Annotated in this window: 64 protein-coding genes and 1 pseudogene (1 of these 65 running past the window's edge); 31 read left to right on the top strand and 34 right to left on the bottom strand. The window is 33.0% G+C overall.

Translation table 11 applies throughout. From position 1 onward, the window contains the following. The 5 genes from nosD to ACQUQZ_RS24120 form a co-directional block, all read right to left on the bottom strand. Window positions 1–731, bottom strand: partial view of a nitrous oxide reductase family maturation protein NosD gene (nosD, locus tag ACQUQZ_RS24140; RefSeq protein WP_435357746.1) — the 5' portion only. It extends 508 nt beyond the left edge of the window; 731 of the gene's 1,239 nt are visible here — the first part of the coding sequence; the start codon lies at window positions 729–731; its stop codon lies beyond the left edge, outside the window. Next, window positions 731–1,183, bottom strand: coding sequence for a nitrous oxide reductase accessory protein NosL (locus ACQUQZ_RS24135; protein ID WP_435357745.1), 453 nt, complete (start codon window positions 1,181–1,183; stop codon window positions 731–733). Before ACQUQZ_RS24135 ends, nosD begins: the two co-directional genes overlap by 1 nt. Beyond that, window positions 1,184–1,756 carry a hypothetical protein gene (locus tag ACQUQZ_RS24130; protein ID WP_435357744.1) on the bottom strand — a complete coding sequence of 191 codons (573 nt, stop codon included), beginning with the start codon at window positions 1,754–1,756 and terminating at the stop codon, window positions 1,184–1,186. A gap of 150 nt (window positions 1,757–1,906) precedes the next feature. Continuing rightward, entirely contained in the window at window positions 1,907–3,922 is a 2,016-nt protein-coding gene (gene nosZ, locus ACQUQZ_RS24125; RefSeq protein WP_435357743.1) for a Sec-dependent nitrous-oxide reductase, read from the bottom strand. Between the two features lie 60 nt (window positions 3,923–3,982). Then, window positions 3,983–4,438 carry a c-type cytochrome gene (locus ACQUQZ_RS24120; RefSeq protein WP_435357742.1) on the bottom strand — a complete coding sequence of 152 codons (456 nt, stop codon included), beginning with the start codon at window positions 4,436–4,438 and terminating at the stop codon, window positions 3,983–3,985. Window positions 4,439–4,624: 186 nt separating this feature from the next. On the opposite strand from ACQUQZ_RS24120, the gene ric reads away from it, so the two are divergent. From ric to ACQUQZ_RS24090, 6 genes and pseudogenes are all read left to right on the top strand, one after another. Next, window positions 4,625–5,374, top strand: a complete 750-nt coding sequence (gene ric / locus ACQUQZ_RS24115; RefSeq protein ID WP_435357741.1) for an iron-sulfur cluster repair di-iron protein — start codon at window positions 4,625–4,627, stop codon at window positions 5,372–5,374. Window positions 5,375–5,378: 4 nt separating this feature from the next. Continuing rightward, window positions 5,379–5,810, top strand: coding sequence for an RrF2 family transcriptional regulator (locus ACQUQZ_RS24110; RefSeq protein ID WP_435357740.1), 432 nt, complete (start codon window positions 5,379–5,381; stop codon window positions 5,808–5,810). Window positions 5,811–5,944: 134 nt separating this feature from the next. Then, a pseudogene (locus tag ACQUQZ_RS24105) lies at window positions 5,945–6,004 on the top strand (3-coathanger stack domain-containing protein); the annotation flags it as partial. Between the two features lie 289 nt (window positions 6,005–6,293). Further along, window positions 6,294–6,851: a hypothetical protein gene (locus tag ACQUQZ_RS24100; protein WP_435357739.1), complete on the top strand. Its 558-nt coding sequence runs from the start codon at window positions 6,294–6,296 to the stop codon at window positions 6,849–6,851. Then, window positions 6,802–7,416, top strand: coding sequence for an outer membrane beta-barrel protein (locus tag ACQUQZ_RS24095; RefSeq protein ID WP_435357738.1), 615 nt, complete (start codon window positions 6,802–6,804; stop codon window positions 7,414–7,416). The genes ACQUQZ_RS24100 and ACQUQZ_RS24095 overlap by 50 nt, the downstream gene beginning before the upstream one ends. Continuing rightward, window positions 7,325–7,636: an outer membrane beta-barrel protein gene (locus ACQUQZ_RS24090; RefSeq protein WP_435357737.1), complete on the top strand. Its 312-nt coding sequence runs from the start codon at window positions 7,325–7,327 to the stop codon at window positions 7,634–7,636. The genes ACQUQZ_RS24095 and ACQUQZ_RS24090 overlap by 92 nt, the downstream gene beginning before the upstream one ends. 129 nt (window positions 7,637–7,765) lie before the next feature. Here the strand turns inward: ACQUQZ_RS24090 and ACQUQZ_RS24085 are convergent, their stop codons facing one another. Then, window positions 7,766–7,975 carry a hypothetical protein gene (locus tag ACQUQZ_RS24085; protein WP_435357736.1) on the bottom strand — a complete coding sequence of 70 codons (210 nt, stop codon included), beginning with the start codon at window positions 7,973–7,975 and terminating at the stop codon, window positions 7,766–7,768. Window positions 7,976–8,111: 136 nt separating this feature from the next. Here ACQUQZ_RS24085 and ACQUQZ_RS24080 point away from each other — a divergent pair, with 136 nt between their 5' ends. Further along, the gene (locus ACQUQZ_RS24080) at window positions 8,112–8,435 is read left to right on the top strand and encodes a 3-coathanger stack domain-containing protein (RefSeq protein WP_435357735.1); all 324 of its coding nucleotides are present in this window, start codon (window positions 8,112–8,114) and stop codon (window positions 8,433–8,435) included. A 207-nt stretch (window positions 8,436–8,642) separates the two neighbouring features. Here the strand turns inward: ACQUQZ_RS24080 and ACQUQZ_RS24075 are convergent, their stop codons facing one another. Further along, entirely contained in the window at window positions 8,643–8,813 is a 171-nt protein-coding gene (locus ACQUQZ_RS24075) for a rubredoxin (protein WP_435357734.1), read from the bottom strand. Window positions 8,814–9,010: 197 nt separating this feature from the next. Between ACQUQZ_RS24075 and ACQUQZ_RS24070 the strand changes: the two genes are divergently transcribed. Both ACQUQZ_RS24070 and ACQUQZ_RS24065 read left to right on the top strand, forming a co-directional pair. Further along, complete coding sequence (locus ACQUQZ_RS24070; RefSeq protein ID WP_435357733.1) at window positions 9,011–9,304, top strand: hypothetical protein; 294 nt, start codon at window positions 9,011–9,013, stop codon at window positions 9,302–9,304. A gap of 65 nt (window positions 9,305–9,369) precedes the next feature. Further along, window positions 9,370–9,531: a recombinase family protein gene (locus ACQUQZ_RS24065; protein WP_435357732.1), complete on the top strand. Its 162-nt coding sequence runs from the start codon at window positions 9,370–9,372 to the stop codon at window positions 9,529–9,531. Here the strand turns inward: ACQUQZ_RS24065 and ACQUQZ_RS24060 are convergent. The 10 genes from ACQUQZ_RS24060 to ACQUQZ_RS24015 form a co-directional block, all read right to left on the bottom strand. Further along, complete coding sequence (locus ACQUQZ_RS24060; RefSeq protein WP_435357731.1) at window positions 9,528–10,136, bottom strand: recombinase family protein; 609 nt, start codon at window positions 10,134–10,136, stop codon at window positions 9,528–9,530. The genes ACQUQZ_RS24065 and ACQUQZ_RS24060 overlap by 4 nt on opposite strands. A 525-nt stretch (window positions 10,137–10,661) precedes the next feature. Continuing rightward, on the bottom strand, window positions 10,662–11,987 hold the full coding sequence (locus ACQUQZ_RS24055) for a vanadium-dependent haloperoxidase (protein ID WP_435357730.1): 1,326 nt from the start codon (window positions 11,985–11,987) through the stop codon (window positions 10,662–10,664). An 86-nt stretch (window positions 11,988–12,073) separates the two neighbouring features. Next, window positions 12,074–12,454, bottom strand: coding sequence for a sugar 3,4-ketoisomerase (locus ACQUQZ_RS24050; RefSeq protein WP_435357729.1), 381 nt, complete (start codon window positions 12,452–12,454; stop codon window positions 12,074–12,076). A gap of 104 nt (window positions 12,455–12,558) precedes the next feature. After that, a complete protein-coding gene (locus tag ACQUQZ_RS24045; protein WP_435357728.1) occupies window positions 12,559–13,980 on the bottom strand; it encodes a chloride channel protein in 1,422 nt (473 codons plus the stop codon). 104 nt (window positions 13,981–14,084) lie between these two features. Beyond that, window positions 14,085–15,329, bottom strand: coding sequence for a cation:proton antiporter (locus ACQUQZ_RS24040; RefSeq protein ID WP_435357727.1), 1,245 nt, complete (start codon window positions 15,327–15,329; stop codon window positions 14,085–14,087). Window positions 15,330–15,362: 33 nt separating this feature from the next. Next, window positions 15,363–16,169 carry a mechanosensitive ion channel family protein gene (locus ACQUQZ_RS24035; protein WP_435357726.1) on the bottom strand — a complete coding sequence of 269 codons (807 nt, stop codon included), beginning with the start codon at window positions 16,167–16,169 and terminating at the stop codon, window positions 15,363–15,365. Between the two features lie 75 nt (window positions 16,170–16,244). Further along, complete coding sequence (locus ACQUQZ_RS24030) at window positions 16,245–17,615, bottom strand: HAD-IB family phosphatase (protein ID WP_435357725.1); 1,371 nt, start codon at window positions 17,613–17,615, stop codon at window positions 16,245–16,247. Between the two features lie 193 nt (window positions 17,616–17,808). Further along, window positions 17,809–18,660: a universal stress protein gene (locus ACQUQZ_RS24025; protein WP_435357724.1), complete on the bottom strand. Its 852-nt coding sequence runs from the start codon at window positions 18,658–18,660 to the stop codon at window positions 17,809–17,811. Between the two features lie 105 nt (window positions 18,661–18,765). Continuing rightward, on the bottom strand, window positions 18,766–20,070 hold the full coding sequence (locus ACQUQZ_RS24020; RefSeq protein ID WP_435357723.1) for a DUF389 domain-containing protein: 1,305 nt from the start codon (window positions 20,068–20,070) through the stop codon (window positions 18,766–18,768). Window positions 20,071–20,147: 77 nt separating this feature from the next. Continuing rightward, entirely contained in the window at window positions 20,148–21,101 is a 954-nt protein-coding gene (locus tag ACQUQZ_RS24015; protein ID WP_435357722.1) for a coiled-coil domain-containing protein, read from the bottom strand. A 153-nt stretch (window positions 21,102–21,254) separates the two neighbouring features. On the opposite strand from ACQUQZ_RS24015, the gene ACQUQZ_RS24010 reads away from it, so the two are divergent. The 3 genes from ACQUQZ_RS24010 (at window position 21,255) to ACQUQZ_RS24000 (ending at window position 25,001) form a co-directional block, all read left to right on the top strand. Continuing rightward, window positions 21,255–21,932 (top strand): response regulator, encoded by a 678-nt coding sequence (locus ACQUQZ_RS24010; RefSeq protein ID WP_435357721.1) that lies wholly within the window; start codon window positions 21,255–21,257, stop codon window positions 21,930–21,932. Then, window positions 21,929–23,293 carry an ATP-binding protein gene (locus tag ACQUQZ_RS24005; protein WP_435357720.1) on the top strand — a complete coding sequence of 455 codons (1,365 nt, stop codon included), beginning with the start codon at window positions 21,929–21,931 and terminating at the stop codon, window positions 23,291–23,293. The genes ACQUQZ_RS24010 and ACQUQZ_RS24005 overlap by 4 nt, the downstream gene beginning before the upstream one ends. A gap of 178 nt (window positions 23,294–23,471) precedes the next feature. After that, window positions 23,472–25,001 (top strand): tetratricopeptide repeat protein, encoded by a 1,530-nt coding sequence (locus tag ACQUQZ_RS24000; RefSeq protein ID WP_435357719.1) that lies wholly within the window; start codon window positions 23,472–23,474, stop codon window positions 24,999–25,001. A 58-nt stretch (window positions 25,002–25,059) separates the two neighbouring features. Here ACQUQZ_RS24000 and msrB read toward each other — a convergent pair whose 3' ends face one another. From msrB to ACQUQZ_RS23960, 8 genes are all read right to left on the bottom strand, one after another. Continuing rightward, complete coding sequence (msrB, locus tag ACQUQZ_RS23995; protein ID WP_435357718.1) at window positions 25,060–25,569, bottom strand: peptide-methionine (R)-S-oxide reductase MsrB; 510 nt, start codon at window positions 25,567–25,569, stop codon at window positions 25,060–25,062. Next, the gene (gene msrA / locus ACQUQZ_RS23990) at window positions 25,566–26,204 is read right to left on the bottom strand and encodes a peptide-methionine (S)-S-oxide reductase MsrA (protein ID WP_435357717.1); all 639 of its coding nucleotides are present in this window, start codon (window positions 26,202–26,204) and stop codon (window positions 25,566–25,568) included. Before msrA ends, msrB begins: the two co-directional genes overlap by 4 nt. Before the next feature lie 476 nt (window positions 26,205–26,680). After that, entirely contained in the window at window positions 26,681–27,562 is an 882-nt protein-coding gene (locus ACQUQZ_RS23985; RefSeq protein WP_435357716.1) for a helix-turn-helix domain-containing protein, read from the bottom strand. Window positions 27,563–27,604: 42 nt separating this feature from the next. Beyond that, window positions 27,605–27,799: a hypothetical protein gene (locus ACQUQZ_RS23980; protein WP_435357715.1), complete on the bottom strand. Its 195-nt coding sequence runs from the start codon at window positions 27,797–27,799 to the stop codon at window positions 27,605–27,607. Window positions 27,800–27,811: 12 nt separating this feature from the next. Continuing rightward, complete coding sequence (locus ACQUQZ_RS23975; RefSeq protein WP_435357714.1) at window positions 27,812–28,018, bottom strand: hypothetical protein; 207 nt, start codon at window positions 28,016–28,018, stop codon at window positions 27,812–27,814. A gap of 175 nt (window positions 28,019–28,193) precedes the next feature. Further along, on the bottom strand, window positions 28,194–28,679 hold the full coding sequence (locus ACQUQZ_RS23970) for a DUF1348 family protein (protein WP_435357713.1): 486 nt from the start codon (window positions 28,677–28,679) through the stop codon (window positions 28,194–28,196). Between the two features lies 1 nt (window position 28,680). Further along, a complete protein-coding gene (locus tag ACQUQZ_RS23965) occupies window positions 28,681–29,157 on the bottom strand; it encodes a GNAT family N-acetyltransferase (RefSeq protein ID WP_435357712.1) in 477 nt (158 codons plus the stop codon). A 177-nt stretch (window positions 29,158–29,334) separates the two neighbouring features. Further along, window positions 29,335–29,865, bottom strand: coding sequence for a carboxymuconolactone decarboxylase family protein (locus tag ACQUQZ_RS23960; protein ID WP_435357711.1), 531 nt, complete (start codon window positions 29,863–29,865; stop codon window positions 29,335–29,337). A 321-nt stretch (window positions 29,866–30,186) separates the two neighbouring features. Here ACQUQZ_RS23960 and ACQUQZ_RS23955 point away from each other — a divergent pair, with 321 nt between their 5' ends. The 14 genes from ACQUQZ_RS23955 to ACQUQZ_RS23890 all read left to right on the top strand — a co-directional run bounded on the left by ACQUQZ_RS23955 (window position 30,187) and on the right by ACQUQZ_RS23890 (window position 46,284). After that, window positions 30,187–30,873 (top strand): response regulator transcription factor, encoded by a 687-nt coding sequence (locus ACQUQZ_RS23955; RefSeq protein WP_435357710.1) that lies wholly within the window; start codon window positions 30,187–30,189, stop codon window positions 30,871–30,873. A gap of 4 nt (window positions 30,874–30,877) precedes the next feature. Further along, complete coding sequence (locus tag ACQUQZ_RS23950; protein WP_435357709.1) at window positions 30,878–32,254, top strand: HAMP domain-containing sensor histidine kinase; 1,377 nt, start codon at window positions 30,878–30,880, stop codon at window positions 32,252–32,254. Window positions 32,255–32,308: 54 nt separating this feature from the next. Further along, window positions 32,309–32,992 carry a response regulator transcription factor gene (locus ACQUQZ_RS23945; protein WP_435357708.1) on the top strand — a complete coding sequence of 228 codons (684 nt, stop codon included), beginning with the start codon at window positions 32,309–32,311 and terminating at the stop codon, window positions 32,990–32,992. Then, entirely contained in the window at window positions 32,989–34,356 is a 1,368-nt protein-coding gene (locus ACQUQZ_RS23940) for a histidine kinase dimerization/phospho-acceptor domain-containing protein (protein ID WP_435357707.1), read from the top strand. Before ACQUQZ_RS23945 ends, ACQUQZ_RS23940 begins: the two co-directional genes overlap by 4 nt. Window positions 34,357–34,440: 84 nt before the next feature. Continuing rightward, window positions 34,441–35,691, top strand: coding sequence for a TolC family protein (locus tag ACQUQZ_RS23935; protein ID WP_435357706.1), 1,251 nt, complete (start codon window positions 34,441–34,443; stop codon window positions 35,689–35,691). Between the two features lies 1 nt (window position 35,692). After that, the gene (locus ACQUQZ_RS23930; RefSeq protein WP_435357705.1) at window positions 35,693–36,772 is read left to right on the top strand and encodes an efflux RND transporter periplasmic adaptor subunit; all 1,080 of its coding nucleotides are present in this window, start codon (window positions 35,693–35,695) and stop codon (window positions 36,770–36,772) included. Between the two features lie 48 nt (window positions 36,773–36,820). Then, window positions 36,821–37,687: a sterol desaturase family protein gene (locus ACQUQZ_RS23925; protein WP_435357704.1), complete on the top strand. Its 867-nt coding sequence runs from the start codon at window positions 36,821–36,823 to the stop codon at window positions 37,685–37,687. 76 nt (window positions 37,688–37,763) lie between these two features. Further along, window positions 37,764–40,865, top strand: a complete 3,102-nt coding sequence (locus ACQUQZ_RS23920; RefSeq protein WP_435357703.1) for an efflux RND transporter permease subunit — start codon at window positions 37,764–37,766, stop codon at window positions 40,863–40,865. Between the two features lie 55 nt (window positions 40,866–40,920). After that, on the top strand, window positions 40,921–41,712 hold the full coding sequence (locus ACQUQZ_RS23915; RefSeq protein WP_435357702.1) for a polysaccharide deacetylase family protein: 792 nt from the start codon (window positions 40,921–40,923) through the stop codon (window positions 41,710–41,712). A gap of 87 nt (window positions 41,713–41,799) precedes the next feature. Then, window positions 41,800–42,714, top strand: coding sequence for a hypothetical protein (locus tag ACQUQZ_RS23910; protein WP_435357701.1), 915 nt, complete (start codon window positions 41,800–41,802; stop codon window positions 42,712–42,714). 120 nt (window positions 42,715–42,834) lie between these two features. Continuing rightward, a complete protein-coding gene (gene nhaD, locus ACQUQZ_RS23905) occupies window positions 42,835–44,097 on the top strand; it encodes a sodium:proton antiporter NhaD (RefSeq protein WP_435357700.1) in 1,263 nt (420 codons plus the stop codon). Between the two features lie 74 nt (window positions 44,098–44,171). Further along, window positions 44,172–44,765, top strand: coding sequence for a class I SAM-dependent methyltransferase (locus ACQUQZ_RS23900; protein WP_435357699.1), 594 nt, complete (start codon window positions 44,172–44,174; stop codon window positions 44,763–44,765). Between the two features lie 111 nt (window positions 44,766–44,876). Next, entirely contained in the window at window positions 44,877–45,635 is a 759-nt protein-coding gene (locus tag ACQUQZ_RS23895; RefSeq protein WP_435357698.1) for a glycosyltransferase family 25 protein, read from the top strand. Between the two features lie 373 nt (window positions 45,636–46,008). After that, entirely contained in the window at window positions 46,009–46,284 is a 276-nt protein-coding gene (locus tag ACQUQZ_RS23890; protein WP_435357697.1) for a hypothetical protein, read from the top strand. A 145-nt stretch (window positions 46,285–46,429) separates the two neighbouring features. Here ACQUQZ_RS23890 and ACQUQZ_RS23885 read toward each other — a convergent pair whose 3' ends face one another. The 3 genes from ACQUQZ_RS23885 to ACQUQZ_RS23875 all read right to left on the bottom strand — a co-directional run bounded on the left by ACQUQZ_RS23885 (window position 46,430) and on the right by ACQUQZ_RS23875 (window position 47,741). Next, complete coding sequence (locus ACQUQZ_RS23885) at window positions 46,430–46,828, bottom strand: transposase (RefSeq protein ID WP_435357696.1); 399 nt, start codon at window positions 46,826–46,828, stop codon at window positions 46,430–46,432. Between the two features lie 83 nt (window positions 46,829–46,911). Next, entirely contained in the window at window positions 46,912–47,331 is a 420-nt protein-coding gene (locus ACQUQZ_RS23880; RefSeq protein ID WP_435357695.1) for a hypothetical protein, read from the bottom strand. Window positions 47,332–47,354: 23 nt separating this feature from the next. Then, the gene (locus ACQUQZ_RS23875) at window positions 47,355–47,741 is read right to left on the bottom strand and encodes a hypothetical protein (RefSeq protein WP_435357694.1); all 387 of its coding nucleotides are present in this window, start codon (window positions 47,739–47,741) and stop codon (window positions 47,355–47,357) included. A gap of 592 nt (window positions 47,742–48,333) precedes the next feature. On the opposite strand from ACQUQZ_RS23875, the gene ACQUQZ_RS23870 reads away from it, so the two are divergent. The 5 genes from ACQUQZ_RS23870 (at window position 48,334) to ACQUQZ_RS23850 (ending at window position 51,084) form a co-directional block, all read left to right on the top strand. Further along, entirely contained in the window at window positions 48,334–48,771 is a 438-nt protein-coding gene (locus tag ACQUQZ_RS23870) for a single-stranded DNA-binding protein (RefSeq protein WP_435357693.1), read from the top strand. A gap of 134 nt (window positions 48,772–48,905) precedes the next feature. Continuing rightward, a complete protein-coding gene (locus ACQUQZ_RS23865) occupies window positions 48,906–49,307 on the top strand; it encodes a hypothetical protein (protein ID WP_435357692.1) in 402 nt (133 codons plus the stop codon). Window positions 49,308–49,385: 78 nt separating this feature from the next. Next, window positions 49,386–50,216 carry a DUF932 domain-containing protein gene (locus ACQUQZ_RS23860; protein ID WP_435357691.1) on the top strand — a complete coding sequence of 277 codons (831 nt, stop codon included), beginning with the start codon at window positions 49,386–49,388 and terminating at the stop codon, window positions 50,214–50,216. A 175-nt stretch (window positions 50,217–50,391) separates the two neighbouring features. Beyond that, window positions 50,392–50,643, top strand: a complete 252-nt coding sequence (locus tag ACQUQZ_RS23855; protein ID WP_435357690.1) for a hypothetical protein — start codon at window positions 50,392–50,394, stop codon at window positions 50,641–50,643. 3 nt (window positions 50,644–50,646) lie between these two features. Beyond that, entirely contained in the window at window positions 50,647–51,084 is a 438-nt protein-coding gene (locus ACQUQZ_RS23850) for a hypothetical protein (protein ID WP_435357689.1), read from the top strand. A gap of 93 nt (window positions 51,085–51,177) precedes the next feature. On the opposite strand, the gene ACQUQZ_RS23845 is transcribed toward ACQUQZ_RS23850, so the two are convergent. From ACQUQZ_RS23845 to ACQUQZ_RS23820, 6 genes are all read right to left on the bottom strand, one after another. Then, complete coding sequence (locus ACQUQZ_RS23845; protein WP_435357688.1) at window positions 51,178–52,146, bottom strand: replication initiation protein; 969 nt, start codon at window positions 52,144–52,146, stop codon at window positions 51,178–51,180. A gap of 735 nt (window positions 52,147–52,881) precedes the next feature. Then, entirely contained in the window at window positions 52,882–53,853 is a 972-nt protein-coding gene (locus tag ACQUQZ_RS23840) for a hypothetical protein (RefSeq protein WP_435357687.1), read from the bottom strand. A 12-nt stretch (window positions 53,854–53,865) separates the two neighbouring features. Then, on the bottom strand, window positions 53,866–54,807 hold the full coding sequence (locus ACQUQZ_RS23835) for a ParA family protein (protein ID WP_435357686.1): 942 nt from the start codon (window positions 54,805–54,807) through the stop codon (window positions 53,866–53,868). Window positions 54,808–55,009: 202 nt separating this feature from the next. After that, a complete protein-coding gene (locus ACQUQZ_RS23830) occupies window positions 55,010–55,447 on the bottom strand; it encodes a hypothetical protein (protein WP_435357685.1) in 438 nt (145 codons plus the stop codon). Next, on the bottom strand, window positions 55,447–56,151 hold the full coding sequence (locus ACQUQZ_RS23825) for a hypothetical protein (RefSeq protein ID WP_435357684.1): 705 nt from the start codon (window positions 56,149–56,151) through the stop codon (window positions 55,447–55,449). Before ACQUQZ_RS23825 ends, ACQUQZ_RS23830 begins: the two co-directional genes overlap by 1 nt. Window positions 56,152–56,224: 73 nt before the next feature. Beyond that, entirely contained in the window at window positions 56,225–56,545 is a 321-nt protein-coding gene (locus ACQUQZ_RS23820; protein ID WP_435357683.1) for a hypothetical protein, read from the bottom strand. Window positions 56,546–56,687 lie beyond the last annotated feature (142 nt).

Genomic DNA, 56,687 nt, shown 5'->3' with positions numbered 1-56,687 from the left:
CAATTATTTTCAAAAGTATTGTGTTTCATTTTTACGCCTTTGGTGTACATTACTGCCACGCCAGCACCATTTTTTGCAAAAATGTTATATTGATAAGTATTTTTGTGTGAAAACATAAAATGTAGTCCATATCGAATATTCTTTGTGCTATAATTATGCTCAATAATCGAGTTGGTTACAAACTCAAAATAGATGCCGTCACGATGTCCTTCCACATAGTTATTCTGAATCGTAATGCTGTCGCATTTCCAGGCATGAATGCCATTTCCAGTTGTTTGCTCTTCTTTCGGAATACCAATGACACGATTTTTTTCAACCAAACAATGATTAGATGAAGACAAATAAACCCCAAAATAACAATGGTAAAATTTGTTGTTAAAAACCCTCACTCGCTCCGCCTCTAAGACTTTTACTGCCGCCCAATCAATCATGCTGGTTTCACCCACATTCTGAAATTGGATGCCACTAATACTTACATCATTTGCCGAAACGGTTAGTATTTCACCTTTAAATTGAGCATCAAAAACGGGAAAATCCTTTCCTATAATTATTAGTGATTTTTCTATTTTTAAGTTTTTCAAAAGGTATTTCCCTGCAAAAACCTCAATAATATCTCCTTTTTGAGCTATTTTAACTGCATTTTGCAATTGAATACCATTTTTTACTTGCCAAGTTTTTGCAAAAACAAGAGATGGAATAGCGATTAACAATATGATAAAGTTTTTTTTCATCAGAATTTTTTAACTAATTCATTCCACGAATATTTTTTTGCTTCACTATCTTTTTTTACTGCTTCGTCAGCTTGTTTTTCGTCAGAAAACGCAGCGGTATTTCCCATCATAGGGCTTGCAAAATTGGGCGAAATCACGAAAAAAGCTTTATTTGCATCTATCAAATTGACTGGTTTATCATAGCTATTAACTACAATATGAGCGTAATCTTTGGGTGTTTGTTCTGAAATATTGATGTATTTTATCATACAACTCACATCATCAAACTTGAATATTTTGCCTTTTTGTGTTACCAATTCAGACCCATATTTATTATCCATAATCGTCATTTTGCAGAACTGACAATTCTCTTTTCCGTAATTAATAGCTTCGGGTTCAGTCATGCATGACATCAATAAGATTATTCCCAGAAAAGCCATTAAAAACTGTTTAAAAAGTCCAATATTTTTCATTTATTTATTGTAGTTGAATTCGTAGATAATAACTCCGATTGTGATAATTCCAAGTGCAACCACTATCCAACCGCCCGTGTCGGGTATAGAATATGCACCAAAATTCAATAATTCTTTATAGCCAATAAGTGGTGGCTGATAAGCCATTCCTGGTACTTTAATGGCAGCATCATCACTCAAATTATGACCATATTCGTAGCCCCATTGCCAAAAATCATACAAAGCAACTGCTCCCGAAACTACCAAAAGTGATAGAAATGCAATCAGACCTTTTTTACTTCTTACAAAAGTGGTGAGCAAGCCCGCAGCAATAATAAAAGCGATACAATAATTAAGAACTTTGAATTCAGGAAACATTTCTTCCTTGATATGAGCCATACCGATATAATGGTTCAAACCATTAATAATATCAACATCGCCCGAAAGTTTAGATAACCAAATCTTCATAGATAAACCTTCTGGATATTGCGGAGCCCAAAGGTCGATTCGCCATATTGGCAGAAAATAGGTGGCTATCAATGCCAAAGAACCAATACCTAACCAAATTTGTGATGAACGTTTGAGTGGTTTCATGAAGTTTTGATTGATGAGTTTTTAAGGAGTGAAAGAAAAAACGCTTTCACTCCTTTTAGAATTAAGTGTTTTAAAATTAATTTCAATGTAACTAATTGATAGACAGTGATTTGTGTTAATATTAACTGTTGTCAATCGACCATTGACTAATCATCTCTTTGAAACCGTTTCTGTCTTCTTAGCCGCATCAGCCTCTGGATTTTTACCAGTATGCCAGCTCAACGGAACATTACTGCCAGCAGGCGAAACTCGCACATAACCTTGCATTTCTTGGTGAAGTGCCGAGCAAAAATCTGTGCAGTAGATTGGTGTTACTCCAACCCTGTCAGGAGTCCATTTGAGAGTGCAAGTTTCACCGGGCATGATTAAAATCTCTGAAGTTGCTGCCCCACGAACCGCAAATCCGTGCGGAACGTCCCAGTCTTGCTCTAAGTTTGTTACGTGGAAATAAACCACATCACCCAATTTCACGCCCTCAATATTATCTGGTGTAAAGTGCGAGCGAATAGACGTCATATAAACGTGAACCTCATTACCTTTTCGCAAAACTTTGGCTTCCTTCTCGCCTTTGGTTACGTAGGGGTGGAAATTGTCTTCGAGTTTAAATATCTTTTTAGAGTTTTTCTCAATCAAAGAAGCAGGAATTGATTCAGCATAATGTGGCTCTCCAATAGTAGGAAAATCGAGCAATAATTTCATTTTTTCACCCGAAATGTCATATAATTGAGCCGATTGAGCTAATTCTGGACCAGTTGGCAAGTATCTATCTTTTGTGATTTTATTATAAGCAACCACATATTTGCCCCAAGGTTTGGCAGTTGGTCCGCCAGGAATACTCAAGTGACCAACCGAATAAAAAGTAGGAACACGGTCGATAACTTCCAGTTTTTCGATGTTCCATTTTACCAATTCTGATGAAACAAAGAACGATGTAATGGCATTTCCTTGACCGTCAAACTCTGTGTGCAAAGGCCCTAAACCTGGCTTTTTAACTTCTCCATGTAGCACAGCATCGTATTTTAAAACAGGGATGCCGTCAAAGTTTCCATCAAAATTTTTGTCTGCAATCGCTTTTTCCATTTTTGCAAAAGAGAAAACAGGAATAACCGCCGCCAATTTACCCGAACCAACAATGTATTGTCCAGTTGGGTCAACATCACAACCGTGCGGAGATTTTGGACAAGGCATGAAATACAACATATCAGGACATTCTTTTGGATCGAGTGTCATTACTTCGTTTATGATAGTTGAAGTTGCCGAATGAACTTTTTCATCATACACATTATGGGCGTAGCTTGCTTTCTCTTTTTTGCCTTTTCCTTGTGCTAAATATTCCTCAGCTTTTTTCCAGTTTACTGCCAAAATAAAGTCTTTGTCTTTCTGCGAAGCGTTTACTTCCAATAAAGAGTTTGCTTGCTCAGTATTATAAGTCGAGAAGAAAAACCAACCTGCCGATTTTCCTTTTCCCGCACGAGCCAAATCAAAGCTTACACCTGGGGTTTTTAGCTGAAACTTGATACCCATTCTACCAGTGGTTTTGTCAATACTCACAAAACTGATGTAACCTTTAAAGTTTTGTTTGAAAGAGCTAATCGGCACATCGGCATTAGCATCTGGTGGCACCGAAAAACGAGTTCCTGCCACAGCATATTCAGTATTTGCAGTAATAAACGGCGAAGAGTGATTACCTCCCGAATTCGGAATTTCGATAATTTCCTCAGTTCTAAAAGTTGATAAACTCACTCGGGCTATTCGGGGTGTATTATTACCATTAATAAACGCCCAGCGACCATCATGTTCGCTATTGGTAGTCGAAAGTGCCACATGGTGCGAGTCGTCCCACGGAATAAAACCGTGCGAAGTGTTAAGCATTGGCTTCGTTTCTTCACTATATCCCCAACCGCTTTCGGCAAATTGAGAAAATACAGGAATAATCTTTAAAACTCTACCAGAAGGCAAACCAACTACAGAAAGTTGCCCATTAAATCCACCCGAAACGATGTTATAAAACTCATCGTGCGTACCAGGGGCAACATATACTTTTTGTGCAGCATCGCCCGCCAAAAATGAAGTGCCTTTGCCCTTGTCATTGGTTGGTTTACAGGCATTAAGTCCTATAAAAATGGCAGAAATAGCTGAAATACCTAAAGTTATTTTTGTTTTCATTTTATTGTTATTTTTAAAATCAGTCATACAAATCGGTCTTTTAAATCCAGTAATTATGGTTTATTTTTCACCGTCATTTTTTCTCATAAATTCAATCACGCTTCTTGCTTCTTTCTCTGAAATATTCTGATTTGGCATTCTTACCAAGCAGGTTTCCAGCATTTTTTGAGCTTCTTCGTCTTTTTCAAGCATCATGTCCACGTTTGTAATCATATTTATAATCCAAACTGGTTTTCTTCTTGTAGTTACGCCAGTCCAACTTGGACCAACGAGTCTATCACCCGAAAGTCGGTGGCACGCCGAGCATTTTAAATCATAAATTGCCTGCCCCTCTTTTACCATTGCTTGGTCTAATGGGTTGGTTAGGTTGATTTCTTTGACTTCTGTTCCGTGTACTTCTTCTTGTTTTAGGAGTGCAGAATCATCGGTTGCAGGGCTTTCTGCTCGTTTTTCTGCTCCTCCGCAGCTCCATAAGAAAATGGACAGTGCAGACATGATTAGAATCGTTCTTTTCATTTTGACTTAGAGGTTTGATTGGTAAAATATATTAAGATGTGTATGTCTTTTATTTTATTGCAAATGTATTTTACCTCTTATTTCAAAAATATGACGAATGTTGGTTGAGGAATATGAGAAAAATCATATATAAGAATAAAACACCTTTTTATCTTTATATGTTTTTTTAACAAACCAATAATGATTATGATAAGTATATTGAATAATGAGCTTGAATCGCTCAGTGTAGGTGAAATTGTAAAAAATATGCCTAAAGCGGCTAGTATTTTTTCAAAATTAAAAATTGATTTTTGTTGTGGAGGTCATATCAATTTTGTTGAAGCCTGCCAAAGAAAAGGTATAAATCCAGAAGAGGCTTTAAACCAGATAAATGAATTGCAACTAAAATCAGGTTCAACAATTGATTTGGATTTCGATAGTTTTGATGTCGATTTCTTGGTAGATTATATATATAACGTCCATCACAAGTATTTATACGAAAATTTGCCAGAAATAAATCGAATTGTAAGCAAAGTAGTTAATAAGCATAAGGAAAAATATGGGTATTTGAATGAATTATTTGAGCTTTATACCGAATTAGAGGCCGACTTATTGGAGCATTTGCCAAAAGAGGAAAATATTTTATTTCCTTACACCAAAAATCTAATTTTGAACAAAAAAGCGAACACGATTCCAAGTCGTCCATTTTTTGGAACTATCAATAACCCATTGATGGTCATGAATGATGAGCACAATCGGGCGGGTGAGATTCTCCATCGTTTAAGAGCAATTACTAAAGATTATACACCTCCAGCCGATGCTTGCAACTCACAATTGATGATGCTCGACATGCTGAAAGATTTAGATGCTAACTTAATTCAGCACATTCATTTGGAAAATAATATTTTATTTCCCAAAATTGTACTTTTAGAAGAAAGTACATTTGGCAAAAACTGAGATTATGATTTCAAAAACTTGTGGATATGCTATCAGAGGCGTGATTTTTTTGGCATTAGAAGGCAATATAAATAGAAAAATAGGTATTCAAGAAATTGCTGAGGAATTGAAAGTCCCTCAGCAATTTATGGGAAAAATTCTACAAGAATTGGTCAGAAAAGATATTCTGAAATCTACAAAAGGTCCACATGGAGGGTTTTATGTCAATGATTCAATTTTAGAGCTTTCACTAATAATAATAGTCGAGGCGATTGATGGCTTGGGTGTATTAAAAAAATGTTTTTTAGGACGAGAGGAATGTTCAAACGAAAATCCTTGTCCGATGCACGATGAGTTTGAAGTGTATAGAAGTAAAATATTTGAAACTTTTGAGAATAAGAATATTCGACATTTTGTAGAGCATATTGAAGATGGAAGCACTTTCTTGGCTATTTAAAAAATTTATTGTGTGTATTCCTAAAATAACGAAAGTATATTGATAATAAAGGATTTGGCTTTAGGTCGATAAGAAATTGAGATGATTCGATTGAGATTCAAAGTACATAACCTGCTCAGTGCGTCTCATAAAACACTGGTTTTGTTGTTAACAATGGAACAGTATTTAGGGCGGAAATAGGGGGGTGTAATTAAAATAACCCTAAACCTTCTTACACCCAAATGATTTCAAAATCTTTACTTTTTCTTCATATCTCTCAACATCAATAAATTAAATGTGGTGTCTTAAAGGCATTATATATGATAAAATTAAGTTGATTAAAATTTATAGAGATAGCCAAAATTGGTAAACTCAAAGGTGTATTTATTTATAAGATTATAATAAGGAAAAAATAAATATTAATCTCACAAAAGGATACTCAAGTATCACAAAACGACCTTTATCATGGAATTTAATTTCAAAACCTAATTATTAATAGGAATTATGACTAAGATATTAATACATCTATTTTTATCAAATATCTATTTTTGTGCATTTGCAGATATAACTATTACTGTAAAAGTGAAAAATGCCAGTCCAAATACATCAATTTCAATCATAAGCGAATACTATGACTTAGACAAACGGCCTCTTGAAGTAAGTTCCTTAGATAAACAAGGTATTGGAATACTTAAAACTACAGTTAAGAATAAACGTTTGTTAATAGTTGATATAGGATTCAAAGTAGTTCCCATACTGGTAAATCCTGGCAATAATTATATTATAACATACGATAATAAAGAACGAATTAAAATAAACTTTGATGGTGATAATTCAAAAATGAACACTTTTCTTCATGAATGTGAAAATTTTATTACTAACTTTCAATACAATGGTAAACCATATATTGATTGGGAACCATTAATTGAGTTCCCGCAAGGAATGGATAGTTTAGAAAACTTAATTTCTAAAAATATTTCTGTTTTTTTAGAAAATAATACAATCAATCAAAATGACTCCAAGCTCTTATCTGAATTTTTTTCCAAGTTTTGCTTTGACTAATAATTTTTCTAAAAACCATTCTTTCAATTTAAACTACAGCCGACGTATAAACAGGCCGAGTTACCAAGATTTGAATCCGTTTGAATACAGAATTGATGAGCTTACTTACTACAAAGGAAATGCATTTATTAAACCACGTTATACTGATAGACTTAAAATAACAAACACTTTCAAATCGGTGCTAACTACATCATTATCATATTATTATACTTCGGATGATTACAATAATATTTCAAGGGTTGATGGCAACAAAATATACAATACGCTTGAAAATTTTTCAAATTCTAAGGGTGTGAGTTTAAATATTTCGTTAGATACTTCAATAGTAAAATGGTGGGAAATCAACTATAATTTCTTTGCCCAAAAAAGCTCAATTTTTGGTAAATTTAAGGGTGAAGGAGACTATAATGTAGCTAATCAAAATTTCGGTTTTAATGGTTCCAACAATTTTAAATTGAATAAATCAACAACTTTTGAAATATCGGGCTATTACCGCTCCCGATTGGATTTATGTAAACAAAGCCCAAGGGCAAGTGGATATTGGACTAAAAAAGAAATTATTTAAAGACAAAGCCGATATAAAATTTAACATAAACGATATTTTTAACAATGTAGGTTATAGTGCGTTATTTGTTCATAACAACATTTATCAAAATATTATTGGCGTTTACGAAGCCCGAAGATATGGCATCAATTTTAACTATCGCTTTGGAAGCAACGAAATAAAAAGTGCTCGTGAGCATAAAGGTAGTGCCGAAGATGAATCAGATAGAATTAAGAAATGATAGCTTTGAAAATGGTACCTTGCGAACAAGACTTAGCCTAAAAGAGTAAAATATTTTTTATAGAATTAACAATAAAGAATTTTTGCATGTGTAAACAAAAATAAAAAATATGACGAAAATTATACCTTTTTACTTGTTTGAATCATAGAAATCGCACGGTTCTGAGTTTTTTCGGATGTCTATCCTATATTCTTTTTCTGCTAAGTCTATCATCATATCGAAGATAATAGCTTTTTTATCTGATATTTTGATTTGTTGTTCTAAAAAAGTCTTTTGCTTCTCTAAAAGTTTCACCTTAGCTTCCAACTCCATAATCTGTTGTTCGGGTGTCTTAGGCATATGAGAGGGCGTTTTATTTTCCCAGTCAAATGTACCAAATTTTCTAAGCCAACCTACTATCGTTGACCTTGATTGAACCCCATATTGGCGTTGTGCTGCTGTGGTCGATAGTTTGCATTGGTCTTATACTGCAGGTATGGTCAATATAACCATTCCTACGAATACACCTGCTGGTACTAATTATTTGATTAGAGTGGCTTCATCGAACCCTGTTTTAGCAGGAAACCCAACGATGAATCTACTGACTATCAATCCTTTGAGTCGCAATTTAGTGAGTCCGACTAATAATTTGACTGGAACAAACACTAAAAAAGCAGTCAATAGCATCAATGCAGGTAACAAGGTTATTTCGCCTGCCAATGTAACTTATCAAGCTGGTAAACGTATTTTACTTACACCGGGCTTTGAAACTAATACTGGAACGGTGTTTAAAGCTCAGATTCAGGGATGTAGTAATTGAAGCACGGAAAACTACAAAAAGCCCTTCATTTCGATAAGATTTGTAGGGCTTTTTTATATAAAATATGTAATTTAGCTTAATGAAAACTTGCGGTGCTTGTTACAATTAGGCGAAAAATATGCGTTTGAAAAATTGAAAATTCAGTGGTTTTTGCTCGCCGACCGAGCTTTTGAATAAAAAACTGTCAAACTATTTTAGTTATATACGTTATTCATCCTCCTCCGAAAAATACTCCGCTGTGGTTTCACACGTAGGACAACGCCATAACTCCGGAAGGTCTTGAAATGCAGTTCCGGGAGGAATTTCGTTGTCTGGATCACCTTTTGCAGGGTCGTAAACATAGCCGCAAGAGTAAGTTTCACATCTGTATTTTTTCATCGCTAAATAATTTAATTGCCAGATGTAAAGTGCATATATATTTACATCCTTATTTTTTTAAACGCACATGCTCGTTTCATTTAGATTCAAAAAAAGAATAAATTAAAGCGTTACAATATTAATAATTTTCTTTTTTAATTGCAAAATATGGTTAAATCTTTTTTTGAGGTGCTGGTTAGGAATTGTTAGCTTTGTAAATGGAAAACAAAGATATTCAAACATCGGTCTTATTACCAGAGATACTTCGGATTTTAGTACTAGAGGAATATTTGGAAAATTTTGAATTATTTGAAGTACGGAATCTATCTAATTGTTGGGAGATAGAACTTTATGAAAAGTTTTCAAATGTACCTAAATCCCTATTAGAAAAAGAGGTTTTTCTTACAAATAGGCGAAAAACGGCGTTAGTGAGTTTTTTTTGTTTTTGGTCAAAAAATAAGGCTGGGAGTTATCAAAAAGGGTATTTAAAAATCAAAGACATCATTTGTTGATAATAAACGTTTTAAAATTTCAAATTTTCTTATCAAAAAGGATTCCCTTTTTGATAATACTTTTTATGAACAATACCAACAAATTACTCCGAGTAGCTCTCTACGCCCGAGTTTCGACTCTTGACAAAGGTCAAGACCCAGAAACACAATTAATTCAATTAAGGGCGTATGCCCAAAAACGTAATTTTGAAATTTCAGGAGAATTCATAGATTATGCTTCGGGTTAAACCATTTTCTGTTTCTCCTTATCCTGATAAGCACTAATCGGTACTTTTCTATGCCTGAGATATTTATAAAGTGTCATCTTGGAAACACCAATCTCAGTAGCAATTTGATTGACTCCCATTTTACCTTCTTTGTAATAACTTTCAGCCAAAATCGCTTTTTGTTCTGCCTCTTTGGTCATCCCTTGGCGGCGACCTCCCTTTCTGCCTCTGGCACGAGCAGCTTCCAAACCTGCCTTTGTCCGTTCTCTAATGAGGTCTCTCTCAAATTCGGCAAAACAAGCCGAGATATTAAAAAATAATCGACCTTGCGGAGTAGTAGTATCAATGGCATCATTGATACTTTGGATTCCCACTTTCTTTTCATTCAGTTGGGCAACTACTTCCAACAAATGTTTTAGAGAACGACCCAAGCGGTCAAGTTTATAAACTACAACAATGTCATCTTTACGAATTTGGCTCAAAAGTTTCGTTAGTTCTACTCTATCCGTCTTTGCTCCAGAAGCTGTTTCTTTGAAAATTATTTCACAACCTGCTTTTGATAGCAAATCAGTTTGCATTTCTAAACTTTGGTCTTTGGTACTTACTCGGGCATAGCCTATTTTCATGTGAAGTTAATTTGTATATAGTTATTCATCTAAAATAAAAAAATAATTATACTTAGATTAATATACAATAAATATATACTTTTTATTCGCTCTGGAGGCTGAGAATTACTGAAAGTTTGGTTTTTAGGCTTAGGTCAAAATTAGTCTAATCAAACGGGCGTTTGTTTAGACTTTTAGGGTTTAATCCAAATACGTGAATGATCAAGCGAAAGCTCCAAAAATGACCATTCGATACCTCAAATTTTCTGTTTCTAAATTGTGCTTAATAGTATCATTATAGGTTTCTAAAACTATCACTTTTACTATAATACACTATTTTTTTTCTATTTTAGTATCATCTAATATCTAAGTTACATAAATAATTGTCAAAATTAGTGATACATGGTTGTAATTGACCACAAACCAAAATCAACTCTTCAAATCTATACACTCACAAAAAAGTTCTAATTATCAAAATAGGGTAAAAAACAAATAATTGAAACCTCAAATTGGAGAACTACATGATTGCTTTGAGATTAAAACAGATTATTTACTTGCCTTCAACATTACCCATTTCCCTATTTCGATGCCTGATTTAAAACCTTCATCACACGCTGAACGGAAGTGTATCCCGCCATATACACGACTGATGGATGCCTGATTTCCTGCTTCGTAAAAGGATTGGAATTGTCCAACGCCATGCCCAAATTTTGCTTCAGTAGAATCTGTAAAAGCAATGTTATCTCCAAAAAGTTGCGTTAATACTTCAGTTGATGCTCCAGATATTGTACTATGACCACCAGGGTATTCGGGAAAAGGTGGCGTCTGTAAAAATGGATTCCACTTTGTATCCACACTTGCGTTAATAACTGTTTCGGGGCGAATTTTATGATAACGATATTTACCTTCCCAACAAACAATAAAAGCATCTCGAAGGGCAATGGAAACAAGCAAGTATGCTTGTGCAGACTTCATCAAATCAACTTTTTTGTCTTGACACACCGTTTTTACAATAGCAAGCCAATGTCCACCAGGAGTCATTTTTTTATCGGCAAACATCATGTGCCCTTGCACATTCATTACAAAAGCATTATCATCCCAAAACCATGCAATCCGTTTTTGTTCCTCAGTTAAATTCTTTCCCATCTCATAGACCTCCATAACTTCTTTCATAAAAGCACTATTTTTTGCCAAATCATATTTAAAAGGTGGTGGAGGCATGAATTGAGTTGACGAATCGATGACCATTGGCCGAATTACACCCCAATTTGGTTCAACAGCGTCGGCATAAGGAGGAGGTGTTGGCTGCCAAGTACCAGGCTTATTTTGTAACGTATATCGTAAGCCTCGTGTTTGCGGATATTTGTCATTTTTAGCATAATCTAAAACAACTTTACCAATTGATTGTCCATATGCAACAGAACGTTCTATTACTTCACTTGGTACACCCGCATCTTTGAATTTTTTATCTAAAGACTTTTCAAAATCATCATACTTCTCAATCGAAAAGGTTAGTCCACGAGCAACTGTCATAAATGCTTTTACTCCCGCTAATGGAAAACAATATTCTTTATCTATTTGAGGTTTGGGTACAGCAGCAAAGTCTTGTATTTTTCCTGCCATTGATGGGTATTTTTTATCACCTGACACCATTGCTTCATACCCTGCCAAAGTTGCATATGAGTAAATTCGACTTGCTACGGGTGGTGTAAAAATATCATGAATGATTACATCCGTTAATTGATTAACACATTTATGATATATATCAGGGTTATAAATATCGTGGTTATACTCTTTCGAAGTTTTTTTGATGCAACTATTTGTTAATAAGACAATTAATGATAAAAGAATGGTTTTTTTCAGTAGTTTCATCTTTATATAAAAGGTTAAAAATCAGTGTTTCAAAAATAAGTTAAACAGTTTTTAAGTTTTTGACAGAAATTATTGCCATTTTTATGTTATTTTTTCAATACAATATCAATGTTTTCATTAAATTTATTGATATAATCCAAAGGGTCATAACTTTCGTTAGAGGTAACTAAAACAATTGCATCATTTGAAAGCTTCTCTAATCTATGCCAATCTTCAGGCTCTAGGATTAATACTTTGTTTGAACGGTTCAAACTAAAAACTTTTTTAATATCTGCGTTTTCAATATATACATGACACGTTCCATGTACACATATCAGTGCATGCCAAGCTTTTGAATATCGGTGTAATCTATGTTCTTTTCCATCAGCATTGGTTATGTAAAAGATACGTTTAAGAGAACCAGGTAGGATATTTTCAAAAACAGTTAAATCACCTTTTTCGCTTGAGTGTACAGGTAAGGTAAACATTTTAGCCATATATAATAAATAGGTGTAATTTTACGAATAGTGGTTAAATATTATTCAAAGCATCTGATTTGATTAATTAAAGTTTTCATGATTTTAACTGCCAGTTATTGTTCTTCTGATTTAATTTCTTCGAGATATTGAATTTTTAAATGCTCATAAAACGACTGTGTATCAACCAATTTGGCAATAATATTTGCAATCAAACCTGCCAACATCAAGTAAAAAATTACATGGTGCGAATTTGTCATTTCTAAAACCAGTATAGCTGAAGTAAATGGGCTTCGTGTAATCCCTGTTAGAAACGCCACCATGCCGCAAAGGGTTATTAAATTAGAATTGGAAGCAGACAAATCAAACCAACCAGAAACTACTGACCCAATACTTGCCCCAGCACTCAACGAAGGAGCGAAAATTCCACCTCCAGCCCCATTTGTAAATGAAACTACTGGCCCAAGAAAACGAATGATTGGCATATACCATTCAATATGCTTATGGCCAGAAAATAATGTTTCTATCATAATTTCTTTCCCCGAACCAAATGAATGCACACTTACAAAAACACCAAATGAGGCCATAAGCAAACCAGCAATAAGACTATATGAAACCTTTTGAGCATTTGTTTTTAATGATTTTTTTCTTTTTAAAATATATAAAATGAGTTTTCCCATCGAACTGGCTGCATAACCCGCAATTAATGCAACCAATACAACTGGGAAAATAATCCAAAGCGATACTCCCTTTACTTGCGGATAACCCAAATATAAATATGGCCCCAAAATATTGAGAGCCGTTAGACCTGCGATAATTACACCCGTTATTAGTGCTGATTTAAAATAGTTGAAATGTGTTGTAGTAAGCTCCTCGATTGCAAAAACGATTCCGCCTAAAGGTGTATTAAATGCCGCTGCTAATCCTGCCGCAGCACCTGTAATGAGCATATTTTTTTTTGAGATTTTTGGATACCATTCTGGTAATAAATCATTGATTTTTTTAAAAATTGACCCAGATATTTGAATTGTTGGCCCTTCTCTACCTATCGCTCCACCCGCAAGAACAAGCACCAAGCTTGACAGTATCTTTATAAATATTATCCTAAAACTTAGGAGTTTATCTATTAAATAATGTTTTTTAGGATTTGCCAACTCTATACTGGCAGTCACTTGTGGAATGCCACTTCCTCTTGCATATGGTGCGTATTTATAGACTATCCACCATGAGAAAACAAAGAGAATAGGCGTAATTATAAAAAACAACCATTTATTTAATTGAAATACATAAAGTGTTCCTTGTTCTGCCCAATAAAATAATTTGGCATATAAAACAGCAACAAAGCCTGTGATAATTGCCCCCAACCAAAAAGGTAAGGCATTCAGTAAACTATTCTTGAGATTATTGTCCTTAATTGAGTCTAACTTTATTTTTAGGAAAACTCTCAATTTGATATAAAGAGGATAGCATAAATTTGTTAGTTTCTGTAAAAAAACTTTATTGTTTTTTTGTAATTGTTGTTGGCTTTTATCTTCCATCCTTTCAAATTCTATTCATTCTGTTATTTAAACCAAAGCTTAAAATTACGCTCTAAATCAAGATATTGGACAAAAGCCTATACCTTATGAATATATGATGTAATTTATACACCTCCATAAATTCTTCTAACTACCTTTTCAATTGTCAAACCTTGTACAAAAATTGAGAACATAACTACAATGTATGTGATTAAAACAAACATATTTTTTTGCTCAAAACTATTAGATAAGGACAGAGCCATAGCAATCGAAAGGCCACCACGAAGCCCGCCCCAAGTCATAAGTAAGATAGTCTTTTTATTAATATCCAGCCATCTTTTTGAAATAGTGTAAGGAATAATGAGCGATAAATATCTTGCAAAAATGAGGAGTGGTAGTGCAATCAAGCCTATAAACAAATGAGTAAGATTGAATTCGATTGAAAGGAATTTCAAACCAATCAAAACAAACAAAATGGCGTTCATTAAGACATCTATCAAGTGCCAAAATTTATCTATATAAAGGCGGGTTCTATCACTCATAGCTTCAAGTTTTGATTTGTGACCAGTCATTAATCCAGCTACAACCATTGCCAATGGTCCTGATGTGTGCAAACTTTGGGCGAGCCAAGTTCCACCCATAACAGCCGCCAAAGTAATAATTATCTCGGTTTCGTAGTCATCTATCGAACGTAATAACAAGAAGATTATATATCCTAAAAACAAACCTAAAACAACTCCACCAACAGCTTCTTGCAAGAATAATTTTAGTATATCCCATACACTTACCTCCGAAACACCCTTATTAATAATTGAGAGAAAAGTAATAAAAATTACCACTCCAATTCCATCATTGAATAATGATTCGCCTACAATATTGATTTCTGCTTTTTTAGGGGCATTGGCTTTTGTAAGAATGCCAAGAACTGCAATCGGGTCAGTGGGTGAAATCAGAGCTCCGAAAAGCAAACAGTATAAAAAGTTAATTTGTAAGCCAAATAATGTGCAAATACCCAACAAAATGCCTGCTACTACAAAAGTTGATACCAAGACACTCACAAAAGCAAATATAATTACCGACCTTTTGTTATCTCTAAGGGCATCGTAATCGGTATGTAATGCACCAGCAAAAAGTAAGAAACTCAATAATATTTCGAGAACGATTTTACTAAAATCTAATCCATCGACTACTGTTTTAATTGGAGATAAAGACGCTGGGTTGTACTGATTATAGATTAAAACAATGATGGACAGGACTGTACCTAATAGCATCAATCCGATAGTTATAGGCAAATGAAGAAATCGTTTATTGATATAAGCAAAAGAAGCTGAAAGAACAACCAATGTTGTTATAATTTGGTAAATAGTCATTTTAATTTACGTTTTTATAAAGGCGATTATTTTTTAAATGGCATCATGTTGAGGAAAAGGAATTTTTATTTTTTTTGCACGAAAACGTTCATATATACTAAATCTTAGGTCGCTTCTAATATTTTCTACCCTAAATAAATCTTTGGTCCAGAAAAATATTGAGAAAAAAAGAGCTGAATCACCAAAATCTGTAAATCTTACAAATGGCTTAGGATTATCTAATACAGCTTCGTTTTGATTAACTAAATCAAGTAAAATCTTTTTTATTTGATTAATATCTGTATCATAATCAATATTTGCTTTTACTTCAAATCTCGAAATATCGCTGTTATGTGTCCAATTCTGAATCTGGTTAGAAGTTAATATTGAATTTGGTAATATGATGTATTTATCATCACGAGTGATGGCCGAGGTTGTACGTAATGTGATTTCCTGTATTTTACAAACAACATCATTTACTTCAATCACATCTCCAACTTTAATCGAGGCATCAATTAAAAGTATAATTCCTGAAACAAAATCTTTGAAAAGTGTTTGCAGCCCAATACCCAGACCTACTAATAATGCTGCTGAACCAGCTAAGATCACTGAAATATCAAAGCCTAAAACTTGAAAGCTATTAGCAATTGCTAAAGTTAATATGGTATATTTGAATAGATTGAAGAGCGAATATTTTTTTCCTTCTTCAATTTTGTTTGTCCTATAAATTGCTCTTTTTATAAAGAATATAAGGATTATCGCAATGAAACTTGTCATTAAAAGTCCAACCAGTGATGAGAATCGGATTTCGATATTGCCAATCTTTATAATTGTGTAATTTAATATCTCTTGAATATTCATATTTTACGCATTTTAATTAATACTTTTTACTCTATTTCTTTTGGCTTTTCTCGCCATCTTAGGATAGACAAAAAGTTAAATAAAATTGATAATCTCCTTAAAATCAGGCTTTTTGATAATGTAATCAGCCACTTTATCTAAGGCAACATCGGTTGAACAAAACGAAATTCCAACGCTTGCTTTGTCTGTCAAACAAATATCATTTTCACCATCTCCAATCATCATTGTATTTGCGAGTGATATTTCGTAATGCTTACAAATGTAGGTTAGAGCATGGCTTTTGCAGTAGTCATGCGTACATATACTATTTGTGTGTGGAAAGAAAAATGAAGGAATTTTTACTTCTCCTGTTGCATGGCTTTTTGAAAATTCGAGTTCATTTGCTAAACTAAAATCAGCATTCAATTTGTTTTTGAGATGGTTTGTTATAAAATCATAACTATCCGAAATAATACCCACAATGTAGCCTTGCTCTTTTAAACGTATCACTAATTCTTTTGAATTGGGTGTACTTGGAATCGAATCTGCCACATCAAGTAACTCTTTGAGTGATTTTCCCCTTAAAAGTTTTGCAATATGTTTGGTTCGCACCATCGGATTATTCTGTACTCTTCCTATTTCTTTCAATTCTTTCGTGAAACCAAATACTTGTGCGGATGTCTGAATAAAGCTCCCTCGTGTAAGTGTGTTATCCATATCAAGAATAGCAATTTTCTTCTTCTCACGTAAATTTTCGCTTAGAGCAAAATCCATTTGTTCTCTAATGACTTGTATATGTTCATACATTTTGAGGTCTTGTGTGCCTTTACCCTTTGATTTTGCAAGAATAACAGAAGCCACTTGCCTTGACATTTTGCCTAATGCCTCAATACTTTGCATACTATTTTCGATATGACCAATATTGACTTCTCTAATTTTGGCACCTTGCTGATACATATCGAGTAAAATACCTATATCTACGCCATAGCCGTCCTCAAAATCTATCTCCAAAAAATGACTTCTTTTTCCTGCTATCATACCACTTAATGGCTGATGGAAGTTAGGAAATTTTGGATAAAGTATTGATAGTAATGGTTTTGCTACGAGTTCGGTAACTCGGCCTGCCTGACGAGTAAAATACGATTTTACAAAATCAGCTTCTTGATTTATGATAGGATTACACAATAAATCTACCACATCATCAGGATAGGTCAGAATATCTGCATCCAGAAAAGCAAGTATATCGTTTTGAGCCACTAACACCCCGTCCTTCATTGATGCTCCTTTGCCGAGTTTGGTGCTTGTAATTACTTTTGCTCCGTGTTTTTGGGCAATTTCAATAGTTTTATCTGCGGATTTATCATCCACTACAATTATTTCACTGACATTGGTCGATTTTTTTACGACCTCAATTACAAAACCAATAGTGGCTTCTTCATTTAGGGCGGGTATTATTACTGTTATCATGAGTTGAGAAGTTAGTAAGTATAGAAGGCACTATTGCCAATACAAAACATTATGATTTGAGTATTTAAAAATAGAAAACTTAAAATATATCGTTATCTCAATTCCTAATTTATGAAGGCTTTGGCAATGAAGAAATATGTATCCATACCTCAAAAGTTTTTTACCTTGATGATATTTTCTACTTAAAGAACTATTACTGTGGCTTAATATTTAAGACTGGGCAAGGAGCATTATTCACAATGCGTTGGGCAAATGAACCCAAAAAATACCGTTTCCAATCCGTATCAATGTTGGCATTGATAACCAGCAAATCTGGCTTTGTGGCATAAGTATAATCTAAAATAAAATTTGCAATGTTTTCGCAGTACTGATTACGGTTTTTCACTTCAATGCCATCTTCGTGCATTTTGAGTGAGAGTTGATTTACCTTATCTGAAATAAAATCAAAACTATCAAAATCATTAAAATGGGCTACACCGAGTAATAAAACTTTTGAGCGATTAGCTTTCAAAATATTAATGATTGAAAGGTATTTTTCATCAACACCTTTTACGTTTCTGACGGGAAACAACACAGTTGAAAAATCTGTTGATGTAGAGTTAGCAGGAATTGTTAGCACAGGACAATGAGAGTTTTTGACTGTAGAGTAGGCATTGCTTCCAATAAAAAACTCTCTCATGTTCGAGGTTCCATGTGTTCCCATCACAATAAGGTCTATCTGAAGTTCTTTTGCAAGTTGGTCAATAGATTCGGCTACGTTACCAATTTTTGTATGACTCTCTACCTTAAGATGATTGGTAGCTGCTAACGAAATAGCTAAGTTTTTAAGCTTTTTGCTATTCATTTTTTCGACTTCTTCATAACCATCATATACAACTCCTAATGACACATCCCCAACGACAGGTAAATACTCTGGAATAACTGCATGAAAAATATGCAGTTTTGCCTGCTGACGTTTGGCAATAGCAACGGCAAAACGCATAGCATTGTTTGCTATATCGGAAAAATCGGTAGGAAATAAAATATTTTTTATACGACCAATCATAATTTGTAAATAATGGTGAAGGTAAATGCTTAGAAAGCGTAAAGGTCTTTTCCAATATTTAGAAGTTACTTTGAAAAATATTAGAATTTCATTAGAATTGTATTTTTATACAACTATCAATGTCAAATTCTCAGATTTAAGCCTAATCTTGAGCCAAATTTCAATTTTATTACGTTCTTCTTTGTTCAATTCTTTATTGGTTTTAAGTATTGAAACTAATATTTTTTTCTCCAAACTCCCATCAAATTGAATGCTAGGTTGCAAGATGATAGATGAAATTTCAGGATAATTAACTTTTATTTCTTTTAGAATTTGTGATACATCATTTTTCTTAATTAACACAGAATCAAGTTTGGTTCGCAAAGCTTGATTCTCACTTTCCAGCTCCAATAATGATGCGTTTATCATTTGTTGTGCAGGATTTAAAATATTTTCTGAAGAATTGGCAAATCCTTGTTGAATCTTTAGTGTTGTTCCATCCAAATCATAATATTTTAATTTTGAATATATCATGTTCTTTTGACTATCATCTATCCTATCGCCGCCATAAATCAACAATACTGATTTTGAAGCCGGGTCAATATTTTTACTTAGTAAGTAATCATTTTTTAACTTACATTCATTATCAATAAATTTTTGAACTTTAGATTTAAACTGTGCTTGTTGAATAGTATCATAACCAAAATACAAACTCGGAATGAGCGTTAGTAAAACAATTCCAAGAATAATTCGTTGAGACTTCTTATCAGCTATTTTATCACTCAAGTGTTTTAGTGGAAAATCTAAAAACTTAACTGTTATAAGGGTTGCGAATGCAATAAAAACAGTATTGATAAAATACAAATAAAACGCACCAACAAAAAAGCCCAAATTAAGTGTAGCTAAGCCATAACCAGCGGTACACAGAGGAGGCATAAGGGCTGTTGCAATAGCAACGCCAGTAATAACATTCCCTTTCTGCTTACTTGAGGTAGCCACGATTCCTGCTAAACCACCAAAAAGTGCAATCAAAACATCGTATATATTGGGTTGAGTACGTGCTAAAATCTCTGAATGTGCTTCATTTAGTGGAGTTATCGAAAAATATAAAGTAGAAGTAAGCAAGCCAACAACTGTTGCAAAAACATAGTTTCTGAGTGCTTTTTTGAGTAAATCAAGGTCGTTAATTCCCAAACTTAAACCCATTCCCATAATTGGCCCCATCAAGGGAGAAACCAACATCGCTCCGATAATAACGGCCGTAGAATTTACATTTAAACCCAGTGAAGCGATAAAAATAGCAAATACCAAAATCCAAAGATTTGTTCCCTTAAAAACAACCCCTTTATCAATATCGTTGATTACTTTTTGATGATTTTCTTTTTCATTTTTAAGGCTAAAATCGTCTAAAATCTGTGTCAGGAAGTTCATGTTTTACGGATAGTTAAAAAAGAAGCCCCCAGTAAATATTACTGGGAGTCTAAGATTATGAAAAAGTTAATACTCCATTAGAAAAACCAAAAACTGTCCCTGACTCTAAACTCAACAGTTCCAAGGTAGCTATCAGTTGTATATAATTTTGCCGAATAGAGTCCAGGAACAAGTTTATCTTGAACTATAAAATCAAAAGAAACATTTTGAGGGTTTTTGTTGAAATCTACTATTTTGCTATTATGCACTTCCATTTTTATGCCTTTGTTATGTTCATCCTTCACAATAACCAACTCATTCCATCCAGCTATGGTGCTTTCTTTTTCATCAAATATTGACAAATAGACTGGTTTTGAAACTATTGTTTCGGTTTTTAAGAACGATGGAATATTCATCGAAATCCTAAGTGTACGTGCTTTTTTTGCTTTCGTTGTTATTGCAGTATTTGACTTCAAGACATCTATTCGAAAATTATCGCCACTTGCCAAATACTTGATTTTTGTAATCTCGTTCTTTGCTTCCCTTAATTGAGATTCTAGCATAAGTATTTTTACTTGCAAATCCTTGGTATTATTTATTAAAGTTAAATTTGATCCTTTTAATTCTACAAAACTTTTTTCGAGCGTAGTTTTCATGCTTTGGAGTTCATTAATTTGGGTTTTTAGATGTTCAATATCTTTATTTTTGATATTTTTGATATTTTCAACATTTTCAAGCATTGCCAACTTATCAAGTGCCTCTTGCAAAGCTACTTCTCTTGATTTAATTGTGATTATTTTGGAATCTAAATTAGCCTCTAATTCTTGAATGGTTAATTTTTCTACATTGATTCGATTTGTGAGAGCAGCTAATTCATTTTGTAATTCGTTCTTTACTGCCAACAAAGAATCGGCTTTAAGAGTAATTAAATCCTTTTCGAAATAAACTTTTTCTAATTTATTATAAAAAACACCAACCAAACTGGCAATTATTATTAATATGGCCGAAGCTCTTATAATCACTTTTCTTTTTATTGTTTCAGTATAATTCATAATTTATTGCTATTTGGTAGATAATTGAATAATTTGATGATACAAACATCGTCAATAACAATTAGAGGTTTCTTAAATAAAAATTAGAAATTCCTTAGATTATTTTTTTTATGAAAGAAACATTGTTCATTTGAGAAATTATTTCAAAAAGCAATGAAAATATTAGTTATTGAAGATGATCCAAAAACACTAATGGCAATTCAGCAAGGACTTATTGAAAGTTTTTACGAGGTCGATATTGCATACGATGGACTGATAGCTAAGCAATTAGCAATGAAAAATGCATATAACTGTATCATTACAGATGTAATAATACCCGGATTAAATGGAAGGATGTTGGCACAAGAGCTACGCCAATCTGGGAACCAAACTCCAATATTGATACTTTCGGCATTGAGCGACAGCGAGGATAAGGTGGCTGGTTTTGATGCAGGAGCAGACCAATATTTAGTAAAGCCTTTTCAATTTGCAGAACTTTTAGCGAGGGTACGGTCATTAACTAAAAGAGGCACAGATACATTGATTACACATGATATTTTAAAGTTTGCAGACCTTGAATTAAATCTTGATACTAAAATTGTACAAAAGGCTTCTCAAAATATTGACTTATCGGCACTTGAATTTAGATTATTGGAATATTTTATGCGAAACCAAGGGCGTGTTCTATCAAAAAATCAGATTGCTGACAATGTTTGGGATGTAAATTTTGATAAAGGCACAAATTATATTGAAGTCTATATTAATTATTTACGTAAAAAAATTGATAGAAATTTTGAGAAAAAGCTGATTCATACAGTTTTTGGTATGGGATATATTTTAAGAGAAGAATGAAACTAAGAAAACGGATAACACTTCAATTTGTAGGAGTCGTTTTGACTATTCTCACGATAGCCTTATTATCTGTATATATTTTTACAGATTTTTTCTTGGATAAAAATTTTTACCGCCGTCTCAATAATAGAGCAGAAACCATTGTAGGTTGGTTATCTCAAATCATTGATAGCCAACAAAATACTGATTTTTTAGAGAATCTACTAAAGAATAGGAAAGATCAATTGCCAAGCGAAGAAATAATTATTTATAATCTCCAAAATAAGGTAATTTTTGCATCAACTTCTCAGAATCCGATTTTTATAGAACAAAACATTTTAAAACAAATCAGACTCCAGAATAGAATTCAATTTAAAGAAAAAGGTTTTGATGGTGTCGGAATTCTTTATAAAACTCCAACGCAACGATATCTGGTTATTGCTTTGGCTCAAAACAATTATGGTCAAGATTTTTTGAAGCAAATGAGGTGGATGATGATAGGGATAGTAATGTTTTCGATTATTTTTATCAGCATAACTGGTTGGTTCTATGCTAAAAAGACACTCGAACCAATCGAAAAAATAGATTTTGAATTGAATAATATCTCTCCAAAAAACATAAATAAAAGGCTCAGAAATACTAAAAATAATGATGAAATAGATAAATTAAGTCAGACAATAAATCAACTTTTAGAAAGAGTCGAAGAAGGAATTAATTTACAAAAAATGTTTATAGGTAATGTTTCACATGAACTACAAAATCCACTAACCCGCATAAGCTCTCAATTAGAAGTAAGTTTATTTAAAGAAAGAACACCAACCGATTATCAAAAAACCATTTATTCAGCTTTAGAAGATATAACAGACTTGGTAACAATGACGCAAAATTTGTTGAAATTATCAAGAGTTACTGCCGATAATCAAGCACTTTTGGTAGAAAACATCCGACTTGATGAATTACTGTTCGATACCAAGAAATTTATATTGAAAAACTATCCAAATTATAAAATTGAAATAATTTTTGAAACTCTTCCAGAAGACCCCGAACATCTGTGTATAATAGGCAATAATTCTTTGCTTAAAACAGCTCTCGTAAATTTGGTTCAAAATGCTTGTAAGTTTTCGCTAGATAACCATGCTTATGTTGTACTTTCGGTTAGTCCAATCGACAAAATTATATACGTTAAAGATAATGGAGTGGGCATTGCTTCAAGCGAAATCGAATTTATATTTGAGCCGTTTTATCGTTCTGAAAAAACAGCCCAAACCAAAGGATATGGTATTGGGCTGTCGTTGGTTGACAAAATTATAAAAATGCACAAAGGCACGGTTGGGGTTGAATCTACTCTCGGAAAAGGCACCACATTTAAAATATTATTTTAAGCAATAATTGTGATGTTATATAAATACAAATGTATTACTGAGAAATTAGAACTTTCTAAATAAACTATTAGAAAATCATTAGATATTGGTTCTAATTATATTCTAATAAGTCTTTAAGGAGTATCTAAAAATAGCGACATAATTTTGTGCAAATTAATTCTACGAAAGAAAATTTGCCATGAAGTATATCTTATTTGTTCTTTTAACCATCATATTGTATAACAATTCAGTTGCTCAAACCCTTTCAACTGCTTTAAAGGATTTAGAATCAGGACGATACACTAAAGCAGAAGAACTTTTTAAACAACTTTTAGAAAAAGAAAAAAATGCCAAATATGCCTATTATTTAGGCTATTTTTATCTTCGTTCAGCTCAGTTTGCCAAAGCTGAAAATGCTTTTTTAAAAGCCTATTCATATAATTCTAACTTCCGATTGGCTGATTATGGATATGCTGCCGTGCATTTAGCTTATAATCAACCAAAAATAGCCGATAGCCTTTTTGCTGAGTTAATTAGAAAAACTAAAGGAAATGATTATGAAGTTATGATTCGGATTGCAGAAGCCTATACACTATTTTCTACATCAGATGGACATAAATCATTGAAAATACTAGAAATGATCGCTCAAAATTCCAAGATTAGTTCAAATACAAAAGGGCTATATTATTTAATAAAAGGTGATGCACATGCCATTAACCGAGAAACTCAGTCGGCAATTGCTGCCTATAAAAAAGCCTTAACCTATGGGTCTTATAATTTCGTGACTCATACACATTTAGGATTGCTTTATAGAAATCTTGACCAACCACGGTTGGCAAGAGAACAGTTCTTGAAAGCATTAATTATAGACTCTACTTATGCACCTGCTCATTTTGCATTGGCAAAACTCTATATGGCTGATAAAAAAGAACATATTGTAGCATACCATTACCATAATTATTTGAGATATGCCGACACAAGTTTATCTGATTCGGTTGAATGTTTTAAACATTATTTTCTAGCAAATGATTTTAAAAAAACTATCGAACTTTATCAAAGTTTTAAAGATAAACCAAGCCTTATTAATGACCCAGATGTAGAGCGAATAATGGCTTTGACCTATGGTAATAAAGCGATAAATCAACCCACAAAGGCGTATAGCTTTTGGAAAAGCTATTTGACTAAAATTGATAAATCATTCGCCCAGAATGAAGATTTAGAGCGAATGTATCAGGTTTTTTCAAAAATAAATACCAGTCAATCAAAAACTGAAGTAATTCAAATATTGGAGGCTTTATGCTATAAAGATTCTACAAAAAACTATTTTTATGAAACTGGACGTGCGTATTTTAACTGGGAAAAAAATTACAAAACAGCAGCAAAGTTTTTTGAATTGTCACAAAACTATGAGCTTAAAAAATATCATAAAATAAATTATGCAAACTATTTTAGTACGGGTAGGAGTTATTATTTTGCCTATCAAAATAATAAAAACAATAGAGGTTTTCTAAAAGCTTCCTATCAAAATTTTGAAAAATTAACCAAACAATATCCTAATTATTCAAAAGGTTTTCTGTGGTTAGCAAGAGTTCAAAGATTATATTTACCAGAAACTGAAAGAAAAACGGTACAACAAAACTATCAACAATATCTTCAGCACGTTGATAAATCGAATGCCTCGCCAGAAGATATTTTAGAGGCTGAAAATTATTCAAAATTAGTTGATTGAATAAATAAAGACCGTTGAATACTATAAAAAAAATTAGGATACAACGGTCTCTATTAAATCATTGCTTCTGAAAAATAAGGGAAGCTGAGTTCATGCAATAACGCAAACCTGTTGGCTTTGGACCATCATCAAAAACGTGCCCTAAATGCCCGCCACAACGGGTGCAAGTTATTTCACCTCTTACCATTCCATGACTGTTATCAACTCCTTCTGTTACGTTTTTTTTGTCAATTGGAGCATAGAAACTTGGCCAACCAGTACCCGACTCAAATTTTGTTTTAGAGGAAAAAAGTGGTAAATGACACCCAGCACAAAAATAATTCCCCTTTTCATGATTATTATGATAAGCATTTTGGAACGGGGTTTCTGTTCCTTTTTGTCTTAAAATATAGAATTGATTAGGCGAAAGCAACTTCTTCCACTCACTTTCAGTTTTTACTACTTTTACTAAGGATTTGTCCTCTAAAGAAAGTTTTGGGTCTTCATTCGTTGTTTTTTGGAGTCGCATTGAACTCAAAATTAGCACGATTCCGACTAAAATTGAATATTGAATGACATTCTTTTTCATGATTTTTCTTGTTTTAATTTTCCTTTGTAAACTTTTTTAAACATTTCAAAACGTGGAATTGATACTCCTCTAACATACGGATTATCAGGGTGTAGTTCAATGTAATTTTGGTGATAATCTTCTGCTTTAAAGAAAACCTTCAGTGGCAAAACCTCAGTTACAACTTTGTTTTTAAACCTTTTTGATTGACTGACAACAGCAATTTCCTTTTCTATAATTGACTTCTCTTCATCATTTTGATAAAAAACTATGGAGCGATAAGAAGAGCCTCTATCTGGTCCTTGTTGGTTGGGAGTAGTTGGGTCGTGCGAACTGAAAAAGACTTTTACCAACTCCTCATAACTCACTTTTTGTGGGTCATAATATACTAACACAGCTTCTGCATGTCCAGTAACTTCACTACCTACCTCTTGGTAGGTTGGCCTGTTTGTTTTTCCACCCGAATAACCCGAAACAGCATCATCAACACCAACTACTGCTTCAAAGATATGCTCACTACACCAAAAACAGCCTTCGGCAAAAACCGCAATCGCTTTGCCTTTTGGCGGAGTCAAAGATACAGGCTTGGTTTGAGCATTCATCTGTAATGTCCCAAACATTAATAAAGAGAACAAAATTTTAATTAAATTTTTCATTTTTTTAGATTTCTTATTTGTATGGCTCAAAGGTAGGTCTATCTAAATTGCCAAAAAGTCAGCTAAATGACAGTTTAATGTAAAAAACAAATCATTTAACCACTAGTCAATGGTTTATAAAATTGATTTAATACTATTTGCCCCGGTAATTTGATAGTTATTGATTTGTGTAAAAGCAATAATTGAACATTTTTTTTATGATAATCCTTGAGTGATTTCTAATAGGGCTTATCCAGATACTTGTGTTAATTTTTGAGTCTTAAATAATATAGTATTTAGTAGGGTTGTTTGTTTGAATTTCAATTCGCTTAAAAGATTCTTCATTTACATAAAGTATAGTGGTTATGATAGTTCCGCTTTTAATATTTTATCAAAATATAATTCATAAAATAGACACAAAATGGCATAGAATATTATTTGATTAAAATAACAACATATCTTGAATGAATTGAAATATTACCACTCTTTAATAAAATTTACGCCATTGCTCTCGCAAATCCTACAGTATCTCGATATGTTTGTTGTGAAATATCAGCATTATTTTTAAAAAATCGACTAAAATAATGTTCATCTTCATAGCCCAAAGTATAGGCAATTTCTTTGACTGATTTATTAGTTAAATAAAGTTCTCGTTTTGCTTCAATTATAATCCTTTCAGAGATTAAGTCCGTTAGGGTTTTGTTGAAATGAGACTTCGTAATTTTCCCTAAAGCCTTTGGTGTAATATTAAGCAAATTGGCATAATCGCTTGCTGAATGCTTGGTTTTAAAATGCAATTCAATAAAATTCTTTAAATTTTGCAGAATAAATGGTTCTTTACTCTCTGGAAATGCTTTACCTATTTCTGTATTCTGAGCGGTTTTAAGACGAGAGGCTGTGATTAAGAAAATTTTCAAATAAGAAACTAACACCTCATATTGTGCCAAAGCAAGATTTTGCATCTCATTTTTTATTTGACCAACTATCATTTTAAAAGTTTCTGCACTAACATCATCGACCTGCACAAATGGTGGTTGATAAATATTATTGAATAGTACACCATTACAAGCCACTTCTGGTTGGTGTTTGTGAATACAAAAAAAATCAGGATGAAAGTTTAAAACAATTCCTTCAATTTTTTCTTTTTCTTGTAGCATAAATGGCTGATATGGTGCAAATGTAAATAGATTTCCTTCTGAAAAACTATATTCCGAAAAATCTACTTTTAGAGTGCCTGAGCCTTTCTGTAACCAAATAATTGAATAATAGTTAAGCCTTTGAATATGGTCGAAATGGCTATTACTCTCAAACGCAAAAAGTTTGAAGGCAAGATTTTCATTTTGTGGATTTATTAAAGTGAAGGTATTTTGGTTGAGCATTTTTAGTATTTATCTATGCTTTGAGTTTCTTTATTTCAGCCTCTATTTTGCAATATATACTTTTTGTGATGTTAAAAACTCTTCCATTTCTGGAAGGGTATAACTAGAAGTAATGTATTGGTGACAATTCCAATCAAAGGCTACTATCTCAAAAACAATAATTCGTTCAAGTAGAAATTTATAATTTTCCAAATCAAGCAATTGAAATAAATTTGGTACACTTTCGAGTTCTATCATTGATACCTTTGCCTAGATTTTTAGCCTTTTTTTTCGTGGATAATCAATTAAAAACAAGGCAAATTTATTGTTTGTTGATAAATTGCCAACAGAAACGTACTGAATATTACCCCCAAAATCAATAAATCCAACATGTTTTTCAACTAAAACCATCAAAAATCCTTTTGGTCCACCACGGTGTTGAATATTGGGAAAACCGTTTTCACCCGAGGTAGACATTTACTTTGGCTAATAAAATCTTTTTCGTTATCAATTAAGCCGTCATAAATTGTATTCAACTCCATGCGAGCATAAGCTGGCCTACTTCCAAATTTTTCTTGTATTTGTTTCACTGCTGGGCTAAATCATAGTTTCTGTAAAATTCATAACCATTTTTTTGACTCTTAAAATTCGTTTATTGTGCCAAAACAGGATCCCAAAGAGAATCACCATATTCGTCTGGCAATACAATTGAATCCCCCTGAGTATATAATTTTCTATCAGATTCGTTTATTGCCAAATCATTAATACTTGCAAAGCGTTTCCGCATCAATCCATTTTCGTCAAACTCCCATAATTCGTTGCCATAAGCCCTAAACCATTGCCCTTCAGTGTTTTGATATTCATACTCAAATCTTACTGCCATGCGGTTTTCCCGAAAGCCCCAAAGTTCCTTTTTTAGTTTATAATTTAACTCATTTTGCCATTTACGTGTTAAAAATGCTTTTATTTCTGCACGACCATTAATGAATTCTGTACGATTTCTCCATTCAGAATCTATAGTATAAGCCAACGAAACACGTTCAGGGTCTTGGCTATTCCAAGCATCTTCTGCCATTTGAACTTTTTGTAAGGCTGTTTCCATTGTGAATGGTGGGAGGGGAGGTCTTGTATTTTCCATTTTAAAACGTTTTTTTTAATACAATCATATCAAATATTTGTTTGTCTTTTTCATAAATTGGCTCGTTGTAATTGTTTATAAAAAAGTCTTTACGAATTTTAAAATCTTCAAAGCCTGATTTTTTGTAAAACTCAATTTCATTAAAACATTGGTCGCAAGTACCAACAAGTAAATTTTTAAAACCTCGATTCTTTACATTTTCTGCAATGTATTTCAGTAAAATTGACCCTATACCTTTACCTTGAAACTCTTTTGAAACTGCTATGTTCTTTATTTCAATAGTTTCTTTATTTTCCACTTTTAATATAAAAGCTGCGATAATTTTACCTTCTATGTCAGTTACAAATAATTCTCCATTTTCAAGATATTTATCAATAGCTATAATGGTATCATCGGCAAGCAACAATAAATCATAAGGAACTGCCTCAGATTCGTTCCACCGTCTTATCAATAACTTTTCATACAAAGTTGAATTCATTTTTTTTAATTAAAATTGCCAGTATTAAATTTATGTGTAAGTAAAATGCGGAAATATTTTGGTTCTTTTATAAAGCAAACACCTAAGATTTGTAATAATCCCAAAAAGACGAAACTTTTGTAGAAAAAATAAATTCTTAGGCGTTTGCTCTCATTTTTTACAACATCATCTTTAAACTTACAAACTTGCTGCCAAAGGGAAATCTACTGGAACTTTGGTAAGATTATGCAAATAATTCATGGCGGTTTTGTCAGAGATTTGCAAAATCAAGTCAACCAGATTTTCGTTGGTATAGCCTTGTGCAAAAAATTCATCAACCAAATCATCATTTGCATTCCCTCGGTTTTTAGTAATATCAGCAGCTAATTGTACCAAAGCGTTCAATTTGACATTACTACTTTTTGCGTTTCTAATATCAAGCAGTTGTTCATCTGAAAAGCCATTCATTTTACCTAAAACCAAATGAGCACTTTGGCAATAAATACAGCCATTCACTTGACTAACTATTAAGTTTACTGCCTCTTTTTCTTTGTTGCTCAATGAAGTTTTGGCATTTTGATAAGCTAAAAATCGGACTAATCCATTATCTGAATAAGCAATTGTTGCATACAAATTAGGTACAAAACCCAAAGCTTGTTGAAGATTATCAAAAATTTCTTGGTTAGCGGGAGCTACTTGGTTTTTAGTAGGAACTTTAAAAGAATTCATCATTTTTTGTTTTAATTGTTTATCGTTTTTGATGCTACAAAGGTATGGCAACTTAAAACGTACTAAAATGGATGATTCACGTCAGTAGGTGGATAATTTTCTTTTTTAAATAATTCAATTGGTCCAGATTAGAAATAATAATTGCTTAAGGTAGTTCAATAAAGAATATTCAGATAAATAAATGATAATGACGAATAAAATACACGTTTTCAGCAGTTTTTAAGAATTAAGCATTACATTCGTTTTACAGTCTGTTCATCATAGTCTAAAGTTGTAGGGTTTTTTATGAGTGCTGCGGGCTGTGGCACTCATTTTTTATATATGAAAATATTATTAATTGAAGATGAGCCCAAAACATTGCTTTCTCTGAAACAGGGTCTTGAGGAAAATGGTTTCGGTGTTGATATTGCATACGATGGAGATGTGGGTAGCCGACTTGCCAAAAAAAATCAGTATGATGTAATCATTACTGATATAATTTTGCCCATCAAAAATGGCTTTGAAATTGCTAAAGAAATAAGAGAATTGGACATTCAAACGCCAATCATCATGCTCACCGCCCTTGGAACACTTGACGATAAATTAGAAGCATTTGATTTAGGTGCAGATGATTATTTGGTAAAACCTTTTGAGTTAAAAGAACTAATTGCACGAATAAAGGTTGCAATTAAAAGAATGACAATCTTCGACGGGTTGCAGATTAGCTACAAAAAACTAAAGTTTGAAGATTTAGAACTTAATCTTGATACGAAGATTGTTAAAAGAAAAGACCTTGTAATCAACCTAACGGCACGGGAGTTTAATCTTTTGGAATGCTTGATAAAAAATCAAGGTAGGGTAATGTCTAAAGAGGAGTTATTAGATAAAGTTTGGGGTATGGATTCTGATGTCACTACCAATGTTGTTGAAGTATTTATGAACCTGCTTCGAAAGAAGGTGGATGCTCCTGATTTTCCTAATAAAATAATTCATACAATGTATGGAATGGGTTATGTCATGAAACGATAATACAATGCCGTTAAGAAATAAAATAACCATATTGTTTATCATTACAGTATCAGGTATATTATTTGTTGCCTTTGCAGTACTTTATTGGCTCAGATATAATGCGAATGAAGAAGAATTCTATAATCGTCTCAAACAAAAAGCCATCACGACAGCTGAGTTATTTGTAACGGTTAAAGAAGTTGATTCAACTTTATTAAAGCGAATTGATAAAGCCAACAAAGACATACTTTTCAAAGAAAATATTACAATTTATAACCATCTTAACAAAGAAGTATATACCAATAACGATACTATCAACTTTCAGATTGACCAAAAGCTTTTAAATAATATTAGAATTGAGAATAAACTAAAATTTAAACAATCTCAGTTTAAAATAATTGGACTTACTTACAAAGATGATTATAATAACGTGGTGGTAATAGCTGGAGCTGTAGATAATGAAGGAATCAAAAGACTTAGTAGCTTACGAAATACATTATTTGGTTTATATTTTATTGTTTTAGGAGTTGTAGGTGTTATTGGCTGGTTGTTTTCAGGTAAAATTCTTCAGCCTGTGACACACATTATAAATGAAATAGATTCTATTTACCCTCAAAATTTAGATAAACGAATCAATATTCAATCCAATGATGAAATTGATAAACTGGCAATCAATTTCAATAGCCTTCTCGACCGAATACAACAGGCTTTTAAGCTCCAACAAACTTTTATTTCAAATTTTTCACATGAGTTAAAGAATCCATTGATGAAGATGGTATCACAAATTGAAGTCAGCCTCATGCGACAAAGGAGTATCAAAGAATATCAACAAACCCTAACATCAGTCCATGAAGACCTCAAAGAATTAGGTGATTTATCTGATTCCCTACTCGAATTATCAAGAGTTAATCATTCTTCAACTTCTAATTTATTGGTAGATGTCCGAATTGATGAAATATTATTTGATGCCCGTGAAGAGTTAATCAACAATAACATTCAGTATAGGATTATCATTGATGTTGAGAAAGATTTGATTGAAGAGAACGAATTGCTTGTAGTTGGAAATCCTTATTTACTAAAAACAACTTTCATCAATCTCATGGAAAATGGGTGTAAGTTTTCCTATAATAACTTAATAAAAGTTACTTACACCACCATCAAGCAGTATATTCAAATATCATTTTCGAATAATGGTAAAGGTATTACTGTCAAAGATTTGCCCTATATTTTTGAGCCATTTTATCGAGCTAATAATACTTCGAGAGTAAAAGGCTACGGTATCGGTTTATCAATCGTAGAACGAATTGTAAAATCTCATAAAGGTTTGATTGAAATTTTTTCGACTGAAAACTCTGAAACAGTCATTAAAGTTTTGTTACCACTTGCTAAAAACAAAGCGTGAAATTACTCATAACTTTATTACTTAAATTTGTTTTTTTGTTACTGACCTAATACAATGAATGTACTGCTTTTAGAAGATGACCCTACACTTTCAACAGAAGTTAAAAGTTTTTTGTTATCAAAAAAAATTGAATGTGATACTGTTTTTGATGGAGAACTTTTCTTTCGACAAATAAAAAAACATGAATACAACATTTTTCTTTTGGATATCAATGTTCCAAAAATAAATGGATTAGATGTATGTAAACAAATTCGAGAATCCAATAAATACACCCCAATTATTATGCTCACTGCTTACGGAGACATTCAAGACAAAGCTGATGCTTTTGGTTTTGGAGCTGATGATTATTTGGTAAAACCATTCCATTTTGAAGAGCTTTTTTTAAGAATTACTTCTCTGCTTCGCAGAAGTTTAACTCCACAAGAGAGCGATAACATTATCGTTATTGATGATTTGGAAATTAACACTTCCGAAATGAAAGCAAAACGTAAAGGAGAATTGATTGACCTTACTCCAAAAGAATATCAATTTTTATTGCTTTTAGCCAAAGCCAAAGGGCGGACTCTTTCTAAGCAGACTATTGCTGAGCAAATCTGGGATATTCATATTGATACAAATTTAAATACGATAGAGGTTTACATTAATTTTTTAAGAAAAAAAATAGACCGTAATCATGAAGTTAAACTGATTCATACTCGCCCAGGATTTGGTTATTATCTAAAAAAAGAAGAGCTATGACCCTCAAAAAAAGGATTGCGATTAATGTTGCTATTGCCTTTTCAGTCTTATTTGGACTGGCTTCAATTGTTATTTATATATCCTTTTCAATTTTCAGAAGAGAAGAGTTTGAGCAACGCTTAAAAGTAAAGGCGTTAACAACAGCGAAATTGTTGGTTGAAGTAAAAGAAGTTGATAATCAACTACTTAAACTGATTGATCGCAATTCGATCAATAAACTAATTAATGAAAAAATATTAGTCTTTGATGATAAATTTAAACTGCTTTATAGTAGTATCGACGATGCCACAATTACTTGGAATAGAGCAGATTTAGAAAAAATTAAAATTGAAAAATCGTTTTTCAGAAGCGATAAAGAGAAAGATGTTATGGGTTTATACTATGATTTCGAAAGTAGTGAGTATTATGTATTAATCTCTGCTGAAGATAGATATGGTAATTCTAAACTTAATTTTCTGTTTTATCTCCTCCTAACTACATTCATCGTGGGTACACTTTTGGTGTGGCTTTCCACTAATTATTTTATCAAACGATTACTCAAGCCTTTGGATATTTTTCAAGAACAAATAACCAATATTTCAATTAACCAATTGAACGTTCAATTACACGAAACGAAGCAAAATGATGAAATAAACCTGTTAACAAGAGCTTTTAATATCCTGCTTTCGAGAATTGAAAACGCATTTGAGAGCCAAAGAGAGTTTGCAGCTAATGCTTCACACGAATTTAGAACACCCTTAACAAGAATTTCTTTTAAAGTAGAAAATTTACTTCAAAATCAAAGTCATAGCCCTGAAACAGTCAATTCGCTCAAAAGTATCAATGAGTCTATTCATCAATTATCAGACTTGGTTAATTCTTTATTACTCTTATCAAAAATTAATCGAGAAGATGCTCAAAAAGAGTTTGCTAAAGTACGAATTGATGAAGTGATTTTTTTTGCCACTACACAAGTAAAAAAAACGGAACCAGAATTTGATTTAAAATTTGAAATTATTGATAATGATAAAATTGAGCTTTCAATGGAAGTTTTTGGAGTAAAATCGCTTCTTGAAATTATATTTACCAATTTGTTAAAAAATGCTTGTTTGTATTCAGACAATAAAAAAACTAATGTCATAATTGAGCAAACAGATAGTCACAAGCTAAGCATACGTATTTCAAATGAAGGCGATTTAATTACCATGCTCGAACAAGACAAGCTGTTTCAACCTTTCATGCGTGGCTCAAATTCAAGACAAATTAATGGCTCAGGGTTAGGTTTACGGCTTTCAAAACGAATCTTAGATTATCATTCTGCTACAATCAAATATCAAGCAATAGCACCTAAAACTAATCAATTTGAAATTATTTTTATCAATTAAGTTTTTTTTAAGGTAAACCTAAAGGCTATTTTAATATTGACCTATACATCTTTGCTGCTGTAAATAATATACAACAGACCACAGATGTTTAGAAAGCTTTTCTTTTTACTATTATTATTTTTTTCTCAAACTGCTTTTTCACAACAAAACCTCACACTTTCGCAATGTGAAGAAGTTTTTGTTAAAAACAACTTGGCATTGTTGGCAGAGCAATACAATATTGACATAGCCAAGGCCAACGTCATTCAAGCCAAAATCTGGGAACTTCCTTATGCTTCGGGCGAGCTAAACGCCATTAATCCACCCAACAAAAGAGTGCTTGATATAGGTGGGCAAGGACAAAAAGCCCTTGCGGTACAACAACTACTTTATCTGGGCAAAAAGAAAAAGAATGAAGTTGAATTTGCCAAATCAACCATTATAATTGCAGAGTTACAGTTTGAACAACTCCTGAAAAACCTTCGATTTCAGCTACGTCAAAGTTTCTATAACAGTTTCTTTGAACAACAAAAAATCAGCAACATCAATAAGCAAATAGCCAATGTTGATACCTTGGTAAAAGTTTATTCGCAACAAGCACAAAAAGGCAATTGGCCCTTGCGAGATGTGGTTCGCTTACAATCATTGTCATTCAATTTAAAGAATGAATTCCTTGCAGTACAAAAAAGCATCAACGATGAGCAAGAAACATTAAAAATTATGACATCAAGCAGAGAAGGCATCAATCCAGTAGTAGATGATTTGGCTCTGAATAATTATTTTCTCAAAAATAATCTTCCAGTTGCTGATGCTTTACTCAACATGGCATTAGAGAATAATCCTGATTACTTGAGTTTCTTGAAAATTATCGAAAGCAATGTGTTGATGCTAAAATGGCAAAAATCATTATCGACGCCCGACCTAACTCTTGGTGTATCTTATGACCAACGTGGCGGAGCTTTTGGTAATCAGGTAAACTTGACATTTGGAGTCCCCTTGCCTTTGTGGAACAGAAATAAAGGAAATATCAAAATTGCCGAAGCCGAATTAGAAAAAACAAAGCGTTTGAAAGAACAAAAAATAACAGAATTAAAGAGTCAAATCGAAAATTCCTACCTGACTTGGAGTCAAAAACAAGAAAAATATACCCAAATAATACAATCTGGCACAGAAAACTTTGAAGTTGTGTATAAAGGTATTTTGCAGAATTTTCAAAAACAAAATATTTCCTTACTCGAATTTACCGATTTCATGGAGAGCTATAATCAAAGTACACTTCAATTGATTGAAATGAGGAAACAACTCATTTTATCGGGCGAATCTATCAATCATATTGTCAATGTTAATTTATTCTAAAATGAAAAATATAATCTTCATTTCTCTCCTTACCGTTTGTCTTTTTGCTTGTGATAAAACCCCACCAAAAGAAATTACTCAAACTACTTTTGTATTGAGTAAAAAAATGCTCGAATCAACCAAAACAAGTGTGGTTAAAATGCAAAACCTTAAAAATGAACTTAATTTCTATGGCAAAATAACGGCTGACAATAATAAAATGATTGAAGTTTATCCAGTTGTTGGCGGAAATGTAACAAAAGTATATGTCGAATTGGGCGATTATGTAAAAAAAGGGCAATTGCTTGCAACAATTCGCAGTACAGAAGTTGCCAGTTTTGAAAAAGAATTGGAAGATTCTAAAAACGATTTGCTATTAGCCAAGAATAATTTGAAAGTAGCACAAGAATTATTTGAAGGTAAACTCAATGCCGAAAGAGATGTGATTGAAGCACAGAGTCAATTGGATAAAGCAAAATCACAACTGCATCGCATTGAAGAAACCTACACTATTTACAATATCAAAAAAGGAGCAATCTATGAAGTAAGGTCACCTTTAAGTGGCTTTATTATTCAAAAAAATATCAACCAGGATATGCTTCTCCGCAACGACCGTAGCGATAATATTTTTGATATTGCTGAAATAGATGATGTTTGGGCAATTGCCAATATCAATGAAAGCGACATTAACCAAGTAAAACTCGGCATTGATGCGGCTGTAACGACACTGAGTTATTCCGATAAGATATTTAATGGAAAAGTTGATAAAATCTTCAATATCATCGACCCCGAAACGAAAGCCATGAAGGTTCGTATCAAACTCAATAATACCGGTTATTTACTCAAACCTGAAATGAGAGCCACAATCAAACTTTCGTATGCCGAAAGTCAGCAAATGCTGGCTATTCCTTCGGAGGCGGTCATTTTTGACAAAAGCAAAAACTTTGTAATGATATTCAAAGACCGCAATAATATCGAAACTCGCCAAGTAGAGGTATTCCGCCAAGTTGGTAGCATCACTTACATTTTATCAGGGCTAAAAGGGGGTGAAAAAGTAATGACCGCCAATCAACTACTAATTTATGATGAATTGAATGATTAATATATTCGAACTACCTATTATTTTATACATCCCTAAAACCCTAACCTTATGAACGCCATTATACAATATTTTAACCACGTTCCAGATTCGCACCGAGTAGCCGTACTATTCTTTGCTATATTTTTCACATGGAATTTTGAAAATATTTTAGCCTTCCACTTTAATTATAGTAAATGGAAACACGCTTTCACTAATGCTTCCTTTATGCTTTGGGATGCTCCCGTGCAATTACTTTTAGGTTTTTTATTTAACCTATTATTGGTATGGAATGAAAACCATCCATTTGGAATCATCAATCATTTAGGTATTCAAAACCCTGTACTATTGTTTATTATCTCTTTCTTATTGCTTGATTTCTTTGAATATGTCTATCATGTTATCATGCACAAGTTTCATGCTTTTTGGCTTTTCCATTTAGTGCATCACAGCGACCAAAACCTTGATGTTTCCACTACACTCCGTGAACACCCAATTGAAACAAGCATTCGACTGAGTTTTACATTGTTGTGGGTATTTCTCTCTGGTGTTTCTTTTTGGATGCTCATGGCTCGTCAGTTTATTCAGATAATTTCCAATGTTACAGCTCATGCTAACCTCCGATTGAGCGAAAGGAACGACAATTTTCTCAGTTATTTTTTAGTAACACCCAATATGCACCAAGTACATCATCATTATGTATTGCCTTATACTGATAGTAATTATGGTGATGTTTTAAGCATTTGGGATAGGCTATTTGGCACATTCCGAAAGATGAAATACGAAGATTTGGTATTTGGTGTAGATAAAGAAATGGACAAAGAAAAGCTAAAAGAATTCAGTTGTCTTTTATCAATGCCATTCCGTGTGGGCAAAAATTATGCACAAAAAGAGTTCGATTCCGACTACATTATTTCAAGTGTACAAGAATTGAAATAACAATTTCATTCAAATATTTATTGCCGAAAACTGGCAGAATATAAAGGTTCTAAATTTCCATCAAGGATTTCGTTTTATGAATAAATTCATCAAAAATATTATTGCTTTTTCGCTCAAAAACAAGCCTTTTACCTTCTTTTGGGTGGCAGTTTTGGCAATTTCAGGCTTTATCTCATTTCAAAATATGCCCATTGAGGCATTTCCTGATGTAACCAATACCCAAATCATTATCGTAACCGAATGGAATGGAAGAAGTGCCGAAGAAATAGAGCGTTTTGTAACCACACCCATCGAGATTTCGATGAATTCGGTTCAGAAAAAAACAAGCGTTCGTAGTATTACAATGTTTGGACTTTCAGTTATCAAAATTATTTTTGATGATGATGTAGAAGATTTTTTTGCCCGACAACAAGTAAATAATCTACTCCGAAATGTTTCGTTGCCAGACGGTGTAGAGCCTGATGTACAACCACCTTATGGCCCCACGGGTGAAATTTTCAGATATACGCTTAAAAGTAAATCAAGAGATTCCAAAGATTTACTTACAATTCAAAATTGGGTCATTGATAGACAACTTCGCTCAGTGGCTGGTGTAGCTGACTTGGTGGCGTTTGGTGGACAAGAAAAAACGTATGAAATCAGCGTTGACCCTAATCGCTTGGCAAAATATGACATCACACCATTGCAAGTGTATGAAGCTGTAAACAAAAGTAATCTAAATGTAGGCGGTGATATAATTGAAAAAAACCAACAGGCTTACGTGGTTCGAGGAATTGGCTTGCTTAGTTCTATTGCAGACATCGAAAATATCATCGTTGATGACGCAGCAGGAAACCCCATTTTGGTAAGAAACCTTGCTGATGTGCAAGAAGCAGCCATGCCAAGAGTTGGGCAAGTTGGATTAAACGATAATGATGATGTAGTAGAAGGTATCATTGTTATGCGAAAAGGTGAAAATCCGAAAGAGGTGTTAGGCAGAGTAAAAGCTAAAATTGCTGAATTAAACGAAAGGATTTTGCCATCGGATGTAAAAATGGAAACATTTTACGACCGTGATAATCTGATGAATTATACCACTACTACGGTGATGCACAATATGTTTGAAGGCATTTTGTTTGTAACGGTGATTGTGTTTTTATTCATGGCAGACTGGCGAACGACTGTTTCAGTTTCCATCATTATTCCACTTTCTTTATTATTTGCCTTTTTGTGTTTACGACTGAAAGGTATGAGTGCAAATTTACTTTCATTGGGTGCCGTCGATTTCGGAATTATCATTGATGGAGCGGTGGTGATGGTAGAAGGAATTTTCGTTACACTCGACCACATTTCATACAAAAAAGGTATGCAAGCATACAATAAGTTAGCCATAGGTAGTGTAATCAAAAAGACAGGAACAGAGTTGGGGAAAGCTATTTTCTTCTCAAAACTCATTATTATCACTGCTTTGATGCCTATTTTCGCTTTTCAGAAAGTAGAAGGGAAAATGTTTTCGCCATTGGCTTACACTTTAGGTTTTGCCTTATTGGGTGCATTACTTTTTACACTTACTTTAGTACCTGTTTTATCTCATCTATTTCTAAATAAGAATGTTCGAGAGAAAAATAATCCTTTCGTGAATTTTTGGAATAAAATCACTAAGAAAGGTCTTGTTTGGACTTTTGCCCACAAAAAAATCACACTTTTTGCTTCAATTGTTTTCATGGCATTGACTTTCTTCTCTGCTACATTACTCGGCACAGAATTCTTACCACAGCTCAACGAAGGTGCTTTGTGGGTAGAAGCTAAATTCCCAATGAGTCAAAGCTTGCCCGAAACGGTGCATAAAACAGCGATTTTGAGAAATGAACTCCGAAAATTTTCCGAAGTAAATGGCGTATTATCCCAAGTAGGAAGAAGCAATGACGGTACTGACCCAAGTGGGTTCTATTATGTACAAATGCAGGTAAATCTAAAGCACAAAGACGACTGGAAACGAAAAATTACAATGGATGATTTAGTTAGAGAAATGGATGATTCTTTATCTAAATATCAAGGAATAGGCTATAATTATTCTCAACCAATCATTGATAACGTGGCAGAAAGTGTGGCAGGAATCAATGCTTCAAATGCTGTAAAAATATATGGTGATGATTTGAATGAATTAGATAAAATAGCAAATCAAGTTATCAAACAAATTGAAAAAGTTGAAGGAATTAAGGACGTTGGGATTTTACGAAATGTTGGTCAGCCCGAAATTAGCGTAATCTTAGAAAGAGAAAAAATGGCTGCTTATGGAGTAACGCTTTCAGATGCACAAGCAGTTTTGGAAATGGCTTTTGGTGGAAAAACGGCTACCCAAAAGTTTGAAGGTGAAAAGAAATTTGATGTACGTGTAAGATACCAAAAAAACTACCGCAAAGACGAAGTAGATATAAAAAACCTGAAAGTTCCGACCATTCAAGGGGCAAAAATACCGTTGAAAGAGATTGCTATCATTCAGAAAATAACAGGTCCTGCATTTATTTATAGAGATAATAATAAGCGATTTATTGGGGTGAAATTCTCGGTGAGAGACCGAGATTTAGGAAGCACGATTGCCGAAGCACAAAACAATGTAGAAACATATCTTGAATTGCCGAATGGTTATACAATCGGCTGGACAGGAGAGTTTGAAAACCAGGTGAGAGCTACTAAGCGATTAGGTGAAATGATTCCGATTAGCTTAATAGGAATATTTGTATTGCTATTCATCATGTTTGGTAATATAAAAGACTCGCTATTAGTCTTGGCAAATGTACCTTTTGCCATCATCGGTGGAATCATCGCATTACATATCACAGGTATTAATTTCGGTATTTCTGGAGGCGTCGGATTTATCGCACTCTTTGGTATTTGTATTCAAAATGGTGTGATTCTTATTTCTGAATTTCATAAAAACATACGCAATAAAATGGTTTTAGATACTGCTATTTTGGAAGCAGTAAAAGTACGAACAAGACCTGTCGTAATGACTGCCTTGATGGCATCAATCGGATTACTGCCAGCTGCAATCAGTACAGGTATTGGCTCAGAATCTCAAAAACCTTTGGCAATTGTCATTATTGGTGGCTTAGTAACTGCAACTGTCTTAACCCTTTTAGTTTTTCCAATCATTTTTTGGGTATTCAATAGAGTTAAGCACGAATCTTTTGAGTAAGTATCTAACCCCACACCTTTAAAATTATTTTACAACAATTCTATCAATAAACGTGATGCTTTACTATGCCTTTTTTACGCTTGTTTGTGTTTGCTGTTTGATTTTGGTCATTAACATAAATTTTCCAATCAATGGCATTCCCGTTTTGATGTACCATAAGTTTTCAAATAGCTATAAAGATGATATTACCATTACTGTCGAACAATTTGAAGAGCAAATACTGTTTCTTTTGAAATCGGATTATCAAATAATTCCCCTTTCACAATTTGTGGCATTTATTAATGGGGAGATTAAATCATTACCAAAAAAATCTATTCTTCTAACTTTTGATGACGGATATTTAAACAATCTTGAGTTAGCATACCCCATTCTTGAAAAATATAATATTTCAGCAACTATTTTTTTGTCAACGGCACATATTGGTCAGTCAAATTCTTGGGATAAAAACCCAGAAGCATTATTATGTCTAAATCATTTGAAAAGTCTAAATCCAAATTTTGTAAGCTTTGGTTTACATTCTCATCAACATCAAAACTATAAAAATCTTAGTCTTGATGAAATTGTGAAAGATTTGCAATTAAATATCAATTATTTTGAGAAAAACCTTTTACCAGTTTTACCTGTTTTTGCCTATCCTTTTGGAGGAAGACCAAAATGCAAAGCAACACTGATACAAATGAAGAAAACAATGAATGAGTTAAATATAAAAGCAGCTTTTAGAATTGGAAACCGTTTGAACATCGTTCCTTTAAAAGATAAATATGAAATACAACGACTGGACATTCGTGGAAATGAAAGTCTAACAAAATTCATAATAAGACTAAAGGGTTTCGGTAAATTACTTTGATTTTAATGCTCATTTTCAGTAGTATTTTATATTTCATTCAGCTAATCTTCAATATTGACATCTAATTTTGTTAAAAAACTAAACAATATGAAAAAAAATGGATTAACCGAAGAAGAAACCAAAGCATATGCGTTTGGTGCTACTATCATACTTTTTTTATTACTTTTTGGAATTGGATATTTCTGGAATAAAAGTGGCAATCTTCAAACAGAAAAAAATCAGTTAAAAATAAAGCAAGATTCTTTGATGGTCGTTAAAAACAGACTTGATAAAGACTTAACAGAATTAGCTTCACAACTTGAAAGTAGTATTGCTCAAAAAAACTTGTTGGCGTCTAATAATGACCAGTTGAGTCAAACATTGGCTCAAAAAGACAAAATCATTTTTAAGTACAAAAAGGATGCTCAAAATGTAGTTTCTTTGAAAAAACAGATAAGCGAACTTATTTCTCTAAAGAACCAGTTGCAAAGTCAATTGGATAAAATAAATGATATCAATCAAAAATTATTAAGTGAAAATAATAGTTTAAAAGAACAAAATGCTCGGCTTGCAGAAGAAAATGAAACGCTAAAAGGTCAAGTACCAGGACCAGAGTCAGCTACTATCAAACCACTACTTTCAGCTGGTAGTTTTAGAGTTGAAGTGTTACGAAAGAATAATAAGTTGACTGTAAAATCAAGACGTTCAAGACAAATTGAAATATCATTTGACGTTCCAGAAGACATAGATATAAATGGAACACAAACAGTATTTGTAAGTATTAAAAATCAAAATTCTAATCCCATAAAAGATGCCGACAATATTGATATTGAAGTAAAACTCAAATCAGGAAAAGTTGTAAAGACAACCGCTCAAATGACACAAAAAGTAGATTTTTCATCTTTACCTAAACGCGTTACAATCAAATACGATGTTGAAGATAAATTGAAAGCTGGTTACTATTTTATTGATATTTATACTGAAGATACTTACGTAGGAACAGTACAATTCAGACTAATCTAAGGTTTCAGCAGTTTTTAAGATTTGTTTCAGACCTTTGTTCGGTTAAATTTCAACAACCAAATTGGTTTATTATCGAACATGGCGGGTTATACTCGCCATTGTTTTTAATTTTATTTAAAAATGCTTATATTACTTATTATTGTTTTTGTAGTTGGTTATCTTGGGATTGTTCTTGAACATTCCATAAGTATCAATAAATCTTCATCAGCATTGCTCACAGGAGCATTAAGTTGGACTCTCGTTTCAATTATTATTGAGGATAAACATCTCGTAAATGAAGAATTAATGCACCATGTGGGCGAAATTGCAGGAATTGTATTTTTCTTAATGGGTGCAATGACAATTGTTGAATTGGTTGATACTTATCACGGATTTGACATAATTACAAGTAAAATCACCACTACTAATAAACGTACTCTGCTTTGGATAATTGCTGTCATTACATTCATTCTGTCGGCTATTTTAGACAATTTGACCACCACAATTGTGATGGTAACATTGCTTAAAAAGATGGTAGAAATCCGAAATACCCGCTTAATGTATGTGGGTTTGGTGGTCATTGCGGCTAATGCTGGCGGTGCATGGTCTCCAATGGGTGATGTAACAACTACAATGCTCTGGATTGGTGGACAATTATCTGCAACTCACGTAATGACCAGTCTATTTTTACCAAGTTTAGTTTGCTTAATTGTACCAACACTTATCATGAGTTTTCAAATAAAAGGCAAATTACCACCTCAATCATTAGAGGATAATAAAGGAAAGAATAGTGAGTTTGAAAGAAGATTGATACTTTTAATTGGAATTGGTGGTTTGGTATTTGTACCAGTTTTTAAGTATTTTACTCATCTTCCGCCTTTTGTTGGTATGTTGTTAGTTCTAGGAGTTTTATGGCTCATTACCGAATTACTCCTTAAAAATAAAGAAGAAGAGTATAAAGCAAAATTTTCAATCATGACTGCTTTAACCAAAATGGACTTACCAAGTCTGCTTTTCTTTGTGGGAATCCTCTTAGCTGTATTGAGCTTACAAACAGTTGGTGTTTTAGGTTCGTTAGCGTCGTGGCTTGATGGCAAGATCCAAAATGAAACATCGCTAGTAACACTTATTGGTTTATTATCCTCAATTATTGATAATGTCCCGTTAGTAGCTGCCGCCATCGGAATGTACCCATTAGCTAATTTTCCAACCGACCATTCATTTTGGGATTTACTCGCTTATTGTGCTGGTACTGGTGGTAGTACTTTAATCATTGGCTCAGCTGCAGGTGTTGCAGCTATGGGTATTGAAAGTATTCCATTTTTTTGGTATTTACGTCGCATTTCTTTACTAGCCCTATTAGGTTATTTTGCTGGGATATTGGTTTACATAATTCAAAACTAAAGTTTAATCTACCTCATTTTGATTGACTAAATACCGATTGAAGGTAGATTTATATCAGAAGAGAATCAAACAGAATGTTTAATAAAAAAATTAAGTCTTTTATCAGAAGAAAAATCCTTAATAAACCGCTTGATAAGTGGGACTATTTCTATGCAAGCAATAGAGGAGAGAACAATAATTCAGCTACCCTGATAAGAAATAATGTTATCTCAACTTACATCCAACATCTTAAACCAAACGCTAAAATCCTTGATGTTGGTTGTGGAAGCGGTAAACTTCTTAACAGTATCAATCATTTGAATTATGATAGCTATTTAGGCATTGATATTTCAAGTATAGCCATTAATCTTGCCCAAGAAAATGAAATTAGTAAAAGGAATAATACCCAATTTGAGGTTGCTGATATGATGGAGTTCAGCACACGAACTCAATATGATATTATCATTTTCAATGAAACAATTTATTACACGCCAAGTGCAGATATTATTTTAAAAATTTACAGAATGTTTTTAGACTCAAATGGGATATTTATTGTCAGTTTGATTCAGAATGAATACACATTTGATATTTATAAGCAAATAATAGGGTCTGGTTTTAGAATTATTGATGAAACGGTTGTTCAAAATTCAAAAAATAAACATTGCGTCATTGTGATTAGTGGTTCGTAAAAAATTCTTTAAATCACTCTTACAACTCACAATATTGGTAAACCACAATCAACTTGATTAGCCATGAAAATAAACAATATATTTTTTCAGATTTAAGACCAAAACCGCATTATGATTGAAAGTTTATTTAAAAAGGGAATATTTGTAATTCATGCACTCAAGGGATATGAGTACCATGAAAAAAGGATTATTGAGTTATTTGCTAAAAATGACATGTCTTTTGAGTTTGTTACCAATGGAGACCCTATTTATTTGAACGACGATGTTCTTGGTAAATATTTTGTCTCGAACATTAAATCTAAATTGTCAGTTGGTGTAGTTTCTTGTACATTGAATCATATTTATGCACTGGAAAGAATTCTGGCTGAAAATCTAGAATATGGCTTAATCTTTGAAAATGATCCTTTCTTTTTAGGGAATTTCACAGAAAAATTAAAAAAAGTTCTCAAGGAAATGGAAACCCTTGAGAAAGGATTTATCATCTCATTAGAAAATACCTCATTTCTACAACCTTCTTTTTGGGATATAGTAAAAGGCAAATATTTATATCAAGCCTCCAAATGCAGACAGACTGGAGCTTACCTCATTGATAGAAAAGGAGCTTTAAATATTCTTAATGACCTAAAAGTAAACAAATGCAATAAAGTTGTTGATTGGTGGCATGATGAGCTTATTGCGAGAAATGTAATTAAAATGTATTGGGCTTATCCTTCATTAGTTGAAGAAGGCTCACATAATGGGCACTTAAGTTCTACTATTTCATCACAAAATCGTAGTAGATACAGACGTTTTGCTTGGAATGTCCAAAAAATTTATAAAATGTATATCAGGAGGCTATTTCCGAGTAAGTTTTTGATAAAAGATAAATAAGTTATACTTGGCAACTTTCACAATACTTTATTTTGCAACATAAGAGTTTTTTTTTAAGAATTATTTCAAATAATGTTTATCTATAAACATTGCATGCCTAATATCCAGATTTAGTTTTAAAAATAGCGGTACAATCCATGCATTAAATCCACACAATAATCCACCCACTTGATTCGTGGTTATTCAAACAAAATATTGAAAAAAGATCAAACGAAATCTATAAATTAGTATTTCAAAAATAGGTAGGCTTTTCGAGTAAGTTTTTTAGTTTTCGTTTAATCATTTAGGAATAAGAAAAAAATTAAAGTATTGTCAACTTCTTTTTTATAATTTAACTTCATCAGGAAGCTTTGGATCTAAAAACAATTTAAACATGAAAACCAACAAATCAGTAATTGAAAAGGAATTTACTCAAAATCCAAATCAAAATGTGTCAACAGTGGATCCTGTAAGTCAAAAAGAATTTAAAAATTTTCAAATTGATTTGGATTATATAGTCAAAAATTGTAACCAAATAATTATGATTGGTATTAGCGAGAACACAGATGTTACGTCGGTTTATGAGTCTTCGATGGGCATTTCAGACTCTGAAAAATTGGCAGCCCTTCAGTTTCAGGTTGAAGTTTTAAAGAAACAGCTAAACCTTTAGAATCAATCTTAATCCGTATAAGACAATTATCAAGTTGCTTCTTAATAATCTGCATAGTTTTATTACTTAAATATTCATTATAAACTTTTGTACTTTTCATTTCCTTAAATTTCGTATGCTACGAGGATAGCTTGACAGTTTCGGTTTAAGCCGAATTTACAGGTTTTCTAATCACATTAGAAAACCTTATTTTTTTATACGGATACCACCTAAGTCTTTGACTACCAATAGATTGATGAGCCTGCTTAGGTGTTCGATAATCTAATGAGGCATGGGGTCGGTAATCATTATAAGTCTTGATTACTTTTTCAATTTCCTCCAAAGCCTCACAAAAAGATATAAATCCCTTCACATTAAAATCCTCTTTTAAAGTACGATTCAGGCGTTCAGCCATCGAATTTTCATTGGGTTCGGCCGCTGAACACATACTAATTTTCACATTTGCATCCCTCAATAAATCCACATTTGCCCACGAGCAGTACTGTACACCTCTATCAGAATGGTGGATTAATTGTGTGGCTTTAGTGCGGGACAGTAACGCCATTTTTAGTGCTAAAACAGGACCTTTAGCATCCAACTTTTTTTGTAGACTCCAACCAACAATTTTTCAAGAAAAAGCGTCCATAATCAATGATAAATAAGCAAAGCCACGACCACACGAGAGATAAGACTGGGCGTCCCCGTCATCTCGGATACCCACAACACTTCAGTTTCTGTTGGAATAATATCTTTTACTAAATTTGGATACTTTTTCAAGCAGTGGTCAGAATTGGTTGTAACCACTCTACGACCTTTCCTTTTGACCAATAAACCCTCTTTTTTTAGTAAATAATGTATCTTATCTCGACCCATTTTAATGAAATGAGACGACAGAAAAGGCTTTAAAAGCTCATACAATTTAGCCGTGCCAATACCAGGTATTCGCTTACGAATAGCCAAGATTTCAGCCAAAACAGCATCAAATTCAAACGAAACCTTTTCTTTCTGCTTGATAGCCGCATACCAAGCCTGACGACTAAACTCAAACAACGAACAGAGCAAACTCATACCCAGCAATGGGTAACGACAAGTTAGCTTTTCAACTGTTTGGGTGCGAACTTTTTTTTGATGGAAATATTCATCGTTTCTTCGGCCACATCGACTAAAGTTTCCCACGCAACAGCCTTCAATTGGAAGAATTCTTTTTCTTTTTCAAGCAACTTGATTTTTGCTTCAAGTTCTTTGATTCGTGCAATGTCTGATTTCATTTTCTTAGTTTTTTTAGATTTAAGAAGGGGTAAAATTCGATGCTTAAAATACCATCTGTTCAGATGTCGAACACGCTTAAAATCCATCTGTAAACCAGTCTTCAATTCAGTAGAAGAGACCAGTCCAGCACGGTAACTTTCTACTACTTTTTGTAAGTAGGGTATGAAGTTACGATTTTTTTTATTTCTTTGTAAGTCCTTGATTATCATATATTTAAGTCATATATGTCAAGTCAATTTAGTAGCATATGTTTTGTTATATAATTTATCTTATGTTAAATATAAGATATAATATTCACCTACTTTATTTACCTGTCGATTCTGCGACACTAAATCACCCAACATACGTTATTCGGCCTAAGTCAAAAAACACTTCTCTTAATGAATTAGTGTCTCATTTATATACACTTACACTCGACACATTAACCGTCATAAGATTAGATTCTATGGACAGGCAATAAAAAAAATTTATAGCATTACCATTTGATGCTTTTCTCAACGCAAAAGTCCTTTGCTAATCCTTTCAGCAACGCTTTGCTTGTGCTAAAAGCACCCTAATTTTCCGCTCAAAGCGAAAAATTTGTTTAGCAAACTTTTGCTGCAACACCTCCCCTACTCAGGCTTTGCATTTGACTATAATTAGAAAAGTGTATTCTTATCAAACCAAGAAAAAAAAGTTATAAGTATTAAAAAATACTTAAATAAACTTGTTTTTTATTTATATTTTTCGTAATTTTATACCATAATGAAACAGGGAATTAGCCCCCTAAAATTGGCTATCAATTCAAATAATTTATAAGAAATGAACAAAGCAGTTTTAATTGGAAATGTTGGAAACGTCCCCGAAATCAAAACACTTGAAAGCGGCTCAAAAGTTGTATCATTAAGTATTGCTACAAATGAAAGCTACACGAACAAAGCAGGTGAAAAGGTCGAACAAACGGAATGGCATCGCATTGAAGCGTGGAATTATCTTGCCACAGCAATAGAACATTACGTTAAAAAAGGCGACCGTATTTATCTTGAAGGCAAAATAGGCACTCAACGTTGGACAGACGACCAAGGCTATGAACGTAATTCTACCAAAATTAGAGCCTCACGCATTGAGTTTTTAGGGTATCGCAGAGAACAAATTTTAAATGAAGAGTCGAAGCAAACCAAAACGACAGGTAATAAAAAGGCAAAGAAAGAACCTGCAAAAGTTGTTTTTGAGGCTGATAAAGACGATTTACCTTTCTAAATAAATCTCTTTTTTATCAAAAATTACTTATTTTAACTTGTTTTTTATTAAATATTTCAGTAAATTTATAATATAATCAAACAGGGAAATAGCCCCCTTTAATTGGCTAATCAATTCAAATAATTTATAAAAACATGACAAATCCAAAAAAAATCGAGAACGACAAACCAACTGACAAAGTAGAAGAAGTTGCCCAAGAAACCAACGAGGTAACGGTTATCACTCAACCCGAACCCAATGCCTTGCAATTAGTGAGTAGAAAAACTGCCAATGATGTTTTTGAGAAGTTGGAACAGGGAAACCGAATGCGTGAGGGATTCAACAAATTTAAAGAACGAGTTGAAATGTGCGAAAAGTTTGCAAGTGGTTATAATAACGAAGCCTTGACAATGACCATCAAAAATGCAGGCACAGGAGCAGAACTCGAAATTCAGCACATTAGCCTAATATTAGAGTTTATCGAGGACAAACTTGTCAAAGCAGGTAAAAACCACCTCCGACAATTAGAGGAACAAATCGTAAATTTTGCACTCTAAACCCTACAAACAACGCCCATTTAATCGGTGGGCGTTGTTCAACCAAATATCAAATAATTTATAAAAACAATAATTGAAATGGAAGTTACAGAACAAATCAACATACTCAATTGGGAAGTTGAAGAAAGACCAATTTTTGCAAACGGCTTAAAAATTACAGGTTATAAAGGCTTATTTCGTGGTAATTCTGATAACTTATTAAGTATCCAAAAATCAAGCTACACCCCCACCCCAAACAGCCGTTTTATAGAAGTTGCCGAAAAACTAAATGACATTACAGGTTTCCCAATAAAGAACTATTATGACATTGACGGAGGAAAGAAAACACTTGCTTTTTTAGAATGTACCGAACCAATCCAAGTTTGCGGGCATGAATTTAAAGATTATTTGATGCTTGGAAATAGTTTTGATGGTAGCACAGGATTTTTCATTGGTAATAGTTCTATGATGGTTCGTTGTTCGAATCGTTTTTCAAAAAACTTTCGTCAATTACAAGTAATGCACACTAAAAACAACAGCCAACGCATTGACGACCTTTGCAAAACATTCGATATGTTTATGAATCAGCGGAAAAAACTATTCACACAAATGGAAACTTTTGAGCAAGTAAAAGTTGATGATTCCATAAAAAAAGCATTAGTTGAACGTCTAACTCGAATGACAGAAGAAGAAAAATTAGGGACGGATATTTCGACAAGGAAAAGTAATATTATTGCACAAATCAACAATTCGATAGAAACGGAGTGCCGAGCATTGGGAAATAATTCGTTTGGTTTATTCCAAGGTATTACCCACTACACAACCCATGTAAAACAGTCAAAAAACGGCATTTTTGGCAATCCTTTTGGCTCATTGAATGATATGAACCAAACCGCCTATAAGTTCTGTAATGAGCTTGTTTTGAGCTAAAAAAAATCGGCTTGCATCGCCTATCAGCGATGCAAGCATTAAATCAAGGAATTGTTGTTCGCTTTGCCCATCGCAAGGCTTAGGACTGATTTTGAAAAAAATCGGTTTGCACCACCTTTAAGGGTGGTGCAAACCGATAAAAAGGTAGTACAATTAAGTTTATTAGTTTAACTTTGTGGAACGTTTCCTCATGCTGAGTGACCGTTCCACAATTTTTATTTTTCACCTAATGAAAGGCAAAAAGAATGATTATGCAGCTACATTCTACAATAATGAAGAAAAAGTGTTGCATCTTGGTTTTGTGCATGATACAAAAAAAGCGGTTCAATGGGTAAATAATCAAGGAATTATTTGGACTCATGGCAACGTTTATGACCGTCGAACTCGTGAGTTTATCACGAGGATTTACCCCGATAATATCAAATAATAAATGAGAAAGTTTGAAAATATACTAAACGATTATAATGCTACCAAGCAAAAAATTCAAGATAGAATAAAAGTAACTGACTTTGAAATTAGGGATATTGCCAAAAGGTTAGATGTGTCGGTTTCAACTGCTTACTCAAAGCTGAATGGGGGAGATATAATGATTCATAAAGACTTTTTAGTGTTGGCAGATTTGCTCAATATTGATAAAAAACCAATCGTTGAATACTATACATTCTTAGAATCTTTCTCAAAATTTATCGAAGAAAATAAATTATTTAAACAGCTCTATTTTTTAGGAATCATTGATAAAGATAATATTGGTATCAAAAAACGCTTCAAAAATCCATTAGTCTGGAAACCTGAAGAAGTAAAAGCTATACTCAATCAGTTAAAAGCCGATTTAAAAGTAAGTCCATTACAAGAAATATTTTTAGATTAATAGGGCGTTCCTTCCAGGCGGGCTTTCGTAACTCAATCTTTAGCGGCTTTGCCAGATAAAGGATTTCATACAATTTACTCAATCCCAAACGCTTTAATTGGTCTTGCTTTCGTTAATTTCTATTCCTAATAAAGTTGCTTCATTCCTGATTGATTGAGCAACATAACCAACTGGATTAGTCTGAGAACTATATAATCCATGCTCTAATCCCCTATCTAACTCTATGAATTTTCTGAGTAAGCTGGTATTTTTTAAAATAGCATCTTTCAATCCTTCATTAAAGTTATATTCATCTACCAGTTTGGCTACTATTCTTCTTTGCTCATGAAAATCAAGTTCAGATAAAGATTCAAAATCAGATTCAACCAATCCGTAGGCAATTTCTTTTTTGGTCTTAATCGTAAACTGAAGTTCAACAACTTTTTTGCCTATTTTTTTTGATGGTATGTACTCCATCATTATGCCAACCTTGCTTTCTAACTCCTTTTGTGCAGGTCCCAATACAAACCTTTTAACATCAAAATTTTCGTACTTTATAGGAAAATCCAAAATATGTTGTAATTCTTTTAAGGTATAAGTAAATACTCGCTCTCTCCTACCCAAGTGTAATGAAATGATTTCATACATTCGTTGAGCATAAATGCTTTCTAATTCTAAAAAAACATTTAATTGATACTTTGTATATTCTTTTCCAAGCTCTTTAAATAATGGTACAACTTTATCATAGATAGTTACTTCCAAAAGCCCACTACGGTTTAGATTATATGAAACCTCTGGAAACGGAACAACATAGCGAAATTCATCTTTAAAATCGACATTGCACTCTATCACTTTCTTTACCAGTGATTGTGCAGCTTCTTGAATTTTAGCATAAGGAACATATTTAGCCACTTCTACCAATGGAATCTCCAAAGTCAAGTTTCCAGTCTGTTGTTCAGTATGATTTATCTGATTCACAATGAAAGCAAATATCTTTTTTTCAATTGAAGTATAAGCTTGTTTTGCCAGTGTCAATCTATTTGGTTGGTAATTATTTTTACGAGGCTGATATTTTTTATCCATTTTCTCAATTATTGAAACTAAAAATTGCAATTTACGCAACTAAAGCCGATTTATGAAAACAATTACTCGGTTTAATTTATACATTTCTCGGTGTTACTCAATGTAACATCTATCGGAACAAATCAAAAGTATTCAAATAAAGCTATTAAAGACATAGAATACGACACTTTTTAAGCAATTTCAAGTGCTTTTAGAGTATAATATTTCTCGGTTTTCTATTATAACATTTCTCGGTTTTCCTATTTTAGGCACAAAAACAGTCAAAAATAAGTATAATATTTCTCGGTTTTCTGTTTAAATCAAGTATAATATTTCTCGGTTTTCAAATATAACCAAGTATAACATTTCTCGGTTTTGAGTATAATATTTCTCGGTTTACACTATACTATTTCTCGGTTTTAGTGCTGCATAAAGTATAACATTTCTCGGTTTATACTGTAACATTTCTCGGTTTACGAGTTATCCACATTAAATTAATTATATATTCCAAGCACTTTTAGCATTATAACTCTTCGCAAAGTGCAATTTTTATTTCTCCGAAATCATATCAAATATTTCTTTGATAAACATTTTAAATTATTTGATAATCAATGTGGATATGTTTAAAACTGTGATTCTCGAAAGATAAAGTTGTGAGGACAGTTCTTTTCGAGAAAGAGAGAAGAAAAAAATCAAATTGTTTCAAAAAAGGGAAAAGGGGGGCGGCGGGCGGCCGCACTTTTCCACAATTATGGTTTACGCATTTACTTGCTTCAAAATCTCCTTTTTAATATTCTTAATCTCTGAAATTAAACTATCACAATCTTCGGGTGTACTCAAATACGATTTAAGTACATTTAAAACTTTTTCTTTCGGTTCAGTTTCTTTCTTAACCGTTTTGATTTCAGTTTCCGAAATAAGTTGTTGTACTTTTTGGTTGGCAACATCAATATCCTTGATTTTTCCAACTTCAATAATATCAGTTTTCTTCAATGAAGACTTTCCTTGCAAAACCTGATTCTTAATATCAGTTGGCAAAAGTTCAATACCTTTGGCAAAGTCAGCATCTCGTCTAATTGTCTTCTCCCCTACGTTAAATTCTTTGGCCAATTGCTCTGATAATTTTTCTTTTTTACCGTGGTGGTCACTTTGACCACTACGGGTTTCGATGCTCTCAGAATCTTCATTATCTCCGTGGTGGTCAAAGTGACCACTACGGTTATTTTCGGTTTTAAACTTACCAGTTTTATCTCTGGTCAAGTCTAAATTTTCTCTTTCTTGCTTCAAAGCCAAGTACTTCATTCCACGTAAATAAGCCATTTGCTCAATTGACAAATTACGACGACCTAACTGATGGTCAATCATAAAATCTTGGGCTTGTTCGAGGCTTGGAATTTCAATCAAGTTTATTCTGAAATCAAGATTAAACTTTTGACAAATCTCATGTCGATTATGGCCATCAACTAGCACATAACACAATTCGTTAGGTGTCGCTGAAGTTGGCTCAATGATTCCTTTCTTAGTTTCCCAAACAATCAAAGGGTCTTTACAGCCAAACTGTAATATATTTTGCTCAAGTTGAGTCCTTTCGTCTGGGGCTAATGGTGGAATAAACTTTTTGAGTATCTCTAAAACTATGAGTTCTTTTTTGATTTTTTCATCTTGCGAATACATTGATTTAGGCAAATCAGCATTAATCATAGCATTCATAAAATTATTCTTTGCCATTTTTTTAATTCATTAGATGGTCATAAATTCTTTTGCTAACTCCATATATTGCAATGCAGGTATTGATTTTGGGGCGTAAGAAAATAAATCTTTCTGTGCCACTTGAGACTGTTGGATAATAGTCGCTCTTTCTATCGAGACATTGAAAACAGGAATATGCTTGTACTGCTCTTTTACGAAATCAATCATATTTTTGTGAACTAAGGTATTTGATACCATTGTAAACAAAATACCCTTTACAACGAGAGTATTATTAACGTGCTGTCTGATTTCGTAAATTCTATTAAATAAATTCTCGACGCCATAGAAAGCATAAGCTTCTGGCTGTAATGGCACAATGCACATATCAGAAGCTACCAAAGCGTTTGTGGTAAAAATATTTAAAGCAGGTGGGCAATCTATCAAGATAAAATCGAATCTATCGCTGATTTCGTTCAGTTTGTTTCTTAATCTCTTTTCATTTCCAATTGAGTTAACCAAATCGGTTTCTCGATAAGCCATCTTAATATTCGATGGTGAAAGGTAGAAATTTTCAGCGACTTCAATGATTGGTAAATCTTTATTATCAAGAATAGCATCAATCACTTGTTCTTCGGGTGCGTATATACCGAAACACTGAGAGGTGTTTCCCTGAGAGTCGAAATCTATTAGAAGTACCTTAAAACCCGATACTGCAAGAGCTTTTCCCAAATTGATAGTAGATGTTGTTTTTCCTACTCCACCTTTGTGATTGACCATCGAAATAATTTTCGCTTTCGAGAATAACTCATCGGCATAGCCATAATCTCTTAAAATTGGCTCTAATAAATTACAATGTTTTTCATTGAGCGTAAGTGTACCTTGCAAAGCCTTATGTAGTGTCTTCTTAGGTAGGTTTGCTTCTTTCTCCAACTGGGTAAGATTCAAAGCAGATTTCTGTTTAATGAATTTTAGGACTTTATCTGGACTAATCATGTGACTAAATTTTTAACAAATATAAGGGAAAAATTTAGCCTGATTAAATTTTTAAAGTACTTTTTTTATCTTTTTTGCATAAAGAAAAATGCCTCCCAAAAGAAGGCATTTTTACTGATTCAAATAATTTATAAAAAATCGTTATACATCGTTTTACGTTGTTATACGATGTGATGTTCTCACAACTTTATCTTTCGGGATACTATTTCTCTAACAAAATTACACCTTTTCGAGTAAATTTTAAACTTTCTTTAGGTACAAAATAAACGCTATCTTTCACTATAACAATTTTACTCAACCTTTCTAAGTTTTCAAACTTAGCGTTTTGTGTACTTTTGAATACCCAACCCCACCAAAGAATAATGACCGTAACGCAAATTATCAGAATTGGAATGGCATAAATACTCAGATTACCAATAAAAGCAGTTTTCGGATTATCGTATTGAATACTTTTTATACTATTTCTGATATTGTGGGTCAATTCAGAATTAATCTTTGATGATTCTGTAAGACTTTGATGAACTACATTTTCTAAATTTTCAGTTGCGATGAATAGCGGAATCAAACTTTCATCAATCGACGATTCAGGTAGTTGGTATTTTTGACCGAATCTATATTTTAGTTCGTTTATTTCCACCATTACTCCAATATTTTCTGAACTTGTTCTAAACCTTTTTTGTAAGTCAAACGCCCAGCGAAGTTCAGACTTGATGGGTCTTTTTGTTCGGTTATTAATCGAATGACATCTCTCGCACTTTCAGACTCGCCCAAACCTCCGAATTTTTTAAATTCAATTCCAGCATTTGTTAGTGCGTTAGCTCCCTGCTCGATGGATTCTAAACCTCCGAAAGTGCCTTCATTCATTAATGCTACAAAAGGAATCGCATCGGATATTACAACCTTCATTGCATTGTAATATCGTAAGCAACTGATAAGAGCATCTCTGCCAGCAATGATAATAAAGATACGCAGTTCGATACCTAAATCTTTTAATTCATCCGAAAGCCCTTTGGCTGAAATATCGAATTCTAATAAACGCCTGAACTCTTCACTTTCAGAAGCTCCGAAATCAATGAACCAATTATCTGTTTTGGTTTCTGCCAATGTTTCAAAGAGGTTTAAGATTTTTTCTCTCTCTAACTTTTTGTTTTCATTCAAAATCTTGAAATGACGAACCCGACTCTCTCCTACTATCGAACCTAGACGAGTGGCACTTGTTTCGGTTGACTCATCGAGGTCGATGAATGCAGTTTTATTCTCTTTTTCTACCTGTGCAATAAACCACAGAAATAGAGATTTACCAACCCCTCCTTTTGACTGTAAAACCAAATTTACTCTTTTCATAAAATATCGCTTAATTGTGAATTGCAAAAATAAAAACAAAAAATTCGATATTTGAGAAAATAAATTTCAAATTTTACATATTATTCAAATCAAAATCAGATTTTTTGCTTTTACCATAGATTTGGTCATAAAGATTTTGCTCAGCGGGGGTTTCTTTAAATATCTGAGAGCTATTTGAAACTGGTACGTTTGGTGCGTTGGTATGGTAGCGTTTTTTCAGATTTTCCATTTGCTTTTCTGTGAATGTGAAACCTAAGTCTTTACTAATCAAATCGGCTAAAAACTGATTAGAATGAATCTTTTGAAAGAGGTCAAAATATTCTTGGTAGAGTAATTTACCCCAGTAACGTTTGTTTTCTTTGATAAGGCTAAGAATGATAGTTTTTGTGTCCATATAAGAAGTAATAAGGAGGGTTAAAAAGTTTTAAAGAGTTATAAGCAAATATAAGAAGGGTTTAGGAGTGTTTAAAAGGATTAAGAAGGAATAAGCTTTTATTTCCGAATAAAAGTTGGCGGTGTGTGTGGAGCAAGGGGGA

Source organism: Emticicia sp. SJ17W-69 (genome assembly GCF_051209875.1).
GTDB lineage: Bacteria > Bacteroidota > Bacteroidia > Cytophagales > Spirosomataceae > Emticicia.
This window is presented reverse-complemented; position numbering and strand designations above follow the sequence as displayed.

Coding starts and splice junctions, on each gene's coding strand:
- ACQUQZ_RS24065 (WP_435357732.1), top strand. CDS start 9,370: ATGAACAATACCAACAAATTACTCCGAGTAGCTCTCTACGCCCGAGTT.
- ACQUQZ_RS24025 (WP_435357724.1), bottom strand. CDS start 18,660: ATGATTGGTCGTATAAAAAATATTTTATTTCCTACCGATTTTTCCGAT.
- ACQUQZ_RS23945 (WP_435357708.1), top strand. CDS start 32,309: ATGAATGTACTGCTTTTAGAAGATGACCCTACACTTTCAACAGAAGTT.
- ACQUQZ_RS23895 (WP_435357698.1), top strand. CDS start 44,877: ATGATTGAAAGTTTATTTAAAAAGGGAATATTTGTAATTCATGCACTC.
- ACQUQZ_RS24030 (WP_435357725.1), bottom strand. CDS start 17,615: ATGATAACAGTAATAATACCCGCCCTAAATGAAGAAGCCACTATTGGT.
- ACQUQZ_RS23880 (WP_435357695.1), bottom strand. CDS start 47,331: ATGAGTTTGCTCTGTTCGTTGTTTGAGTTTAGTCGTCAGGCTTGGTAT.
- ACQUQZ_RS23860 (WP_435357691.1), top strand. CDS start 49,386: ATGGAAGTTACAGAACAAATCAACATACTCAATTGGGAAGTTGAAGAA.
- ACQUQZ_RS23950 (WP_435357709.1), top strand. CDS start 30,878: ATGCCGTTAAGAAATAAAATAACCATATTGTTTATCATTACAGTATCA.
- ACQUQZ_RS24035 (WP_435357726.1), bottom strand. CDS start 16,169: ATGAATATTCAAGAGATATTAAATTACACAATTATAAAGATTGGCAAT.
- msrB (WP_435357718.1), bottom strand. CDS start 25,569: ATGAAAAAGAATGTCATTCAATATTCAATTTTAGTCGGAATCGTGCTA.
- ACQUQZ_RS23850 (WP_435357689.1), top strand. CDS start 50,647: ATGAGAAAGTTTGAAAATATACTAAACGATTATAATGCTACCAAGCAA.
- ACQUQZ_RS23885 (WP_435357696.1), bottom strand. CDS start 46,828: ATGGCGTTACTGTCCCGCACTAAAGCCACACAATTAATCCACCATTCT.
- ACQUQZ_RS23955 (WP_435357710.1), top strand. CDS start 30,187: ATGAAAATATTATTAATTGAAGATGAGCCCAAAACATTGCTTTCTCTG.
- ACQUQZ_RS24110 (WP_435357740.1), top strand. CDS start 5,379: ATGATTTCAAAAACTTGTGGATATGCTATCAGAGGCGTGATTTTTTTG.
- ACQUQZ_RS24020 (WP_435357723.1), bottom strand. CDS start 20,070: ATGAACTTCCTGACACAGATTTTAGACGATTTTAGCCTTAAAAATGAA.
- ACQUQZ_RS24095 (WP_435357738.1), top strand. CDS start 6,802: ATGACTCCAAGCTCTTATCTGAATTTTTTTCCAAGTTTTGCTTTGACT.
- ACQUQZ_RS24120 (WP_435357742.1), bottom strand. CDS start 4,438: ATGAAAAGAACGATTCTAATCATGTCTGCACTGTCCATTTTCTTATGG.
- ric (WP_435357741.1), top strand. CDS start 4,625: ATGATAAGTATATTGAATAATGAGCTTGAATCGCTCAGTGTAGGTGAA.
- ACQUQZ_RS23920 (WP_435357703.1), top strand. CDS start 37,764: ATGAATAAATTCATCAAAAATATTATTGCTTTTTCGCTCAAAAACAAG.
- ACQUQZ_RS24000 (WP_435357719.1), top strand. CDS start 23,472: ATGAAGTATATCTTATTTGTTCTTTTAACCATCATATTGTATAACAAT.
- ACQUQZ_RS24130 (WP_435357744.1), bottom strand. CDS start 1,756: ATGAAACCACTCAAACGTTCATCACAAATTTGGTTAGGTATTGGTTCT.
- ACQUQZ_RS24100 (WP_435357739.1), top strand. CDS start 6,294: ATGACTAAGATATTAATACATCTATTTTTATCAAATATCTATTTTTGT.
- ACQUQZ_RS23820 (WP_435357683.1), bottom strand. CDS start 56,545: ATGGACACAAAAACTATCATTCTTAGCCTTATCAAAGAAAACAAACGT.
- ACQUQZ_RS24085 (WP_435357736.1), bottom strand. CDS start 7,975: ATGCCTAAGACACCCGAACAACAGATTATGGAGTTGGAAGCTAAGGTG.
- ACQUQZ_RS24070 (WP_435357733.1), top strand. CDS start 9,011: ATGGAAAACAAAGATATTCAAACATCGGTCTTATTACCAGAGATACTT.
- ACQUQZ_RS23985 (WP_435357716.1), bottom strand. CDS start 27,562: ATGCTCAACCAAAATACCTTCACTTTAATAAATCCACAAAATGAAAAT.
- nhaD (WP_435357700.1), top strand. CDS start 42,835: ATGCTTATATTACTTATTATTGTTTTTGTAGTTGGTTATCTTGGGATT.
- ACQUQZ_RS23980 (WP_435357715.1), bottom strand. CDS start 27,799: ATGATAGAACTCGAAAGTGTACCAAATTTATTTCAATTGCTTGATTTG.
- msrA (WP_435357717.1), bottom strand. CDS start 26,204: ATGAAAAATTTAATTAAAATTTTGTTCTCTTTATTAATGTTTGGGACA.
- ACQUQZ_RS23930 (WP_435357705.1), top strand. CDS start 35,693: ATGAAAAATATAATCTTCATTTCTCTCCTTACCGTTTGTCTTTTTGCT.
- ACQUQZ_RS23915 (WP_435357702.1), top strand. CDS start 40,921: ATGCTTTACTATGCCTTTTTTACGCTTGTTTGTGTTTGCTGTTTGATT.
- ACQUQZ_RS23975 (WP_435357714.1), bottom strand. CDS start 28,018: ATGTCTACCTCGGGTGAAAACGGTTTTCCCAATATTCAACACCGTGGT.
- ACQUQZ_RS23835 (WP_435357686.1), bottom strand. CDS start 54,807: ATGATTAGTCCAGATAAAGTCCTAAAATTCATTAAACAGAAATCTGCT.
- ACQUQZ_RS23840 (WP_435357687.1), bottom strand. CDS start 53,853: ATGGCAAAGAATAATTTTATGAATGCTATGATTAATGCTGATTTGCCT.
- ACQUQZ_RS23865 (WP_435357692.1), top strand. CDS start 48,906: ATGACAAATCCAAAAAAAATCGAGAACGACAAACCAACTGACAAAGTA.
- ACQUQZ_RS24135 (WP_435357745.1), bottom strand. CDS start 1,183: ATGAAAAATATTGGACTTTTTAAACAGTTTTTAATGGCTTTTCTGGGA.
- ACQUQZ_RS24010 (WP_435357721.1), top strand. CDS start 21,255: ATGAAAATATTAGTTATTGAAGATGATCCAAAAACACTAATGGCAATT.
- ACQUQZ_RS24040 (WP_435357727.1), bottom strand. CDS start 15,329: ATGACTATTTACCAAATTATAACAACATTGGTTGTTCTTTCAGCTTCT.
- ACQUQZ_RS24055 (WP_435357730.1), bottom strand. CDS start 11,987: ATGAAACTACTGAAAAAAACCATTCTTTTATCATTAATTGTCTTATTA.
- ACQUQZ_RS24045 (WP_435357728.1), bottom strand. CDS start 13,980: ATGGAAGATAAAAGCCAACAACAATTACAAAAAAACAATAAAGTTTTT.
- ACQUQZ_RS24015 (WP_435357722.1), bottom strand. CDS start 21,101: ATGAATTATACTGAAACAATAAAAAGAAAAGTGATTATAAGAGCTTCG.
- ACQUQZ_RS23970 (WP_435357713.1), bottom strand. CDS start 28,679: ATGGAAAATACAAGACCTCCCCTCCCACCATTCACAATGGAAACAGCC.
- ACQUQZ_RS24050 (WP_435357729.1), bottom strand. CDS start 12,454: ATGTTTACCTTACCTGTACACTCAAGCGAAAAAGGTGATTTAACTGTT.
- ACQUQZ_RS23910 (WP_435357701.1), top strand. CDS start 41,800: ATGAAAAAAAATGGATTAACCGAAGAAGAAACCAAAGCATATGCGTTT.
- ACQUQZ_RS23935 (WP_435357706.1), top strand. CDS start 34,441: ATGTTTAGAAAGCTTTTCTTTTTACTATTATTATTTTTTTCTCAAACT.
- ACQUQZ_RS23960 (WP_435357711.1), bottom strand. CDS start 29,865: ATGAATTCTTTTAAAGTTCCTACTAAAAACCAAGTAGCTCCCGCTAAC.
- ACQUQZ_RS23825 (WP_435357684.1), bottom strand. CDS start 56,151: ATGAAAAGAGTAAATTTGGTTTTACAGTCAAAAGGAGGGGTTGGTAAA.
- ACQUQZ_RS23900 (WP_435357699.1), top strand. CDS start 44,172: ATGTTTAATAAAAAAATTAAGTCTTTTATCAGAAGAAAAATCCTTAAT.
- ACQUQZ_RS24080 (WP_435357735.1), top strand. CDS start 8,112: ATGGTCAATATAACCATTCCTACGAATACACCTGCTGGTACTAATTAT.
- ACQUQZ_RS23940 (WP_435357707.1), top strand. CDS start 32,989: ATGACCCTCAAAAAAAGGATTGCGATTAATGTTGCTATTGCCTTTTCA.
- ACQUQZ_RS23870 (WP_435357693.1), top strand. CDS start 48,334: ATGAACAAAGCAGTTTTAATTGGAAATGTTGGAAACGTCCCCGAAATC.
- ACQUQZ_RS23830 (WP_435357685.1), bottom strand. CDS start 55,447: ATGGTGGAAATAAACGAACTAAAATATAGATTCGGTCAAAAATACCAA.
- ACQUQZ_RS24060 (WP_435357731.1), bottom strand. CDS start 10,136: ATGAAAATAGGCTATGCCCGAGTAAGTACCAAAGACCAAAGTTTAGAA.
- ACQUQZ_RS23965 (WP_435357712.1), bottom strand. CDS start 29,157: ATGAATTCAACTTTGTATGAAAAGTTATTGATAAGACGGTGGAACGAA.
- ACQUQZ_RS23890 (WP_435357697.1), top strand. CDS start 46,009: ATGAAAACCAACAAATCAGTAATTGAAAAGGAATTTACTCAAAATCCA.
- ACQUQZ_RS23845 (WP_435357688.1), bottom strand. CDS start 52,146: ATGGATAAAAAATATCAGCCTCGTAAAAATAATTACCAACCAAATAGA.
- nosZ (WP_435357743.1), bottom strand. CDS start 3,922: ATGAAAACAAAAATAACTTTAGGTATTTCAGCTATTTCTGCCATTTTT.
- ACQUQZ_RS24005 (WP_435357720.1), top strand. CDS start 21,929: ATGAAACTAAGAAAACGGATAACACTTCAATTTGTAGGAGTCGTTTTG.
- ACQUQZ_RS23875 (WP_435357694.1), bottom strand. CDS start 47,741: ATGATAATCAAGGACTTACAAAGAAATAAAAAAAATCGTAACTTCATA.
- ACQUQZ_RS23925 (WP_435357704.1), top strand. CDS start 36,821: ATGAACGCCATTATACAATATTTTAACCACGTTCCAGATTCGCACCGA.
- ACQUQZ_RS24075 (WP_435357734.1), bottom strand. CDS start 8,813: ATGAAAAAATACAGATGTGAAACTTACTCTTGCGGCTATGTTTACGAC.